Here is a 56222-nt window from a genome sequence, read left to right as displayed (position 1 = left end):
AGATCGCCGTGCCGACGCGGACGATGGTGGCGCCCTCGGCAATCGCCGGCTCGATATCGTGCGACATGCCCATCGACAGCGTGTCGAGGGCGAGGCCAGCAGCGCCGAGCTCATCACGCAAACGGCGCAGCACCGCGAAGCGCGCGCGCAACACGGCAGTGTCGTCGGTGGGTTCCGGGATGCACATCAGCCCGCGTAACCGCAGGCGCGGCAGGGCAGCCACGGCCTGCGCGAGCGCGCCGAGTGCGTCGGGCGCCACGCCGCTCTTGCTGTCCTCACCGCTGACATTGACCTGGATGCACACGTTGAGCGGCGGCAGATGCACATCGCGCTGCGCCGACAGGCGCTCGGCGATCTTCAGGCGGTCGATGCCGTGCACCCAGTCGAAAGCGTTGGCCACCGGGCGTGTCTTGTTGCTCTGCAGCGGGCCGATGAAGTGCCACTCCAGGTCGAGGTCGCGCAGCGCCTCGACCTTGTCGACGCCTTCCTGCACATAGTTCTCGCCAAATGCACGCTGGCCGGCCGCGGCCGCATCGCGCACCGCAGCGGCCGGCCAGGTCTTGCTCACCGCCAGCAGCGACACCGCCGAGGGTTCGCGTCCGGCCACATGCGCCGCGGCCTCGATGCGGGCCTGGACGGCAAGAAGGCGCTCGCCGATTGTCGTCATATTTCGTGGCCTATTTCCTTGGGAAGCGATCGCCGAAAAGTATAGCATCGTCACGTTGGCCCCATTTTCCGCCCCTCTTTTGGCCCCTGAGTTGGCCCGATCCTGGGCTCTCTCGCACAGACGAAAACCATGGACATCACCGAACTGCTCGCCTTCGCGGTCAAGAACAAGGCTTCCGACCTTCACCTGTCGGCCGGCCTGCCGCCCATGATCCGCGTCCATGGCGACGTACGCCGCATCAACCTGCCACCGCTCGAGCACAAGGAAGTGCACGCGATGGTGTACGACATCATGAACGACGCCCAGCGCAAGCAGTACGAGGAGAGCTGGGAGTGCGACTTCTCCTTCGCCGTGCCCAACCTGGCCCGCTTCCGGGTGAACGCCTTCAACCAGAACCGCGGCGCGGCGGCGGTATTCCGGACCATTCCGTCCAAGGTGCTCTCGCTCGAAGAACTCAACTGCCCGAAGATCTTCAAGGAGATCGCCAACCAGCCGCGCGGCATCGTGCTGGTGACCGGCCCCACCGGCTCGGGCAAGTCGACCACGCTGGCGGCGATGGTCGACTACGTCAACGAGAACGAGTACGGCCACATCCTGACCGTCGAGGATCCGATCGAGTTCGTGCACGAAGCCAAGCGCTGCCTGATCAACCAGCGCGAAGTGCACCGCGACACCCAGTCCTTCAACAACGCGCTGCGCGCTGCGTTGCGCGAAGACCCGGACGTGGTGCTGGTGGGCGAAATGCGCGACCTCGAGACCATCCGCCTCGCGCTCACCGCGGCCGAGACCGGCCACCTCGTGTTCGGCACCCTGCACACCTCATCGGCGGCCAAGACCATCGACCGTATCGTCGACGTCTTCCCTGCAGCGGAGAAGGACATGGTGCGCTCGATGCTGTCCGAGTCGCTGCGCGCGGTGATCTCGCAGACCCTGCTCAAGACCAAGGACGGCCAGGGCCGGGTCGCGGCGCACGAGATCATGATCGGCACCCCGGCGATCCGTAACCTGATCCGCGAGAACAAGATCGCGCAGATGTATTCCTCGATCCAGACCGGGCAGAACATGGGCATGCAGACGCTCGACCAGTGTCTCGCCGACCTCGTGCGCCGCAACGTGGTGTCGGCGACCGAGGCGCGCATGAAGGCGCAGAACAAGGACAACTTCGCGGCGTGAGCCGCAGGAGCACTGAAACATGGAACGTGACCAGGCCCTCAAGTTCATGCACGACCTGCTGCGGCTGATGCTGCAGAAGAACGGCTCCGACCTTTTCATCACCACCGGGTTTCCGCCCGCGATCAAGATCGACGGCAAGATCGTGCCCCAGTCCAACCAGATCCTGCAGCCCCAGCACACCTCCGAGCTGGCGCGCGCGATCATGAACGACCGCCAGGCAGCGGATTTCGAGGCGCACAAGGAGTGCAACTTCGGCATCTCGCCAGCCGGCATCGGTCGTTTCCGCGCCAACGCCTTCGTGCAGCAGGGCAAGGTCGGACTGGTGCTGCGCACGATTCCGCAGAAGATCCCCAACTTCTCGGAACTGGGTCTGCCGCCGGTGTTGACCGAGATCGCGCTCGCCAAGCGCGGGCTGGTGATCTTCGTCGGCGGCACCGGCACCGGCAAGACGACCTCGCTGGCGTCGATGGTCGATTACCGCAACGAGAACACCTACGGCCACATCATCACCATCGAAGACCCGATCGAGTTCGTGCACCCGCACAAGAACTGCATCGTCACCCAGCGTGAAGTGGGCATCGACACCGAGTCGTGGGAGGCCGCGCTCAAGAACACCCTGCGCCAGGCCCCCGACGTGATCCTGATGGGCGAGATCCGCGACCGCGAGACCATGGACTACGCGATCGCCTTCGCCGAAACCGGCCATCTGTGCCTGGCCACGCTGCACGCCAACAGCGCCAACCAGGCAATCGACCGCGTCATCAACTTTTTCCCGGAGGAGCGCCGCACCCAGTTGCTGATGGACCTGTCGCTGAACCTGCGCGCCATGGTGTCGCAGCGCCTGCTGCCGCTGAAGGACCGCAAGGGCCGCGTTCCTGCGGTCGAGGTGCTGTTGAACTCGCCGCTGATCGGCGACCTGATCTTCAAGGGCAACGTGCCCGAGATCAAGGAGATCATGAAGCGCTCGCGCGAGCTGGGCATGCAGACCTTCGATCAGTCGCTGTTCCAGCTCTACGAGGACGAGCTCATCACCTACGAGGATGCGCTGTGCAATGCCGACTCGATCAACGATCTGCGCCTGCAGATCAAGCTGCACAGCCGCCACGGCGAGCAGGACCCCAGTGGCGGACTGAAGAACCTCGGCATCCTCTAAGCGGTACTCACTCGGCCAGACGCGGCGGGCGATCGCGGTTGCTGCCCGCCACCATGCGGTACTCGTACAGGCGGCACTCGAGCGCACCATTGAACAAGGGGGTGCGCCGGGTCGCCTTCAGCCCGATCAGCTTGGGCAGGGCGGTGTCGGCGGTGAAGAAGTAGCAGCGCCAGCCGCCCCAGCGCTGCTTGAGCGCATCGCCCAGTTGCGGATAGAAGGCCGCCAGCTCCTCGGCTTCGCCGATTCGTACCCCGTAGGGCGGATTGGCCACCATCACGCCTTCTGCCGCGGGCGGCGTGCGCTCGAGCAGGTCGGCGCGGTCCAGGCGGACACAGTCGGCCAGCCCCGCGGCCTCCAGGTTCAGGCGGCTGCGCCGCACCCATTCGCCGACGATGTCCGACCCGAAGATCTGCAGCACGCGCGTCGATTTGCGGCGCTGCTCGGCCGCCCGCCGCAGCGCCGCCCAGGCACCAGGGTCGTGGATGCGCAGGCGCTCGAAGCCGAAGCTGCGCCCGAGCCCGGGCGCGATGTCGAGCGCCATCTGCGCGGCCTCGATGAGAAAGGTACCGCTGCCACACATCGGATCGAGCAGCACCTCGCCCGGCTGCCAGCCGGTCAGGCGCAGGATGCCGGCGGCGAGGTTCTCCTTGACCGGCGCTTCCACCGCGGCCGGCTTGTAGCCGCGCTTGTAGAGCGGCTCGCCCGAGGTGTCGATGTACAGGGTCGCGGTGTCCGCGGTCAGGAACAGGTGGATGCGCACCACCGGGTTGGCCGTGTCCACGTTCGGCCGCCGGCCGACGACGGTGCGAAAGTGATCGCACACCGCGTCCTTCACCCGCAGGGTGATGAACTCCAGGCTCTGCAGCGGCGATTTCTGTGCGGTGACGTAGATGCGGATGGTGTCGTCGGCAGAAAACCACTTCGCCCACGTGACGCTGTAGGCCAGCTTGTAGATGTCGACCTCGGCGCGATAGCGCCCCTGCGCGACCCGCCACATCACCCGGGTCGCGAGCCGACTTTCGAGGTTGGCGCGCTGGCACGCCGCCCAGTCCCCCTGCCAGCCCACGCCACCGTGAACCGCCTGCGCGCCCCGCGCACCGAGCGCGGTGAGTTCGTCTGCGAGCAGGTTTTCCAGTCCGCGCGGACAGGGTGAAAAGAACACTTCAGCCATCGAGGGCTCCGGACACAGGACAAGGCGGCATTGTAACGCCCGCCTGCAGCCCCGCCGCAGCAAAGGCAGGCCGATGCGCTGCACCGGGGACGGCATGGCCAGGACGAACACGGCCACCCATTAAGGGCGTCATCCTTCCCCGCTCTGCCACGCGCCAAAGACGGCGATCCGGGTAGCCGCAAGGTATCATCTGCAGACATTTTGAAACAAACTCCCGAATAGCTCCGCAGTTGACCTGCACCCACGAGGCTCATTCATGCTCGCCCAGACTTTCCGGTGCACGCGGCTGGCACGACGCACGACCGCAATCCTGCTTGCGAGCCTCGCCCTCGCGTTGTGCGGGAGCGCCGCCCTGGCGCAGGATTTCGTCTATGTCGTCCGCGCGGGTGACAATCCCTGGAACCTCACCCAGCGCTACCTGAAGAGCATCGATTACTGGCCGCGCATCCAGGATTACAACCAGATCATCGACGCGCAGGCCATCCAGCCCGGGACCGTGCTGCGCATTCCGGTCGCCTGGATGCGGGGCGAGCGCACGCGCGCGCGCATCGTCGATGTTCGCGGCGAGGTCGAGCAGCAGGTCGGCGAGCACGTGGCGCCGCTGGTCACTGGCATGCAGGTCGAAGCGGGCGCGGTGATCCGCAGCGGCGACGACAGCAGCCTGACGCTCGAATTTCCCGATGGCAGCCGCAGCCTGGTCGGCGCCAACACCGAGCTCGCCCTGCGCGAGATCAGGCGCCTGAAGGCCTCCGGCGCGCAGCAACTGGACGTCGAACTACGCCGCGGGCACCTCGAGAACACGGTGCGCCCGGTCGGCCGTGGCGGCGGGCGCTATCTCATCCACACGCCGGCCGCGGTCGCCGCGGTGCGCGGCACCGACTTCCGCGCCACCGCCGCGGGCGACGGGCTGCGCGCCGAAACGATCAAGGGCGAGGTCGCCCTGCACAACCGACGCGGCACCACCCGCCTTCCGGCCGGCACCGGCAGCCATGTCACGCCCGGCAAGGCGCCGGAAGCCTCCTCCCGCCTGCTGCCGGCACCCAGGCTCGACAAGCTGCCCGAGCGCATCGACCGTGTGCCTTTCCGTGTCCCGATCGAGCCCGTCGCAGGCGCGGTGCACTATCGCAGCCAGATCGCCGGTGACGCCGGCTTCACCGCGCTCGACTCGGATCGAACCGCCACCGAGCCCGCCATCCTGGGCAGGGACGGCCTCGCCGACGGCAGCTACCGCCTGCGCGTGCGCGCCATTGACGGGCGTGGGCTCGAAGGCCTGGATGGCGAACGCGAGATCGTCATCGATGCCCGGCCCGAGCCGCCCTTTCCGAGTGCGCCAGGCGGATTTGCCACCGAAGAACGGGTGCGCTTCGAATGGGCACGCAGCCCCGAGGCCACCGGCTACCACTTCCAGCTTGCCGCCGATGCGGACTTCGAACGCATCCTGCTGACGCGCGACGATCTACAGGAAGCACAACTGACCCTCGAAGACGAGCTGCCGAGCGGCAACTACTGGTGGCGGGTCGGCCTGAGCACCGCAGCCGAGGGCCGTGGCCCCTACTCCGACATCCAGCGTTTCCGCCGTCCGCCCCCGGGCCCCGCTGCCGAGCCGCCGCAGGTCGATGGCGACGTCCTGCAACTGCGCTGGCGCGCCACCGACGGCGCGGTGCGCTATGAGGTCCAGCTCGGGCGCAGCGGCGACTTCGCTGCGCCCGAGCATACCCTCGAGACCACCACCGCCGAGCTCGCCATGCCCAGGCCGGAGGGCGGCACCTGGCATGTGCGCATCCGCAGCCAGGAGGCCGGCAGCCCGCCCGGCCCCTGGAGCAAGCCCCAGCAGATCGAGGTTCCACAGTCGCACTGGCGCGCCGTGCTGATCCTGCTTCCGCTGCTGCTCGCACTATGACGCCGTCCGCCCCGCGCTCGGCAGTCGGTACGCGCGGCGGCTGGCTGGTCGCGGCGCTGACTACCGCCCTCCTCACGCTGACCGACTGGTCCCCGGTCGAGCGCCTCGACCTCGTCGCCTACGACACCATCGAACCGATGTTCCGGGCCGAGGCCCTGGCGCCCGCCTCGATGGTGGTGGCGATCGACGAGGCCACGCTCTCCGCACTCGGACGTTGGCCGTGGAACCGCTCGGTGCATGCTGCCCTGATCGAGCACCTGAGCGCTGCCGGGGTGGCGAGCATCGGCCTGTCGATCCTGTTCCCGGAGCCTGCGCCCGGCGACGCCGAGTTCGCACGTGCGCTGGCGGACTCACGGCGGATCGTCCTGCCGATCGCGCCGCGCGCGGGCGGCGCGATCGACGGCGGGATCGCCGAACTCCTGCCGGTACCGCAACTGGCCTCGAAGGCCGCAGCACTCGGACATGTCGACGTCGAGCTCGACGCCGATGGCCTCGCGCGCCGCACCTTCACCCGTGCCGGCAGCAGCAGCGCACGCTGGGATGCACTTGCGCTCGCCACCCTCAAGATCGCCAGCGGCGAGCCGCCGGCTGCCGTCAGTGGCGCCGACGCCAGACTCGACGCCGGCCGCAGCGGCTGGCTGCACCGGGTGAGCCAGCGCACGCCATGGGTGCGCGAGGGCGAACTGCTGCTGCCCTACCCCGACGCCGGAACGGCCCCGCGCGTGATCTCCTACTTCGCGCTCCTCGACCAACCCGAGCGTGCGCGTCAGCTCGCGGGCCAGACCGTGTTCATCGGGGCGACCGCGGGGGGCGTCGACGGCGGGCTGGCGACGCCGGCCTCGCCGCAGGGGCAACGGATGCCGGCGGTCGAGTTTCATGCGCGTGCCTTCGAGGCGCTACGCAGCGGACTGGCCTACGGCACCGCCAGCCCGAACACCACGCTCGTGCTGAGCCTGCTCTTTCTGATCCTACCGGCCTGGCTGCTCGGGCGGATGCCGCTACGCAGCGCGGTCGCCACCGGCGGCCTGGTGGTCGTCCCGCCGCTTGCCAGCGGGTTCGCGCTCAATGCCCTGCAGCTTTGGGTGCCGCCGAGCGCGGCGGTGCTCGGCTTCCTGCTCGGCTACGTGCTGTGGTTTGCCCAGTACATCGGGCGCACACGCGGCGCGCTGATCCACGCCCGCCACGATGCCGACGCGACGCTGCGCTCGATCACCGACGCGGTCATCACGATCGACAACAACACGCGGGTGACGATGATCAATCCGGTGGCCGAGCGCTTCACCGGTCTGGGTCAGGGCGAGGCCGAGGGACAACTGATCGGTGATCTGTTGAAGTCGTACACCGACCTGACCGCGGGCGCGCTCGGCACCGTGCTCGCCTCGCTGAAGCATCGCCAGGGGATCCGGCTGCCGGATCCGATTCCATGGCACAGCCCGGATGGCCGCAACTACGCCCTGCGCCTGACCGCGACCCCGGTCGGCACGAGCCGGGAAGGCGGCGAAGGCGCCGTCGTCGTGCTCCACGACGTCACCGAGACGCTGGCCATCACCGCCCGCCTGCAGCACGAAGCCACGCACGACCTGCTCACCGGCCTGCCCAACCGCGCGCTGATGCTCGACCGCCTGCACCAGGCGCTCGCCAACGCCCGGCGCCGCGGCACCCTGGTGGCGCTGCTGTTCGTGGACCTCGACCGCTTCAAGCGCATCAACGACAGCCTCGGCCATTACGTGGGCGACCGCGTGCTGCAGGTCGTGGCCGAGCGCCTGCAGGCCTCGGTGCGCACCGGCGACACCGTGGCGCGCTGGGGCGGCGACGAGTTCATCATCCTGATGGACAACCTGCACGACGAATCAGCAGTGGCCGCGGTGGCCCGCAAACTGCTCGACCTGCTCGAGCGCGAAGTCCAGGCCGAAGGCGGCACCGACCTGGTGCTGTCATGCAGCATCGGCATCAGCGTGGGTCCGCAGGACAGCGCCGATGCCGGGACCCTGCTGTCGATGGCCGACAAAGCGATGTATCAGGGCAAGATCGAAGGCGGCGCCAGCTACACCTTCTATGCGCCCGAGATGAACACCTGGTCGCGCGACCGCCTGAGCATGGAAGCCGCACTGCACCACGGGCTGGCCGACGGCGAGTTCGAGCTCTTCTACCAGCCCCAGATCGACATCACCAGCGGCCGCCTGGCCGGCCTGGAGGCGCTGATCCGCTGGCATCGCCCAGGCAGCGGACTGGTCCGACCCGATGTCTTCATCGGCGCGGCCGAGGAGACCGGCATCATCCGCAACATCGGCGAATGGGCGATCCGCGAGGCGACCGCGCAGGCGGCGCGCTGGCGCGGAGAGGGTCTGAATCCGGTGCCGCTCGCGGTGAATGTCTCGGCCCGCCAGTGCTCCGACATGGGCATCGTCGACACGATCCGCGACGCGCTCGCCTGCAGCGGCCTGGATCCGCGCATGCTCAAGGTGGAACTCACCGAATCGACGGCAATGCGCGATCCCGAGCGCGCGGCGGAATTGCTGCACCGCATCGACGCGCTCGGCGTGGGCATCGCGGTGGACGACTTCGGGACGGGCTACTCGTCCCTATCACTGCTCAAGCGCTTTCCGATCTCCGAACTCAAGATCGACAAGAGCTTCGTCGGCGACATCGCGGGCGATAACGACGACGCGGCGATCGTGCGCGGGACGATCGCCCTGGCGCACGGGCTCGGCATGATGGTGGTCGCCGAGGGCGTCGAGACCGAATCGCAGCTCGGCTTTCTTGCCAGGCACGGCTGCAACCTTGCCCAGGGCTACCTCTTCGCCCAACCCTTGCCCGCCAGCGAGATTCGCGGCTGGCTCGTGCAGCCACCTCCGCATGCCGCACGTGCGGTACGCAACTCGCACGCCCGGTACTGAAAACATCCCCGGCCAGTCACCCTGGCCGACGCCTTGCGCACCGCCGCCAAAACAAAGCCCCGCCGCGCTCGAAGCGCCGCGGGGCCAAATGCCCGAGCCGAAGAGAGGGGAGCGGGCCCGAGCGGGGGATGGACGCGGGACTCGACTCAGGGATGCCCGGACTTGCCCGCCTTGATGTCGTGATACCACTGCTCGTGGTGCTCGCGCGCCCAGGTCTCGTCGACATAGCCGGTCTTCATCGCCTCGTAGGCGCCCTCGGCGCCCAGCGTCCCCATGTAGATGTGGCCGAAAGCCAGCGCCAGCATCAGGATCGAGCCGATCGCATGCACGATGTTCGCGGTCTGCATGTCAGAGCGCGTCCACTCGCCCAGGTTCGGGAAGTCCATGATCAGGCCGGAGATCGCCACGGTCAGACCGAGGAACGTGACCCCGAACCAGAACCAGGTCTTCTCGCCGAAGTTGAACCGCCCCGAAGGCACGTGGCCGCCGTCGAGCAGGCCACCGGCACGCCGGATCCACATCGCGTCGATCGGCCGCCAGACGTTGTCGCGCAGGAAGGTGAGGAACATCAGCACCACGAAGATCCCGAACAGCGGACCCACGTAGTTGTGCACCAGCTTGCCGGCATTGAGCAGCAGACCGAGCCCACCGTGGCCGATCAGCGGCAACAGCACGTGCTTGCCGAACAGGATCGCCAGCCCGGTGACCGCGAGCAACAGAAAGCTGATCGCCGTACCCCAGTGCACGAAACGCTCGAAGCCCGAGAAGCGCTTCATCGTGCGCCCGGTCCTTGCGCCGTGCAGCTTCATCGTGCCCTTGATCAGCCAGAACAGCAGGATCGCCGACGGCACCAGAATCAGCAGCCAGCCACCGTAAAGCGTGATCGGGCCGTTGCGCACCTGGCGCCAGGTGTTGCCTTCGCTCTGGATCAGCACGCCGGCTTCGGGGCTGCGCGCGGTGGTGAAGTGTTCCTCACCCGAGCGCACTGCCCGCCATACCGGCGCGTTGTTGAGCGGACGTTCGACCTGGCGTTCGGCCTGGTCAGCCGCGGTACTGCCGTGCTGCGGCTCGGCCGCGTGCAGCGGCAGCGCCGTCACCCACAGCATGAGCGCGAGCAGCAGCACGGCAAGCCAGCCGCCGCGCTGCCCCCGCATCGCGTGTGTCGTCATGACGATCATCTCCTCACTGGATGCGGTTGTACTCGTTCTGGCCGCGGGAGCGCTCCTTGAGCGCCTTCTCCCAGGCCGCGCGGTCGCCCTTGAACGCGCCACCTTCCCAGGGCCGGGTATCGGCCTTGCCGCTGTACTGGCCCTGCTCGTACACCGTGACCTGCGGCACCTCGCTGCAGGCCGACAGGCCCAGCAGCGCGGTGCCGGCAAGGGCCGCGAGCGTGATCGACTTCAGCTTGCCGCTCATGACTGGCCCTCCCGCTTGCGTTCCTGCTTGCGCTCGCCGCCACCGTAGGCAGCATCCCAGCCCCACACCTCGGCGCCGGTGCCGCGACGCAGCACGCGCTCACGGAAGATGTCGGCCACCACATTGGCGTCGCCGGCGATCAGCGCCTTGGTCGAGCACATCTCGGCGCACAGCGGCAGCTTGCCGTCGGCGAGGCGGTTGGAGCCGTACTTCTCGTACTCGGCAGCAGAACCGGTTTCCTCGGGACCGCCCGCACAGAAGGTGCATTTGTCCATCTTGCCGCGTGCCCCGAAGGCCGCCGGGCCATTGGGGAACTGCGGCGCACCGAACGGACAGGCGTAGAAGCAGTAGCCGCAGCCGATGCACTTGTCCTTGTCGTGCAGCACCACCCCGTCTTCGGTCTTGTAGAAGCAGTCGGTCGGGCACACCGCCATGCACGGCGCATCCGAGCAGTGCATGCACGCCACCGAGATCGAGCGCTCGCCCGGCACGCCGTCGTTCATCGTCACCACCCGGCGGCGGTTCACGCCCCAGGGCACCTCGTGCTCGTTCTTGCACGCGGTGACGCAGCCGTTGCATTCGATGCAGCGCTCGGCGTCACAGAGAAATTTCATGCGTCCCATTGTCTTTTCTCCTCGCCCTTACGCCTTGCTCACGCGGCACAGGGTGGTCTTGGTTTCCTGCATCATGGTCACCGAGTCGTAGCCGTAGGTGGTGGCGGTATTGACCGCCTCGCCGCGTACGATCGGAGCCGCACCTTCGGGGTAGAACTTCAGCATGTCCTCGCCCTGCCACCAGCCGGAAAAGTGGAAGGGCAGGAAGACCGTACCCGGGGCCACGCGCTGGGTGACCTGGGCGCGCACCTTGAGCTTCGCCTTGGTGGGCGACTCGACCCAGATGTACTCGCCGTTGCGGAAGCCCGCATCGTTGGCGTCCTTCGGGTTCACCTCGGCGAACATCTCCTGCTGCAGCTCGGCGAGCCAGGGGTTGGAGCGGGTTTCCTCGCCGCCACCCTCGTACTCGACCAGTCGCCCGGAGGTCATGATCAGCGGGTAATCCTTCGAGATGTCCTTCACCTTGTCCTGCATCGACTTGTACAGGGTCGGCAGGCGCCAGAACTTCATCTTGTCGTCGTGCGTCGGGTACTTTGCGACCATGTCCGGGCGCGGCGAGTAGATCGGCTCACGGTGCTGCGGGATCGGGTCGGGGAAGTTCCACACCACCGCGCGCGCCTTGGCATTGCCGAAGGGATGGCAGCCGTGGTTCTTCATGACCACGCGCTGGATGCCGCCGGAGACGTCGGTCTTCCAGTTCTTGCCCTCGGCCGCGGCCTTCTCGGCCTCGGTCAGCTCGTCCCACCAGCCCAATTTCTTGAGCAGCACGTGGTCGAATTCGGGATAGCCCATCTGCAGGTCGGCCCCCTTGGAGGCCGAGCCCTCGGCGGCAAGCAGCGACACGCCGTCCTTCTCGACGCCGAAGTTGGCGCGGAAGTTGCCCCCGCCGTCCATGACGTGCTTGGAGGTGTCGTAGAGGTTGGGCGTGCCCGGGTGCTTCATCTCGGGCGTGCCGAAGCACGGCCACGGCAGGCCGAAGTAATCGCCGTCGCAGGGGCCGCCGACCGCCTTCAGCGTCTTCACGTCGAAGGTGTGCATGTTCTTCATGTGCAGCTTCAGGCGCTCGGGCGACTGGCCGGTGTAGCCGATGGTCCAGGTGCCGCGGTTGATCTCGCGCAGCACGTCCTCGATGTTCGGCTCGTCCCAGCCCTGGGCATCCTTGTCGAGCTTGATGTTCTTCACGAACTCATCGGCCCAGCCGAACTTCTTCGCGAACGCGTACATGATGGTGTGGTCGGGCTTGGACTCGAACAGCGGCTCGATGACCTTCTCGCGCCACTGCAGCGAGCGGTTCGACGCGGTGGCCGAGCCGGTGGTCTCGAACTGGGTGCAGGCGGGCAGCAGATACACGCCGTCCTTTCGCACCATCGCCGCCATCGACGCGGTGGCCGACGGGTAGGGGTCGATCACCACGAGGGTGTCGAGCGCCTTCATCGCCTCGACCATCTCGGCGCCACGCGTCTGCGAGTTGGGCGCGTGACCCCAGTACACCACGGCGCGCAGGTTGCCGGCGGGCTGGTCGATGAGGTCCTTGTTCTCGAGCACGCCGTCGATCCAGCGCGACACCGTGATGCCGGACTTCTCCATCAGCGCCTGCGAGGCGTAGCGGCCCTTGACCCACTCGTAATCCACGCCCCACACGCCACACCAGTGCTTCCACGAGCCCGCCGCCAGGCCGTAGTAACCGGGCAGCGAGTCGGGGTTGGGGCCGACGTCGGTCGCGCCCTGCACGTTGTCGTGGCCGCGGAAGATGTTGGCGCCGCCGCCCGACTTGCCGATGTTGCCGAGCGCGAGCTGCAGGATGCAGGACGCACGCACCATCGCGTTGCCGATCGAGTGCTGGGTCTGGCCCATGCACCAGACGATGGTGCTCGGGCGGTTCTCGGCCATGGTGCGCGCGGCCAGCAGCATCTGGTCCTCGGGCACGCCGCAGGCCTCTTCCACCTGGTCCGGCGTCCACTTGGCGAGCACTTCCTCGCGGATCTTGTCCATGCCGAAGACGCGGTCATCGATGTACTGCTTGTCTTCCCAGCCGTTCTGGAAGATGTGGTAAAGCAGGCCGAACAGGAAGGGCACGTCGGTGCCGGAGCGGATGCGGATGTACTGGTGGGCCTTGGCCGCAGTGCGCGTGAAGCGCGGATCCACCACGATCATCTTCGCGCCGTTTTCCTTGGCGTGCAGGATGTGGAGCAGCGACACCGGATGCGCCTCGGCTGCATTCGAGCCGATGAACAGCATCGCCTTGGCGTTCTGCATGTCATTGTAGGAGTTCGTCATCGCGCCGTAACCCCAGGTATTCGCCACGCCCGCCACGGTGGTGGAGTGGCAGATGCGCGCCTGGTGATCGGTGTTGTTGGTGCCCCAGAACGAGACGAACTTGCGCAGCAGGTAGGCCTGCTCGTTGTTGTGCTTGCTCGATCCGATGAAGTAGGCGGCATCGGGGCCGGACTCCTCGCGGATCTTCAGCAGGCGGTCACCAACCTCGTCGAGCGCCTGTTCCCAAGAGATCTTCTGGTACTTGCCGTCGACCAGCTTCATCGGGTACTTCAGGCGGTATTCGCCGTGTCCGTGCTCGCGCAGGGCCGCGCCCTTGGCGCAGTGCGCGCCGAGGTTGATCGGCGAGTCGAACACCGGCTCCTGGTGCACCCACACCCCGTTGCGCACCACAGCGTCGGCAGCACAGCCCACCGAGCAGTGGGTACAGATGGTGCGGCGGATCTCGGCCTTGCCTTCGGCACGCGCGGCGCCGGCAGGCGTAGCGGCATCGGCGGCGCCGATGAAGTTGTACGGCAGTTGGGTGGCGAGCGCGCCGGCCCCCACGCCCAGACCCGATCGCTTCAGGAACGCGCGGCGGTCCATGGTCTGGCCGAGCTGGCGCGCCGAAGCGCCACGCAGGCGACGCGCGCTGGTGGCGGCGGTCGCGGATTTCTTGGTCAACATCCTCGCGTCCTCCTCAGATCCGCGTCGTGCGGTAGTAATTGCGCATGTGCTCGCTCACGCCCTGGTCCGCGACCTCGCGGCGTGCGTGCTCGACCACCTCGGCGGTGACGGGCGACGCCTGGGCGGCGGTTGCCGCCAGCGCGGCGGCGCTCGCCGCCCCGCCCGCACCGATCGCGGCCAGGAAATTGCGGCGTGACAGCTTGGTGTTCTCGTCCTTCATCCTCGCTCTCCCCTCATTCGCAGCGCAGGCCCTCGCCCGCCCCGCATCGTTTCGATGACGGCCGCGCTCAATGCGCTTCCGCCTCCATCATGTCGAACGCCTGGCGCTCGATATCCATGAAAGCCGCCAGCAGGGCGGCGACCTTCGCGTAGAAATCCGCCTTCGGCACCGCCCCCAGCGCGCCGGCAAACTGCGCGTACCAGGGCGCGATGTGGCGCCCGAAGAAGCGCTGCTGACGTGCCAGTCCGGCATCGTCCGGCCCGGTCAGCACCAGGTGGCGCATGACCTCGGCGAGCGCGGCGATGTGGTCCTCGGTCTCGGTGACGCCCGGGCGGCGGCCCAGCCCGAGCGCGGCGAGGTCGTCGCGCAGTTCGGCGAGCGGCTCTTCCTGCAGGAAGCCGGTGAGGTACCAGGAGGCGTTGGTCATCACCTCGGGCTTGCCGACGCTGACGAACAAGGCGTCGAACTCGTCGGCCACGGTCGTCAGCGGCATCGCCTGCGCCGCCGCGCCGAGCGCCGCCCAGGCGCGCGGCAGATCGCCCTCGCTGCCGCCGAGCGTTTGCCCGACCTGCGCAAGCACGCCCAACAGCGCGGCGTCGGGCGTGGCATGGAACAGGCGGGCGATCAGCGCGTAGTGTTCGGCGCGCGCGCGATCCTCGTCCGACCAGGTCGGCTGGGGCTGGATTGAAATTGCTTCGCTCATTCGGTGAGGTCCCAGGCCTTCACGGCCGGTTCGGTCTTCATCATGTCGATCACCCGGCAGTCGGCACACATGCGCAGGCGCGCGCGCTCGGCCTCGCCGGCGAACATCGAGTGGCCGGACAGGCGGGCGATCATGGATTCGATCAACGGCGCGGCGCCCATGGCCTTGCCACAGGCGGTGCAGTGGAAGATGTCGGCCTCGCGCAAGGTGCGCGCCTTGCGTGCGCCATCGGTACCGTACTCACCGGGCAGCAGGCGGGGCTCGAGCGTGATCGCGGACTCGGGACAGGAGACTTCGCACAGCCCGCACTGCAGGCAGTTCTTCTCGACGAACTCGAGCCGGTAAGCGTCGCTGGCCGCGCGTAGCGCGCCGGCCGGACAGGCGCCGGTACAGGACATGCAGAGCGTGCAGGCGTCCGAGGCCAGCACCTGGCCGAAGGGCGCGCCGGCCTTGAGCGCGATCGCGGCCGGCAGGCCGGCCGCTGTGGTCGCGGCCGGCGCATGCGCGACCAGATGGCGTAGCGCGAAGTCGAGCGTCTCGCGCTTCTTCGGCAGCAACTGGAAGCGCGCCGGCTCGGCGACGCCAACCGCGGGCCCCCAGTCGTGGAACGCAGCCTCGAGCGTTCGCCAGTCGTCGGCATCGGCCTCGACCACGCGCAGATGCTCGCCACCGTAGCCGAGCGCGGAAAGGATCGTCTGACCATGACCCGCCTGCGCCTTGAGCGGCGCGGCGTCGTGGCTGGCGGCGGCGAGCACCACCACCTGACAGGCGCCGAGCGCGAGGCTGCCGAGCATCAGGTCCAGCCCGACCGCATCCGCGCTCCACACCTCGACCGGGATCACCCGCGCAGGCAGCCCACGGCCACGGCGCGCGAGGCGGCCGATCGCGGCCGTGCCAGCTTCGGCGGAATGGAACAGCAGGCAGGCATCCTCGCCGCCGGCGCGCGCGTATTCGGCGAGCAGCGTCTTCACGCGCTGACCGAGTTCGGGCACACGCGGATACTGGAAGGACAGCGCACCCGAGGGGCACACCGTGCTGCAGGTGCCGCAGCCCTTGCACAGATAGGGATCGACCGCGATCACGTCGCCATTCGAGCGGATCGCTTCGGTGGAACAGGCCTCGATGCAGTTGGTGCAGCCAGTCTTCTTCGCCCGGCTGTGCGCGCATAGTCCAGCCTCGAAAGCAACATAGCGCGGCTTCTCGAACTCGCCGACGAATTCGCCCAGCGCCTGCACCGCGAGCGCCTGCTCGAAGGGGTCGCGACCCGGGGCGACGTAGCCGTCGGGCAGCTCGATGCGCCTGAGCAAGGGTTCTGCGGACAGATCCAGCACCAGGTCGAAGCGCTCGCTGCGGGCCACATCCTGGCGCGCAAAGTCGATCGCGCCGATCTCGCCACAGGCGGCGACACAGGCGCGGTGGCCGCGACAGGCGTCCAGGTCAACCTGGAGGTCGAAGCCGATCGCGCCTTCGGGACAGGCTTTGACGCAGGCATTGCAGCGCACGCACAGGTCGAGGTCGATCGGGTTGTGCTGCTGCCACTGCAACTCGAACGCGCCCAGATGACCGCTCAGCCTGACCGCCCTGCCCGACCACACCGGATACGCATTCACTGCCGGCAGTTCGGCATCGGCAGCGCGCGCGGTGATCAGCACCGCCGGCTCGAAGCTGCCGGCGAGGCGCCCCGCCCAGCCCAGCGCCGCACCGGCCTCGCCCATGATCAAAAGGCTGCGCCCGGCGCTCATCTGCACCGCTGGCACCGGCTCGGGATCGGCCAGTGTGGTCGCGGCGGCGATCAGCGCGGCGAGTTTGGGCGTTGCCGCGGCGGATTCGGCCGACCACCCTGCGCTCTCGCGCAGATTGAAGAAGCGGATGCGCTCGCCGGCACCCTGCGCCTCGGCGAGTTCGCCGAACAGCGCGGTCTCCTGCGTGCATGCGACATGCACCTCGCCGCCCAGGGCGAGCGCGGCCTCGAGCGCAGGCAGCTCGGCGCCGCACAGGGCGTGATGACAGGCCGCCGGCGCCAGTCGTGCGGCGTCGAGCACGAAGCTGCGGTTGCAATCGCAAAGGTGAACGCGAGCGGCGTCAGCGGTGGGGAGCGGCTTATGACTGTCGGACATGTTTCGTTCCATTAATCCCTCAAACAAAGCAGTTCATGGGCCAGGCAAGCCGGCAACCAGATCCGCCACAATCATCAAAACGCCGCCTTTTTCCAGGCGCCGCGAGGTCACACGGACAATTTGTCGCTCACGGTGCTTTTTGTCCTGACTCGATCGCCTCCTGCGCAACGCCAGGGATGGCGATCGGTACGGCTTCATCACCAATCTCAGCCGAGGCGCCTTGCGACGCCTCCGCTTGCGACGCATCCCTTTCCGCTTCCGCCTGCCCGGCAGGCGAGTCGTCCTTCGCCGCCGCGGCCTCTGCCGCCTCCAACGCCTCCGCCTCCGCCTCCGCCTCGTTCGCCATCAGCCACTCACGGGCATGCTTGAGCTTGGCCATGGCCTCGGGCGGGATCGGGTCGGGCAGCGAGTAGTCGTCGATATAGATATCCAGACCGTCCATGCGGTTGAAGTGGGGGTCGGCGAACAACTTGTGCAGCGCCTGGCGGCGCAAGGTGTCGCTCACCTCATCCTTCAGGAAGGCGGTGAAATCCGAAGCGAGCGTCAGCCCTTCGACGGGTGGCAGTTGGGCCTCGGCCGCAGACGTCGCCGCCTCGGCACCCGTTGCCGCCGCTGACGCGGGCCCCGCACCCGCGGGGCGCAGAGTGTCCTGCCCGCCTGGCTCCGGCGCAGCCGCCGACGGCACACCGGGCACAGGCGCGTCGGCAAGCAGCGCCTTGCCGGCGGACGCCAGCTTGCGTCGTGACCAGCGGTTCAGGAAGCCGCCGCTCATGCGCGCCTCCGGTCCAGCCCGAGCGGGTCGTTGCGTTTCACTTTTTTCTTCGGCTCGGGCTTGTAGTGCGTGTTGACGAAGTCGCCCACCCAGTCGGCGATCTCGCGCGGCATGGCCACACCGTCGACCTGCTCGCCCGAATCCAGCCAGCGCGCCGCTTCGCCGTAGCTCACCGACACCGCCGCCAGCCGCGGCAGCTCGTCCTCCATGCGCCACATCACGAACACCTTGGGGATGGGGGCAGTGACGTTGGCAAAGTAGTTCTCGGCCTCGTCGCGGAAAAGCTCGAGGGCGAAGCCCCCCATGCGCCACTGGCTACGCGCGTCCTCATCGACGATGCGGCGCGGCGCCGGATCGGCGTCATCGAAGGCCGGCACCACGCCGACGGCCTCCCAGGCGGCGTCGATCCAGGGGTTGTCGAGGCGGCGGCGCTCCATGACTACTGCAATCGGAAAACTGTTCATCGTCCAGCACCAGTGGGGAAGGGAACCATGTCCTTTACAGCATACGTGCCCGTACGTCAGCGCGCGACTGCGGAAACCCCCAGCCGAGGGTCGAGCGCGAGGGCAGTGGCTTGGGGCTACAATCGGTCGCTTTCGCATCAGTCGATCCTTCGCGATGACCGCCTCCCACCGCCCCCTGCTGAGCCAGGCCAGCCGCGCGCTGACCGTCGAGATCCCCGCCCTGAATGAACGTGGCGAGACGGTGCCAACCTCGATTGCCGGCGAGCACCCCCTCACGCTCTACGTCGACAAGCGCGAGATCGTCACCCTGATGACGCTCGGCGCCGCGCCCGAGGCGCTCACCATCGGCTGGCTGCGCAACCAGCGCCTGGTCAATAGCCTGGGCGAGATCGCATCGGTGCAGGTGGACTGGGAAGTCGATGCGGTGTCGGTGACCACGCGCAACGGCCTGCGCGACGCCGACGAGAAACTCGGCAGCCGCACCGTCACCACCGGCTGCGGCCAGGGCACGGTGTTCGGCGGACTGATGGACGAGATCGACCAGATCCACCTGCCGCAGGACCGCCTGCTCAAGCAATCGACGCTTTATGCGCTGATGGACGCGGTGCGCCATCACGAGTCCATCTACAAGCAGGCCGGTGCGGTGCATGGTTGCGCGCTCGCGCAGGCCACGCCCGGTGGCTGCGAGATCCTGATGTTCTTCGAGGACGTCGGCCGCCACAACGCAGTGGACGCGATTGCCGGGCAGATGTGGCTCGATGGGCAGGACGGCGCCGACAAGATCTTCTACACCACCGGCCGGCTGACCTCGGAGATGGTGATCAAGACCGCGCAGATGGGCATTCCCTTCCTGGTGTCGCGCTCGGGTCTGACCCACATGGGCTGGCAGATCGCGCACAAGATCGGCCTGACCATGGTCGGACGCGCCCAGGGCAAGCACTACTTGCTGTTTTCCGGTGACGACCGCTTCGAGCGCGACTGAACCGTACAAGCCACCACAAGACATGAACGCACACACCTCACCCCGCCCCGCCGCGCACCACATCACCGGCGTGCTGCTCGCCGGCGGCCAGGGCAGCCGCATGGGCGGCGTCGACAAAGGCCTGGTCGAGCTCGCCGGCCGGCCGATGGCCGCGCACGCGCTGGCGCGCCTCGCCCCTCAGGTCGACGAACTGATCATCAACGCCAACCAGAACCTCGAGGCCTGGCAGGCCTTCGGCTACCCGGTGTTCGGCGACGACATCGGCGGTTTCGCCGGTCCGCTCGCCGGGCTGCATGCAGCGCTCACGCGCGCACGCCATCCGCTGGTCGTCACTGCGCCCTGCGATTCACCCTTCCTGCCCGCCGACCTGGTCGAGCGCCTGGCCACCGCGCTGCACGCCGCAGGCGCCCAGCTTGCCGTCGCCAGGACCTTCAAGCAGGCGCACCCGGTGTTCTGCCTGTGTCGGCGCGACGTCGCCGAGCATCTCGGCGCCTTCCTTGCCGGCGGCGGCCGCAAGATCGACCGCTGGTACGGCACGCTGAAGGTGGTGGAAGTGAGCTTCGACGACGAGGAAGCGGCCTTTCGCAACATCAACACCCGCGACGAACTCGCCGACGCCGCGAAGGATCTGCCACGCGCGAGCCATGGCTGAGATTCGCGCCAGCGGCGGACCGGCCGCGCCACGCGAAGCTCAGGTGGCCGATACGCCCGCCTGCCTGACCGCGCGCGAGGCCGCCGCCTTCCTGCACCTGAACGAGAAGAAGCTCTACGAGCTCGCCAACAGCCGCGACATCCCGGCCGCGCGCGTTGGCGGCAAGTGGCTGTTTCCGCGCGCGCTGCTCGAGGAATGGCTGCTCGAGCAGGCGCATGGCGGCGCGCTCACCGACCGCCTGCTGATCACCGGCAGCGACGACCCGCTGCTGGCGGCAACCACCGCGGCGCTCGCCGGCGAGCTCGGCGCCGAGGGCCTGGTCGCCTACAGTCCCACCGGCACGCTCACCGGCCTGGAGCTGCTCGCGCGCCGCCGCGCCAATGTGTGCGCACTACACTGGGGCGGCGTCGAGCACAGCGCCCAGCAGCACGCCCTGTTGCTGCGCCGCTTCGGCCCCAGCCGGCACTGGGCGCTGGTGCGCCTGACGCTGCGCGAGCAGGGCGTGATCCTGCGCCGCGGGCTGGCGGTGGATGGCATCGAGACGCTCGCCGCCTTCGACTACCGCTGGGCGATGCGCCAGGCCGGCGCCGGCTCGCGCCACTTCCTCGAATCCGCGCTCGCCAGTCGCGGCTTTTCGGCTGCCGACTGCAGCGTGGTGGCCGAGGCGCGCAGCGAACGCGAAGCCGCCGCGCTGGTCGCGCGCGAGGACGCCGACTGCGCGCCGGGCGCGCGGGCTGCGGCGGTCGAATTCGGCCTCGGCTTTCTGTCCTTGGGCTGGGAGGCGTTTGACCTTGCGCTACCGCGCGAGATCCTGTTTCGCCGCCTGTTCCAGGACCTGCTCGCCGCCCATGGCGATCTGCGTTCGCAGACGCTCGCCCGGCGCCTGGGCGGCTATGACCTCGCCCCGCTCGGCCGCGTGCTCGGCCTTGACTGATCAGGCTTCACTCGACGGCCTTCGCCGCACTCCTGCTTTCCCGCCCCGCCTGAAGCTCGAGATGGGCGGCGATGAAGTCGGCAACCTGCACCGGATCGTTGATGTCGAGCTGTGGCAGGGGCGTCGCGAGCGCAGCATCGGTGGCGATGGCGACGATATGTGGGTCGTCCGGATGCAGCAGCGGCTCGGTGACCGCCGCGCGATGGACCTCGACCTTGGGAATCTGCGCGCGCTTGAAGCCCTCGACCAGCACCAGGTCGCAGGGGCCGAGGTGGGCGAGCAGTTCGTCGAGCGTGGCCTCGGGCGCGCCGCGCAGCTCGCGCGTCAGCGACCAGCGCTGGGCGGAGCTCACCATCACCTCGCGGCACCCAGCCTGGCGGTGGCGCCAGGAGTCCTTGCCGGCGTGGTCGATGTCGAAGCTGTGGTGCGCGTGCTTGACCAGCGACACCACCAGCCCGCGCGCGCTGAGCACCCCGATCACCTGTTCCACCAGCGTCGTCTTGCCACTGCCGGACCAGCCGGCAAAACCCATCACTTTCATGTCGCGTTCGTTTCCCGTGATTCACGGCCGCGCTCGGTCGCGCCGCCGTCGTTGCGGTAGTCAGGCTCGGCCAGCAGGCTGACCGTGAAGGCAGCGCCCTGGCCCGGCGCGCTGTCGACCTCGATGCGCCCGCCGTAGCGCTCCACCAGGGTATGGCTGATCGACAGCCCCAGCCCGGTGCCCTGCCGTTTCTTGGTGGTGAAGAAGGGGTCGAAGACGCGCGCCATGTCCTCGGCGCGGATCCCGGCCCCGGTGTCGCGCACCACGATGCGTACGCCGCGCGCGTCGGAGTGCGGATCACGATCGCTCGTCTCCAGCGTCAGCGTGCCGCCTTCGGGCATGGCCTGCACGGCGTTGACGATGAGGTTGATCAGCACCTGTTGCAGTTCCTGCAGGTTGATGCGCACACGCCCCTGCGCCGCAAAGCGCTGCACCACCTTCACCTGGCCGCGGGCGAGATGCTGCCGGGTCAGCACCAGGCAGTCGGTCAGCGCCGCGTTCACGTCCACCGCCTCCACATAGCCGGCGAACTCGCCGGGCCGGGCGAACTGCAGGAGCTTGGTGACGATGACGCGGATGCGGTTGACCTGCTCGTGGATCAGGCGGAATTCGTTGGCCACCGGCTGCGCGGCGGGGCCGAGTTCCTCGCGCATGAGGTCGAGATTGCCCTGGATGACCGCGGTCGGGTTGCTGATCTCGTGGGCCACGCCGGCGGTCAGCTCGCCGATGGCGGCGAGCTTCTCGCTCATCACCAGGCGGTGCTGGGCAGCACGCAACTCCGTATTGGCAGCGGCAAGATCAGCCGTGCGCTCAGCCACCTTGCGGTCGAGCGAGGCATTGAGCGCCTGCAGCTCGGCACGCTGCGCGGCCTGGGTATCTAGCAGGCGGTCGAATTCGGCGGCGAGGCGGCCGAGCTCATCGCGACTGTCGACAGGGCCGACGCGCGCCTGCGCCGCACCCGCATCGATCGCGTCGATGGTGGCGTGCATGCGCTCGATCGGCCGGAAGATCCCGCGCGCCCAGTGCAGGGTCAGCAGCACGCCGGCGACGCTGATCAGCAGCGAGATGGCGCCGACAATGAGGAAAGCCGTGCGCTTGGCTGCGCGGAACGGCGCTTCCAGAAAGCCGACGTAAAGCATGCCGACGCGCTCGCCGCGGCTGTCGAGCACCGGTTCGTAGCCCGACACATACCAGTCGTTGACCACGAACGCCGTCTCCAGCCAGGTCCGGCCCGCACCCAGCACATCGGCGCGCACCTCGGCCGAGGCCCGCGTGCCGAGCGCGCGCGCGCCCTCGAACAGGCGCACATTGGTGGCGATTCGGGTGTCGTCGAGGAAGAGCGTCGCGGTGCCGACGCTGCCCGCGGGGAGCGAGCCTTCGCGGTAGACGATGCCGTTGATGGTGTCGACGAAGTCGAGGTTGCCGTTGAGCAGCATCCCGCCCTCGAGCACCCCGATCAGGTTGCTGTGCGCATCGAACACCGGCGCCGCGGCATGGATGACCAGACCCCGTTCTTCTGCGCTGCGCGGATCGGGCAGCGCACGCTCGGTGGCGACCAGCGGCAGGCGCGCCTTCTCGCGCAGCGCTGGCGAAATGGCCTCGAGTGCATCCGGCCCGAAGCGCTCGATCGCACTGCCGCCGCCGGCGCGCAGCGCACGATCCACCATCGGCCAGTCGCCGCGCAAGGTGCCGGCGGCGATGCCGGTCGAGGACTGCAGCACCCGACCTTCGAGGTCGAGCAGGTTCAGGAAGTCCAGCCCGAGTTGCGCCTGGCGCGCGCCAAGCAGGGCCACCAGGGGCTCGCGCCCGGTCGCCGACGCGGGCGCCTCCGCGTCGATCGCCAGCGCCAGCGCGTGCGAACTCCCGAGGCCGCGCACGCCGCTGCCCACGCCTTCGATCATGCGCTCGAGGTAGCCGTGTGCCGTGGCCAGGTCGCTGCCTACCCGCGACGACATCAGGCGCTGGTAGTAGCTCTCCCCCCACCAGCCGAGCAGGCCCATGATGATCGGGAAGCCGAGCATCAGCGGCGCCAGCACCAGGCACAGCAGCTTGGCCCGCACCGAACGGCGCAGGCGCTCGGCCACGCTTGCGGGCATCGGCGTCAGCACGCACAGACCTGCGGCTGGGGGCGTCGGATGCGCCCCCGGATATGCGCGGCCATGCCGCTTACGCCCGCCGCCCGAGGCGCGCGGCGTCCGTCGCCTGCGTGGCAGCCCAGTCGGCGAACTTGCGCTCGAGGGTCTTGCGCGCCACCCCCAGCCGGCGCGCGGCCTCGGTCTTGTTGCCCGCACAGTCGTCCACCACACGCTCGATGTGGCGACGCTCGACCTCGGCGAGGGTCAGCGCGAGCTCGCCGGCCGCGGGCACCTCATCCGGGGCAGGCGCCCCCGACGGTGCGCTCGGGAAGCAGCCGAGGATCATCGAACGCTCGACGTAGTTGCGCAGCTCGCGCACGTTGCCCGGCCACCGATACGCGGCAAGGCGGCTCACCACCTCGTGCGACAACGACAGCGGCGCCACGCCCAGTTGCACCGAGAGTTGCTGCATGAAGTGGCGCATCAGGTCCGGGATGTCCTCGCTGCGGGCACGCAACGGCGGCAGGGGGAGATCGACCACCGCCAGGCGGTAATACAGATCCTCGCGGAAGCGCCCCGCCTTGACCTCGCCGGCGAGGTTGCGGTTGGTGGCGGCGATGATACGCACATCCACCGGCACCTCGCGCTCGGAGCCGACCGGGCGCAGCTTGCGCTCCTCCAGCACGCGCAGCAGCCGCGTCTGCAACGCCAGCGGCAGCTCGCTGATTTCATCGAGGAACAAGGTGCCGCCATGGGCGTAGTAGAACAGGCCGTTGCGGCTCTCGCTGGCGCCGGTGAAGGCGCCCTTCACATGGCCGAAGAGCTCGCTCTCGATCAGCTCGGAAGCGATCGCCGCACAGTTGACCGGCACGAACGGGCGCTGCGCGCGCGGGCTGGTCTGGTGCAGCGCGCGTGCGACGACCTCCTTGCCGGTGCCCGACTCACCCTGCAGCAGCACCGTGCTCGGCATCTGCCCGACCCGACGCACCATCGCACGCAGTTGCTCGATCGCAACCGAGTGCCCGACCAGGCCGATCGGATCCGCCGCCAGGCCGGCGAGTTCGCGACGCAGCACGAAGTTCTCGCGCGTGAGCCGTGCGCGCTCGAAGCAGCGCTTGATGGAGTTGAGGATCTGGTCGACGCGGAAGGGCTTGAGGATGAAGTCCGACGCGCCGCCGCGCAGCGCGTCGATCGCGGTCTCCATGTCGGCGAAGGCGGTGACCAGGATCACGTCGCCGGTGTAGCCGTGCTCGCGCAGCTCGTGCAGCCATTCGATGCCGGACTTGCCCGGCAGCGCGATGTCGAGGATCAGCAGGTCGAAATGCAGCCGCGCCATCAGCGCCGCGGCATGCTCGGCATCGGCCGCCGACTGCACCATCCCGCAACGGCGGGCGAGCGTGCGCTCGAGGAAGTTGCGCATGCCCTCCTCGTCGTCCACCACCAGCACCGAATGTGCCTGCCAGTTGTACTCGGCAAGATCCACCGTCCGCGCACCGGCCGAAGGCCCCGCCTGTTCGGCGGAAACCGTTCGTTCCCGGACACCGGCGGCGGGGCCCGCCCCCTCTGCAAGCTCATCCAGCATCGCCTCGCCTCCCGTTCCCGCTTTCCGCATCGTCACCCTGTCCGCGCGCCTGGCCTCAGAACGGCTTCAGCACGACCAGGAACACGACGATGAAGAGCACCACGACCGGAATCTCGTTGAAGTAGCGGTACCACACATGGCTGCGCGTGTTGCGGCCGGCGGCGAAGTCACGCATGAGCTTGCCGCAGTAGAGGTGATAACCGATCAGGCCGATCACGAGCAGCGTCTTCGCATGCAACCAGCCACCGGCGAAACCGTAGCCGAACCATAGCCACAGGCCGAGCGCCACGGCGAGGATGCCGAGCGGGGTCATGAAGCGGTAGAGCTTCATCTCCATCATCGCCAGGCGATCGCGCGTGGCGGCGTCCTCGACCATGGCGTGATTCACGAACAGGCGGGGCAGGTAGAACAGGCCGGCAAACCAGCTGGTGACGAAGATGATGTGAAGGGCCTTGAGGGACAGCATGCAGGAACGTGCTCCAGGGTTGATGTGAACAAATTGGCGTTTGACGCGGAAAGCAGCCGGGCTCAGGCCGCGGTGGCCGCGGCCAGGCCATCCGCGACCGTCGGATAGCGCAAGCGCACGCGCAGTTCCCGCTTCAGCCGGCGATTGTCGAGGCGGCGCGACTCGCCCATGAAGGACAGCGTCAGCGGCGACAAGCGGGTGGCGATCTCGGCACGGCCCAGACGAGGCGGCCGCGGCAGCGCGAAGGCGTCGGCCACGGCGTCGAAGTAGTCGCCCATCTTCATGCCGGAGTCGTCGCTGGCGTTGTAGGCGCGCCCGGCCTGGGCGCGGAACAGCGCCAGGCAGGCGATGCGGGCGAGGTCCTCGGCGTGGATGTGATTGGTGTGCACATCCTCTTCCGCCATCAGCACCGGATCGCCACGCTGCAGGCGCTCGAGCGGCAGGCGGTCGGCGGCGTAGATTCCAGGTGCCCGCAAAAGGGCGACGCGCACGCCGGTGCGCCGGCAGAAGCCGCGCAAGCGACGTTCGGCATCGACCCGACGCTGGCCGCGTGCGGTTTGCGCATTGCATGGCCGGGTTTCATCCACGCCGGCCCCGGCGCAGTCGCCGTAAACCCCTGTCGTGCTTATGTATACCAAGCCCTGTGGTAGACTTTTGCGGCTTCCCAGTGCAGCCAGCAGGTGTTGTGTGCGGAGGTCGCCACGCCCGCTCGAGGGCGGTGGTGCAAAGTGCAGGACGGCATCGGCGAGGCCAGCGAGACGCTGCAGGCTGCGCCGGTCGTCGAGGTCGCCCACAATCGGAATCGCCCCGGCCGCCCGCAACGCAGACGCGCCCTCGGGCTGACGCACGAGGGCGAACACGCGAAACCGGCGCGTCAGCCACGGAAGGGTGCGGAGCGCGACGTCGCCACTGCCCACGATCAGGATTCGTTTCATCTTTTCATTATCTCACGCACCATGACCCATCGGATTTCGCTACGCCCGGGCGACCATCACTTCGAGGCCGCCGACGACCAGACCGTGCTCGAGGCCGCGCTCGCGGCGGGCCTGCTGCTGCCGCACAGCTGCCGCGACGGCGCCTGTGGCGCGTGCAAGGGCAAGGTGCTGGAGGGCGTGGTGGAACAGGGCCGCCATTCCGACGGCGCGCTGACCGAGGCCGAGCGTGCCGAGGGCTACGCGTTGTTCTGCTGCGCGAAACCCCTGAGCGACCTGGTCGTACAGGCGCGCAACGTCACCCGCGCCGACGACATCCCGGTCAAGAGGCTGCCCTCGCGCGTGCAGAAGCTGCAGCGCCTGGCCGACGACGTCATGCTCATCGACCTCAAGCTACCCGCGAGCGAGAACTTCCAGTTCCGCGCCGGCCAGTACATCGACATCCTGCTCGCCGACGGCCAGCGCCGCAGCTTCTCGATCGCCAACGCGCCACACGACGGCGGCCACCTCGAGCTGCACGTGCGCCGCATCGACGGCGGACGCTTCACCGCGCATGTGTTCGAGGCCATGAAGGAGAAGGAGATCCTGCGCTTCGAGGGCCCGCACGGCAGCTTCTGGCTGCGCGAGGACTCCACGCGCCCGATCGTCATGGTCGCCGGCGGCACCGGTTTCGCGCCGATCAAGGGGATCATCGAGCACGCCATCCACATCGGCCTGACCCGGCCGATCACGCTGTACTGGGGCTCGCGCACCCGCGGCGGGCTGTACATGGACGAGCTCGCGCGCTCATGGCAAACCGCGCTGCCCGGTCTGCGCTACGTGCCGGTGCTGTCGGACGAGGTGTGGGACGGCCGCCAGGGCCTGGTGCACCAGGCGGTGCTGGATGACTTCGCCGACCTTTGCGCACACGAGGTCTACGTCTGCGGCGCGCCGGCGATGGTGGATGCCGCACGCGGCAGCTTCTGTACCCGCCGCGGCCTGCCCGAAGACGCCTTCTTCGCCGACGCCTTCACCTTCGCCCAGCCGTCGAACTGACCCCGGAGCGCTCGATGAGCCAGACCACCCTGCTGACCCGCGAGCCGGTCGTCAACAAGAACCGCGCGATCACCGCCAACCGCATCATCGCCCACGGTCCGAGCATCGCTTCGGTCGCAGAAGCGCTCGCCAGCCAGGCCGACGTATGGCCGACGCATCACCCGGTGTTCGTCAGCCTGGGCCGTCTGGTGCCGACGCCCGAGTTGATGAACTGGGCGATCCCGGACAACGCCGCAATCGAGATTCCGGCGCAGACCCTGGCTCACCCGCAGACGCAGGCGCTGATGGCGCAACTGCGCGATGCGGGCGTCGGCATGTGCCTGACCTGGTTCCAGCCCGGGATCGCGCTGCCTGCCGGTTACGACTGGCGCTTCGTGCTGATCGATGCGCGCCGCTGCCCGGCGCCGACTGGCTCGCCGGGATTGAGCCTGGCCTGGGGCCTGCCCGACATCGGCGGCTTCCGCGACGCAGTGGGCGCAGGCTTCGACGGCGCCTCGGGCTGGTTCTTCCTGCACGGCAATTTGCCGGCCAGGACGCTCTCGCCCGGGCACGCGCAGATCGTCCGCCTGCTCAACCTGGTGCGTAACAACGGCGAGATCCGTGACATCGAGGCGGTGCTCAAGCAGGACGTGGCGCTGTCATACAAGCTGCTGCGCTACATCAACTCCGCCGGCTTCGGACTGATGTGCGAGATCCAGTCCTTCCGCCACGCAGTCAGCATCCTGGGTTACGACGCGCTCAACAAGTGGCTGTCGTTGCTGCTGGTCACCGCCAGCCGCGACCCGAGCGCGCCTGCGCTGATGCAGACCGCGATTGCGCGCGGCCGCTTCATGGAAGAGATCGGCGCCAGCTACTTCGAGGCCAGCGAGCGCGACAACCTCTTCATCACCGGCGCCTTCTCACTGCTGCACACCCTGCTCGGCACCTCGATGCAGACCCTGCTCGAGGAGATGAACCTGCCGGCCAACGTCAGCGAGGCGCTGCTTTACGGCCAGGGCGAATTCGCGCCTTTCCTGCGCCTGGCGCAGTCCTGCGAGCAGTTCGACGTCAAGGCCCTCGCCGCCACCACCACCGAGTTGCACCTGCCCTTCGAGCAGGTTAACCGTGCCCAGCTCGTCGGCCTTGGCTTCGCCGATAGCCTGCACGCCTGAAGCCACCCTGCAGCGACACCCGATCTGACGGTGCGGCAGGGTCAGGTGCCGAGCTTTTGCTCACAGCTGCCACACCCGTCACAGTGTGGACCGGAACGCGCAGCTAGAATCCAGCGGTCAACACCCTTCGCGCCCTGACCGCATGCTGCCAGCCACCTTCAGCGCCTTTGAACTCCAGCCCTTGCCGGATGGTGCATCCACCATCCTGCGTCTGCTGGCGGCGCAAGCGCCGAACTGGCCCGAGATCGCACTCGTCGGTGCGCGCGACCCGGCGCTCAGCCTCGCGCTGCTGGTGGCCGACCCGCTGGGGCCCGGCGAGCTCCAGGAGGGGCTCAATACCGTGCTGCGCCGCCGCCTCGAGCGTATCGGTTCCGATCTGCTGCGCGCCTGGCTGCTCGGCCTCGGCCATGTGGGCGAGGAGGGCGACGAAGCGGCGGAAACGGCCTTGCTGCGCGCCGAGTGTGCGCTCCATCTGGCCATCGAAACCGGCTATCCGCGCCCCGACGAAGCCTATCTCGCAGGCCTGTGGCGCGGCCTGACCCGCTCTACCGGCTGGAAGCGCGCCGCGCGGCCGCCGGCGACCGATCTCGTGGCCGCCTGCGGGCTACCGCCCAGCCTCGCCGATGCGCTGGAAACCAGCGGCCTGCTGGACGAAAAGCTGGTGGGCGCCCATCCCCTGCTCGCGCTGGTCGAAGGCGCAGATCGACTGACCGCCCCCGACTGGCCGGATCAGGCCGAGACAGTCGCCCGCCTGAGCGGACTTGAAACGACGAGCGTACTGAGCCTGCGCACCGACGTCGCCTACATCGTGTCGGGCCACGCCGCCTTTCCGGCGGCACCCGCATCGGCCGCAGCACCGGCGCGGCCCTCGCTACGCCTGGCCGAGGACCCCTACCGCTGCGCCGGGATGCTCGGCCTGCTCACCGCCGCCTTCGTCGACCTGGATGGCGCCGCGATCCGCGAACGCCTTGCCATCGCTGGACCGCTTTTCGGCCTGCACACGCCGCCAATCCTGCTCGGCAGCGGCGAGGACGGCCGCCTGCAACAGATGCTCGCCCCCGAACCCGGCAGCGTCGCCAACCTCATTACCGAGTTGCAGCTGCGCGTCGATGACGAGTCGAGCTGCATCGCACTCAGCACGCGCAGCGAACATCCGACCTCCTTCTTTCTCGACGACAGCGGCCCCGGACGCAGCCTTGCCGATTGGCAGATCGCGCGCTGGCTGGGGCGCGCCGGCTTCCACGTCCTGCCGCTGGCGTCCGGCCAGGAAGGCGTGGTGGCACTGATCGGCGCCACGTCGGCGCAGCCGCTAGACAGCGAACTGCGCTGGCGCTACGCCGCGCTGCTCGGCGCCGCTGCACGCGCCCTGCGCAGCTACAACCGCCAGCGCAACGAGGTCGCCGCACGCGAGGCCATGCTGCAGCAACGCTTCCGCGACCATGTGCGCAAGATCGTGCACGAGGCCACCAACCCGCTCACCGTGCTTAAGAGCCGCATCGGCATGCTCGCGCAGGAACGCGCCGACGACACGCCGCTGCAGGACGAAATGAGCCTGCTCAACGCGGAGCTCGATCGCATCGACAACCTGCTGCGTGGCGCGGCCGACATGCCCACCGAAGCGAGCGAGACACGCCACTGCCGCGTGCCGGAACTCCTGCTCGACATGCGCACGCTTTATGGTGAGCCACTGTTCGGCAGTCGCGGCATCCAGCTCGAACTGCGTGCAGCACGCGATGTACCGCACGCCGCGATTCCCGCCTCGGCGCTCAAGCAGGTGCTGCTGAACCTGTTCCGCAATGCATCCGAAGCCCTGCAGCCCGGGCAGCGGCTGGTGGTGTCGGTGTTCCCGCTCGTGAACGTCGACGGCTGCAACTGTCTCGAGATCCGCTTCGTCGACAACGGCCCTGGCCTGCCCACCGAGCGCGCCCTCGATCCTCTGTCACCTGGCATGAGCACCAAGGGCAACGGACACCAGGGCCTCGGCCTGAGCGTGGTGCGCGAGATCCTCGCGCAGTGGAATGCCACCTTGCTATGTCGAACCCAAATGGGTACGGGCACGAGCTTCCAGATCTTCGTCCCGCTGGAACAAAGCGCCTGAGTGTTGCATGATGCGACCAAACAAGACCTCCACATCACCCTCCCCCGGAGCCATGGTCACCCCGACCGAGCACGCATTCCGGCCTCAGATCGAAGGGACGACCGGCACCGAAGCCAGCGCCTTTCGCATCCTGATCGTCGACGATGATCCATCCCTGCGCCGCACCTTTCCGCACGTGCTCGCCCGCCCGGGGCGCGTGTTCGACGAATGCGGCACGATCGGCGAGGCAATCGCACGCCTCGAGCACGAGCACTACGCGCTGATCCTGCTCGATTACCGCCTGCCCGACGCCAACGGTCTCGCCCTGCTCGACTGGCTGACCGATCACCATCGTGACGAGGCGGTGATCATCATCAGCGGCGAAGACGCGATCGATGCCGCGATTGCCGCCCTGCGCCGCGGCGCCGACGACTATGTGCGCAAGCCTTACCACGTCGCACAACTGCAGCGCGCGGTCGACGGCGCCCTGCACAAGGGTGCGCTGGAAAAGGCCAACAAGCTGATGAGCCAGCGGCTGAAGGCGTCCGAGCGCCTGCACCGCTACCTGGTCGAGAGCTCGCCCGACCTCATCTTCACGCTCGACAGCACCGGTCGGTTCACCTACGTCAATCCGCGCGTCAAGGCCCTGCTCGGCTATGACCGCAGCGCGCTGATGCGCCGTCCCTTCACCACCCTGGTGATGCCCGAGGACCTCGACCGCATCGACGGGCTGCTCAGCCAGCCCAGCAGCCTGCCCGGCGAAAGCTTCAGCGTGGAGCTGCGCCTGCGCCGCTACCGCGGGGGTCCCAGCGGCGAAGGCGACAACATCACGGTCTCGCTGACCGGAATCCCGATGCTGACGCAGGAGGATGACCGCCGTGTCGTCGGCCTGTATGGCGTGGCGCGCGACATTTCAGAGCGCAAGCGCGCCGAGGAGATCATCTCCTTTCAGGCGTACCACGACCAGCTCACCCACCTGCCCAACCGCGTGCTGTTCAAGGACCGGCTGGAACTCGCGATCGCCCAGGCCCAGCGCCGCACCGGTGCGCTTGCCGTGATGTTCATTGACGTTGACCGCTTCAAGCTGGTCAACGACACCTTCGGCCATGCCGAAGGTGACGCGCTGCTGCGCGCCATCGCCGCACGCCTGTCGGCCACCCTGCGCCGCGGCGACACCCTCGCCCGCCTGGGTGGCGACGAGTTCACCGTGCTGCTGCCCGACATCAACCAGCCCGAGGATGCGGAAATCATCGCGCGCAAGGTGCTGGAGGCACTCAGTCCGCCGATCAGCCTGAGCCAGGGCCAGTTCCGCGCCACGGTCAGCGTCGGCATCGCACTCTTCCCGCGTGACGGCAGCACCGCCGAGGAACTGACCCGTCACGCCGACGTCGCGATGTACCAGGTCAAGCGCTCGGGCAAGAACGCCTACCGCTTCTTCGACCCCAGCCTCAACACCCACCATCGTGACCGAATCGCGCTCGAGAACGACCTGCGCAGCGCGCTCGTGCGCAACGAACTCGAGCTCTACTACCAGCCCCAGGTGAGCGTCGTCGATCGCCGCATCGTCGGCCTGGAGGCCCTTCTGCGCTGGCAGCACCCGGTGCTCGGCCAGATCCCGCCCACCACCTTCATCCAGGTGGCGGAAGAAGTCGGCCTGATCGGCGAAATCAGCGCCTGGGTGCTGGAGCGCGCATGTGCCCAGGTCGCCGAGTGGCGCCAGACCGGAATCGAGCCCCCACGCATGTCGATCAACCTGTCGGCACACGACTTCCACCGCGCCAACATCGTCGTCAACATCACCGAGTGCCTCGAGCGTCACGCGCTCACCCCCGGTCAGTTCGAGATCGAGATCACCGAAAGCATCATGATGAACGACACCGCAGGGGTCGCCGCCAAGCTGCGCGAACTGCGCGCGGCCGGGATCAGCGTCGCCATCGACGACTTCGGCACCGGTTACTCGGCGCTCGCCTACCTGCAGAAATTCCCGGTCAGCGCGCTGAAGATCGACCGCAGCTTCGTGCGCGATCTCGAAGGGCCAATGACGAACCCGATCATTTCCGCGATCACCGGCATCGCACGCGGTTTCGAACTCGAACTCGTGGCCGAGGGCGTGGAAAACGAGGAGCAGGCGCTCGCGCTGCGCTCACTCGGCTGCGACGTGATGCAGGGTTATCTTTTCGCACGGCCCGCCCCGGCCGCCGATGCGTATGGCTGGCTGATCAGTCCCGAGCAGCTCTTCCGGTCCATGGACACCGGCAGGCTCACCGAACAGCCCGCAGGGCTGACCGCCTGAAGGGAAGGCGGGAAAGCGAACGCCACAAGCACGGAATACAAATACGAAGGCCGGCGTCAGCCGGCCTTTTGGCGTTCGGACACCGCGGCTGCGGGTCCGGATCTGCGCGTTACTTCAGGGACAGGATCCAATCGACCAGCGCCTTCGCGTCGGCGTCGTTCACCTGGGCGTTGGGGGGCATCGGAACCTTGCCCCACGTGCCCACGCCGCCCTTCTGGATCTTGGTCGCCAGCATGGCGGGCGCATCAGCCTGGCCAGCGTACTTGGCGGCAATTTCCTTGTAGCCGGGACCGACCAGCTTCTTGTCCACCGCGTGACAGGCCAGACAGTTCTTGGACTTGGCCAGCGCCTCGGACGCGAAAGCAGGCGAAGCGGAGAGGAGACCTGCAGCAACCGCAGCAGCAACGAGAGCCTTCATATTCCATACCCCTTGGTGTTGGTTTTAATCTTGGCGAATCTTAAACCTTCGCCGCGCCGCTGCCTATGGACAGAACAGGATGTTGCACATTTGCCGCGACCCGGATCACGCCCGCAACGCTACTGCCGCACCTCCATGGCCTCGTCCGGGCGCAGGCCGGCGTGGCTGGCGCGGAAGGGGTTGATGTCGAGGCCGCCGCGGCGGGTATAACGCGCCCAGACGGCCAGTTCCTGCGGCCGGCAGCGCGCCATGAGGTCGCAGAACACCCGTTCCACGCATTGCTCGTGGAACTCGTTGTGCGCACGGAAGGACACGACGTAGCGCAGCAGGCCTTCACGGTCGATCGCCGGCCCGCGGTAACGCACCACCAGCATCCCCCAGTCGGGCTGGCCGGTGACGAGGCAGTTCGACTTGAGCAGATGCGAATAGAGCGTTTCCTCGATCTCGGCCCCCGCTGCGTGCAGCAGCTCGGGCGCGGGTTGGTAGGTGTCGATCGCGATCTCCAGGGCGTCGAGGCATTCGCCCTGCGGGTACCCGGCGCTGCGTTGCGGGCGCGTGGCGAGCGGCAGCAGCACGACACCGACCTCGGCCCCCGCAGCCGCGCTCAGATCGCCCGCGATCCGTGACTGCACCTCATCCACGCTGGCCATGCGCTGCTGGTTGAAGGAGTTGAGGTAAAGCTTGAGCGACTTGGACTCGATCAGGCGCGGCGAAGCGGCCGGCACGCGAAACTCGCCGAGCGCGACGACAGGCTTGCCGCGCGCGTCGAGCCAGGAGAGCTCGTAGGCGTTCCACAGGTCCTCGCCGACGAAAGGCGGGGCGCCGGCTGCGATGCCGAGTTCGTCGCGTTTCAACTGGCGCTCGATCGGAAACAGCAACTCCGGCGCGTAGGTGTCGCGATAGGCGACCGCCTGGCCGAGCAGGGAGGCTTCGGCGCCGTGGCGGCGCGGGGTGTCTGGGTGCATTCGTGTGGTCCTGAAAGATTTCAGATCCGGTCGGGGGCGAACAGGGCGGCGAGGTCGATGTGGGCTTCGATGCTGTCGGCGAGACGGTCGAGATCGGCTTCACGGCGGGCGGCGAGGTCGACCTGCCCGGCCTCTTCCAGCGCCTCGGCGTCCAATCCTGCCCAGGCAAGCAGCGCCGACAGGGCAGCGGGGGCGTCGAACAGGCCGTGGACGTAGGTGCCGAGGATCTGCCCATCGGCCGACACGGCGCCGTCGGGACGGGTCGCGGCGGGGTCGTTCCCGTGCGCGAGCCACAGCGCCGGTCTCGCCAGCGCCGGGCCGGAGGTGACACCCATGTGAATCTCGTAGCCGGTCACCTCAGCCCCCATCGCTGCCCGGCTCACCCCATCCGCCTTCGTTTCACCCCGCTTCGTCTCACCCGCACCCTTCTTGGGTGCAGTGTCGGACCCGTCGCCGCGCGACAGGTTCGCGAGCCGGCCGCTCAGGTTGCGCAGTTGCTTGTGTTGTTCGAGCACCGTATCCACCTCGAGCAAGCCCAGCCCGGCCATCCTGCCCGGCACGCCTTCGAGGCCGTGCGGGTCGTCGAGTTCGCGGCCGAGCATCTGGAAGCCGCCGCAGATGCCGATCAGCCTGCCGCCGTAGCGCAGGTGGCGCTGGATCGCCGCCTCCCAGCCCTGCGCGCGCAGCCAGGCGAGGTCGGCCTGCACGCTCTTGGAGCCGGGCAGCACGATGAGGTCGGCAGGCGGGATGGCCTGTCCGGGGCCGATCCAGCGAAAATCGACCTGCGGGTGCAGGCGCAGCGGGTCGAGGTCGGTGTGGTTGGAGATGCGCGAGTACACCGGGGCGATCACGCGCAGGGCGGCCTCGCCCGCGCACACGTCGGCGGCGCTGTCGGCGAGCGCGTCCTCGGCGTCGAGGAAGAGTCCGTGCAGGTAGGGGAGCACGCCGAACACCGGACGGCCGGTGCGCGCTTCGAGCCAGTCGAGGCCGGACTGCAGCAGGCCGAGGTCACCGCGGAAGCGGTTGATGACGAAGCCCTTGACGCGCGCCTGCTCGGAGGGCGAAAGCAACTCGAGGGTGCCGACGAGGTGGGCGAACACGCCGCCGCGGTCGATGTCGGCGACCAGCACGACGGGCACGTCGGCCGCCTCGGCGAAGCCCATGTTGGCGATGTCACGGTCGCGCAGGTTGATCTCGGCGGGGCTGCCGGCGCCTTCGACGAGCACTGCACCGTAGGCGCTGCACAGGCGGTCCCAGCTCTGCATCACGGCGGCCATCGCGGTGGGTTTGTAGGCGTGGTAATCCTTTGCCGACAGGCTGGCGACGGCGCGGCCGTGGATGATGACCTGGGCGCCGATGTCGGTGGAGGGCTTGAGCAGCACCGGGTTGAAGTCGGTGTGCGGGGCGACGCCGGCGGCGAGCGCCTGCAGGGCCTGGGCGCGGCCGATCTCGCCGCCGTCGGCGGTGACGGCGGAGTTGAGCGCCATGTTCTGCGGCTTGAACGGGGCGACCTTGATGCCCCGCCGGCGCAGCACGCGGGCGAGGCCGGCGACCAGCGTGGTCTTGCCGGCATCGGAGGTGGTGCCTTGCACCATCAACGTGATCGGGGGGGACATGGCGTAGAATCCTGCGGGTTTTGCACGAAGGGGCGGGATTATCGCCGATTCGGGTGGCTGCCGTGGGGGTGCGCGACCTGCAGGCTGATTCTTGCACCCCGCTGTACGGCGTGAGCGCCTGAGGGTGTTTGGAGCCGTTGGGTATCGGAAGGGCCTGGGCTTGCGCGGGCTGGTCGGTCTGGCGCGGGCGGGGCCGCAGCCGGGCAGACGTTCGCGGCCTTCGGCTTCCCGATCCGGCGAACATTGGCGGGGCGGCCACGGCCCCGCCCGCGCCAGACCTTGGTGGTTGCGGCTGCGTCTGCTGCTTGGGGTAAATCACCCCAGTGCCTTTTTTGACCGTTCCGATGTCATCTTCACTGCTCCTCATTCTCGCTCTCAAGATGGCCGCTGGCCTGCTCGCCGATCGCGCGTTTGGCGAAGTGCGCCGCTTTCATCCGCTGGTCGGCTTCGGTCGCTGGGCGGGCTGGGTGGAGCGTGGCTGCCGGCGGCTCCTCCACGCGTCGAACGAGACCGGCACCCGCATTGCCGGCGTGCTCGCCTGGGCGCTGGCTGTGTTGCCCTGGGCGGGGATCGCGCTGTGGTTGCGAGACGCGCATCCGCATGCGCACTGGGTGGTCGATGTCGGTCTGCTCTATCTGGCGCTCGGCGGGCGTAGCCTGGTCGAGCATGCACAAGCCATCGCCGTGCCGCTGGCGGCCGGGGATCTGGACGAGGCGCGCACGCGGGTGGGCTGGATCGTGAGTCGCGACACGCGCGAACTGGATGCGGAAGGGGTCGCCAAGGCGGCGACCGAGTCCGTGCTCGAGAACGGCAACGATGCGGTGTTCGGAGCGCTGTTCTGGTTCGTGCTCGGCGGTGGTGCGGGGGCGCTGTTGTTCCGGCTGGCGAACACGCTCGATGCGATGTGGGGCTACCGTACGCCGCGCTACCTGCAGTTCGGCTGGGCGGCGGCGCGTATCGACGACGTGTTGAACTTCGTCCCCGCGCGCCTGACCGCGCTCACCTACGCGCTGCTCGGCCGCACACGACGGGCGCTGGCGTGCTGGCGCAGGCAGGCGCCGGGCTGGGACAGTCCCAACGCCGGCCCGGTGATGGCGGCCGGCGCGGGTGCGATTGGGGTGCGCCTGGGTGGAGCGGCGATCTATCACGGCCGCGAGGAAGTTCGGCCAGCGCTGGGTGAAGGCCGTGCGCCGGACGGGGCGAGCATCATCGCTGCGGTGGCGCTGGTGCGCCGGGGCGCCGGGCTGTGGCTGTGCCTGGTCGCGGCGCTCGGCGTGGCGGCGACGCTCGCCGGAGTCGGCAATGCTTGAGCACGGCGGCCGCCTGCGCCGCGCCGCCGCGGCCTACGACATTCCGCTTGCCGACTGGCTGGACCTGTCGACCGGCATCAACCCGCAGGGCTATCCGGTACCGCCGGTGCCGACCGACGCGTGGCTGCGCCTGCCGGAAGACGACGACGGCCTCGAAGCGGCCGCGGCGGACTACTACGGCAGCGCGGAGCTGCTCCCGGTGGCGGGCTCGCAGCCGGCGATCCAGTTGCTTCCCGCCGTGCTGCGCGGCGAGCGCGTGAGCCTGCTCGCGCCCGGCTATGCGGAGCACGCCCACGCGTGGCGGGAGCGGCGCGCGGTCGCGGTCGGCGCCGACGCGATCGACGCTGTGGTGGCGCGCAGCGACATCGTGGTGCTGGTGCAGCCGAACAATCCGACCGGCGTGCATTTCGGTCGCGAGCGCCTGCTCGAGTGGCACGCCCGCCTCGCTCGGCGCGGCGGCTGGCTGGTGGTGGATGAGGCCTTCATCGACAGCACCCCGGCACAGAGCCTGGCGCCGCTGGCCGGCGCAGACGGACTGGTGGTGCTGCGCTCGCTGGGCAAGTTCTTCGGCCTCGCCGGCGCGCGCGTGGGCTTCGTCTTCGCGCCGGCCGTTGTACGCGCGGCACTCGCCGAACGCCTCGGTCCGTGGACGCTCGCCGGACCGGCGCGCTGGGCTGCACGCCACGCGCTTGCCGATGGCGCGTGGCAGGCACAGGCGCGCACCGCGCTGCAGACGGCTGGGGCACGCCTGCAGACCCTGCTCGAAGCGCATGGATTGCCCGCCTGCGGCCCCGCGCTGTTCAAGCTCGTCGCCACACCGGACGCGGCGCGCCTGCATGAGACCTTCGCGCGCCGGGGCATCCTGCTGCGGCTGTTCGAGACCCCGCAGGCGGTGCGCTTCGGTCTGCCACCGGACGAAGCCGGCTGGGCTCGGCTGGCAGCGGCAGTGGCGGAATGCGCGTGAGCGCACAGCGGCGCTGCCCGCCAGACGTTCGGCGTCCCCCTCGTGCCGCGCGCGCCCTGTGCGGGCCTCCATCGCATCTGGCCGGTTTAGCCCCCACGCTTGCCCAGCGCTCCTGACGCGGGTAAAAGCTGACGCTCCACGCCACCCGATCGACCGCAATGCCACACGTCCTCCCCACCGCCGCCCGCCCGACCCTCGCCCTGCTCGCCACGCTGCTGTTTGGCCAGGCGTCCACCGCGAGCGCGCAGATCGAACTCACCGACGATGCCGGCGAGCACATCGTGCTCGCACAGCCTGCGCGCCGCATCGTCAGCCTGGCGCCGCACGTCACCGAGATCCTGTTCGCGGCCGGTGCCGGCGAACACGTGGTCGGAGTCGTCGCCTACAGCGACTATCCGGAAGCCGCCCGCGCCCTGCCCCAGGTCGGCGGCTACACCCAGGTCGATCTCGAAGCCATCGTCGGCCTGCGCCCCGACCTGGTAATCGGCTGGCGCAGCGGCAACCGCGACGCCCACCTCGCCCGACTGCGGGCGATGGGCATACCGGTGTACCTGAATGAGCCGCGCAGCCTGGACGATGTGGCGCGCAGCCTCGAGCAATTCGGCCGCCTGGCGGGCAGCGACGCCGCCGCCCGTGCCGCCGCGACCGCATTCCGTGCGCGCCATTCGGCGCTGGCCACGCGCTACGCCGGTCAGTCGCCGGTGCGCACCTTCTATCAGATCTGGGACCGTCCGTTGATGACGGTCAATGACGAGCACCTGATCGCCGACGTGATCCGCCTGTGCGGTGGCAGCAACGTGTTCGGCGGCCTGTCGCAGCTTGCGCCGACCATCGGCGTGGAGGCTGTGCTCGCTGCCAATCCCGAGGCGATCGTCGCCAGCGGCATGGGTGACGCCCGCCCGGAGTGGCTCGACCAATGGGCGCGGTGGCCGCAGCTCAAGGCGACCGGGCGCGACAACCTGTTCTTCATCCCGCCCGATCTGATCCAGCGCCACACGCCGCGCATCCTCGACGGCGCCGAGCGCCTGTGCGCGCAGCTCGAGACGGCGCGTGCACGCCGGCCGGCCACTGGCGCGGACGGAAACTGAAGACCACCCGCTCGTCGCGCGACGATGCGCTCGACCGCAACGGGACGGCACCACGCTGCGTCGAGTCGATCGGTTTTCGTTAATATTCTGCGCATACCCACAACGAAACAGGAGACAGCCATGCGCAGACCGAACCCGCTCCCCCCGTCCCCCCTGGGCGGATTCTCACGTCGCCGGATGCTCAAGCTCGGACTCGGCGTGGCCGCGATCGCCGGCCTCGGCAGCCAGTGGGCGCCGATCAGCGCCTTCGCCAAGGAGCTGGACGACTTCGTCCGCGGCCCGGCCGTGCCCGACATTGCCCCCACACGACTGTCCGAGCACGTGTGGATGATCTGGTCGAAGGATGGCTTCCCGACCCCCGAGAACCAGGGAATGATGAGCAACATCACCTTCGTCGTGACCCGCGAGGGCGTGGTGATGCTCGACCCGGGCGGCTCGGTGCAGATCGGCGAGATGGCGCTGCGCATGATCCGCACCGTCACCGACAAGCCGGTGGTGGCGATCTTCAACACCCACTACCACGGCGACCACTGGCTGGCCAACCACGCCTTCGAGGACGCCTTCGGCAAGGACCTGCCGATTCATGCCCATCCGGTGACCAAGAAGGAGATCGAGGGTGTGCAGGGCAGCATGTGGCACAGCATGATGGAACGCTGGACCAACCAGGCCACCGCCGGCACCCGTATCGTCGCCCCCAATCGCGAGACGAATCACGGCGACGTGTTCAGCTTCGGCGACGTCACCCTGCGCATCCACCACTACGGCCTCGCCCACACCCCGGGCGACATCTGCATCGAGGTCGTGGAAGACCAGCTCACCCATGTCGGTGACGTCGCCATGGACCGCCGCATCGCCAACATGGACGACGGCTCCTACGTCGGCACCTTCCATTTCTACGCCGAGCTCGAGAAGAACGCGCCCTCGCGCATCTGGGTGCCGGGCCACGGCCACGCCAGCGCCGAGGTGCTGAAGTGGAATCGCGAACTGTTCGAGGGCATCTACGAGAACTCCGTGCGCGCGGTCGAGGACGGCGCCGACATGGCGAGCGCGCGCGAACGCGTGCTCGCCGACCCGCGCGTGGCGAGCCGTGCGGCCGACACTGCAGGCTTCGAGTCGAACATCGGCAAGTACGTCAGCCTCGCCTATCTGGAGGCGGAGCGCGAAGCCTTCTGACGCTTCGCGAGGCGGACGCAGACCCGCACCCGCTGCACGTCAGGGCGCCCTCGTTCAAGGCCAGGCACGGTCGTCGTCCGGGACCACCATCGGATGACGACGGATGCGCGCATCCTCCCGCCACACGCGATCGAAGATCCACGCCAGGCTGGGAAGCAGGCCGGCAAAAAAATGAGTGGCGGCCGACGATGCGTCCGATGGCAGCGCCGTAGCCGACACCCGCAGCGCACGCAGACGGCGCCGCAGCGAGGGGTGGAAGAGCCCCGCGCGCGCCTCCTTGATCGCCAGCGCAGGGTCCGCAGCGATGGTCTCGTGCGAGAACCCGGCCGCAAAACCATGCCCCATCTCGCGGAACGGACGCACGACCGAGGCTGCATCGGCAGTCTGCAGCGCGTGCACGCGCGGCCAGTAGTCGTGCTGCAGGAAGTGCTCCTTGCGGCTGAGTTCGACCAGCGTCTCGCCGAGCAGGGTCGGCCCCACCAGCCGCGCGGCGACCGCATCGGCCTCGAGCTCCTCGATCCGCGCCAGGCGCAGCATGTCGTGACAGAAGCGGTCGGCATGCCCGCCGAGCCAGGGCAGACCGCCAGACGCCCCGGGGAGCAGCGCGTCCAGCGCCCTTACCCACGCGGCCCGCAGCCAGGCCGCCCAGCCACACCAGCCGCGCCGCTGCGCAGCAACATGGCCGAACTCGTGGGCGAGCACGGCGGCGAACTGCGCCGGCGAAAGACAATGCACGAGCGGCAGGCCAATCAGCAGTTCGGTGCGCATCGCGCCGGGCAGCACGAGACCGGGGCACTGCACGACGTTCGCATTGATCTCATCGGTGATGCGTACATGCTCTACCGGCTCGACCCCGGCTCGCCAGGCAAGGTCGTCGAGCAGGCGAAAGAAGTCTTCCGCGGCCGCGCGCGGCAGGCGGATGCCTTCCGGCCGCGGCCCGACCTGCAACAGCGCCTTCAGGCCACTGAGCGCAAGCGCGAGACTGATCAGGCCTGCGCCCACCCACAGCACCGTGCGGAGCGGCTCGCCGTCGCCGATCGCGGCCCACGCCGCCGCCACGCAGCACAACGCCACCGCCGCAAGCAGCAGCGTCACGCTCAGCAACAACGCCAGCCCGGCCAGCGCCATCAACGCGAGCCTGCGCGCAAGCCGGGCGCGCAGGCGAATGACACTACTACGGGGTTTGAAGTCGTTCATCGAGTGGAAACCGGATCAACTTAGCAGTGAGAGTTTAACCAAGCCGAAACAAACGTGGGGTAAACCCGCACTCAGTCAGAAGACGACGCAGCCCGGACTGAGCAGGCCATCTTCCGCATGAAATCTCGGCGATCGGGCCAAAATGCCTCGCTTCTCAGGGGCGAAGCGCTTATAGTGCCGGTTCGCTGCGGTGCACCAGTCGTTCGCAGCGACTCCTGAAACGATTCCTGCGGCCGCATTACATCCGTCATGCCGGCCCGGATCTCTTCCCGCAGCCCGGATTGGTGCCGCTTGAACGCGGCGGGCTCGCGCCGGACCATTAAATGAATTCCGAAGTGACTTTCGCCAGCCTCGAGTTGGCCGAACCCATCCTGCGTGCCATCGGCGAGGCCGGCTACACGCATCCCACGCCCATCCAGGCCCAGGCCATTCCCGAGGTGCTGGCCGGCCGCGACCTGCTCGCCGCCGCACAGACCGGTACCGGCAAGACCGCCGGCTTCACGCTGCCGCTGCTGCACATGCTGGCCGCCACGCATGTCCACCCGCACCCGCCCGGCCGCCCGCGCTGCCTGATCCTCACCCCGACGCGCGAGCTCGCCGCCCAGGTGGAGGAATCGGTCAAGACCTACGGCAAGCACCTGCCGCTGACCTCGCTGGTGATGTTCGGCGGGGTCAACATCAACCCGCAGATCAGCGCGCTGAAAAAGCGTGTCGACATCCTGGTCGCCACCCCGGGGCGCCTGCTCGACCACGTCGGCCAGCGCACGCTCGACCTCTCGGGCGTCGAATTCCTGGTGCTGGACGAAGCCGACCGCATGCTCGACATGGGCTTCATCCGCGACATCCGCAAGGTGCTCGCGCTGTTGCCCAAGAAGCGCCAGAACCTGCTGTTCTCGGCCACCTTCTCCGACGAGATCCGCCAGCTCACCCAGGGCCTGCTGCACAACCCGGCCACGGTCGAAGTAGCGCCGCGTAACACCACCGCCGAGCGCGTCGACCAGGCCGTCTACATGGTCGGCCAGAAACAGAAGCGCGAACTGCTCGCCCACCTGATCAAGGAAAAGCAGTGGTTCCAGGCGCTGGTGTTCACCCGCACCAAGCACGGCGCCAACAAGCTCGCCGAGTACCTGACCAAGCATGGCATCGAGTCGGCCGCCATCCACGGCAACAAGAGCCAGGCCGCGCGCACGCGTGCGCTGGCGCAGTTCAAGGACGGCTCGTTGCCGGTGCTGGTGGCCACCGACATCGCCGCGCGCGGTCTCGACATCGACCAGTTGCCGCAGGTGGTCAACTTCGAGTTGCCGAACGTCCCCGAAGACTACGTGCACCGCATCGGCCGCACCGGTCGCGCGGGTGCCGCAGGCCACGCGATCTCGCTGGTCGACAAGGATGAGAACAATCTGCTGACCGCGATCGAGCGCCTGATCAAGCGTCGCATCGACCGCGCCGTGGCCGAGGATTTCGTGCCCAGCGCCGGTGGCGAGGCCGCGCACGACGCCGACAATGAGCGCCCGCCGATGCCGCGCCGCGGTGGCGGCCGCCCGGGTCAAGGGCGCCCCCAGGCCGTCTCTGCCAATCCACGCGGTGGCGATCGTCCCGCAGGTGCCGGAGGCAGCGGCGCAGGCAAGCCGGCCAGCCGTGCGCCGCAACGTGTGCGCGGCGAGGCCGACGGCAACCGTGCGCCGCGTCAGGGTGACGGACGCGAACTCAATGGCAACCGTGCCCCGCAGGGACGCACGGAAGTCGACGGTAACCGCAGCTCGCCCGCGCGCCGACCCGAGGTGGACGGCAATCGCGCGCCCGCCAGCCGCCGGCCGGAAGGTGGCGGCAACCGCACGGGACAAGGCCAGTCCCCGCGTTCTGCGCCGCGCGCAGCCTTGTTCTCGGCCAAGCCCGGCAGCGGCGAACGCTAAGCGTCGTCAGGACGCCCTGCATCCATACGTAACAGTATGGATGCAGGTATAATCCCGGTGTATTGACCTGACAGTCCATTCGCCGCGGAGACAGCATGAGCACGCCGGAAGCCCTGTACCAACAAAAACGCATGGCGGCGGCCGACGCCGTCAGCCTGGTCCGCGACGGCGACGCCGTGGTCGTGCCCACCGCCGTGGGCGAACCGCCCGCGCTGCTGCACGCCTTGTCGGAACGTCGCAATACGTTGCGCAACGTGGCGGTCAGTCAGATCCTGCCGCTGCGCAAGTTCGCCTACATCGACCCCGAGACGCGCGCCCACATCCGCCACGACGCCTACTTCTTCAGCGGCGCGACGCGCCCCGGCGGGTACGCGGGGTGGGTGGATTACATCCCCGCCTACTTCTCCGAGCTGCCGATGCTGATCGACCGCGGCCTGTCGCCGGCGGACGTGGTGGTGTCGATGGCCTCGCCGATGGACGAGCACGGCTACTTCAGCCTGTCGCTGGCGCCGGACTACACGATGGCGGCGGTGCGCCGCGCGCGCGTGGTGCTGCTCGAGGTGAACCCGAACGTCCCATTCGCCAACGGCGACTGCCTGGTGCACATCTCGCAGGTTTCCGGCCTGGTGGAGAGCGACGAAGAGTTGTTCGAAGTCGGCCTGCCGCAGATCGGCCCGGTGCAGGAAGCGATCGGCAAGCACGTCGCCGACCTTATCGACGACGGCGCCACGCTGCAGATCGGCTACGGCGGCATTCCCGACGCGGTGGTGATGCAGTTGCAGCACAAGCGCGACCTCGGCATCCACACCGAGATGATCGGCGACGGCATCCTGTCGCTGATCGAATCCGGCGCAGTGACCAACCGCAAGAAGACCTTCATGCCGGGCAAGACGATCGCCACCTTCGCGCTCGGCTCGCGCCGCCTGTACCGCACGCTGAACCGCAACCCGGCGATCGAGATGCACCCGGTCGATTTCACCAACGACCCCTACATCGCCGCGCGCAACGACAAGCTGTGCGCGATCAACGCCACGTTGCAGATCGACCTGATCGGCCAGTGCGGCTCGGAGAGCCTGGGCCACCTGCCCTATTCCGGCACCGGTGGCCAGGTCGACTTCGTGCGCGCCGCCAACCGCTCGAAGGGCGGCAAGGCCTTCATCGTGCTGCCGTCGACGGCCAAGGACGGCGCGGTGTCGCGCATCGCGCCGGTGCTGTCGCCGGGTACGCACGTCACCACGGGCAAGAACGACATCAACTACGTGGTCACCGAATACGGTGTCGCCGAGCTGCGCGGCAAGACCGCCAAGCAGCGCGCCGAAGCGCTGATCGGCATCGCCCATCCGGACTTCCGCAGCGAGCTGCGTGAATCCGCGCGCAAGATGAAACTGCTATAGGCCGTCAAACGGCCGATCGGTCGAACCCCCTGTGGCTGGCCTGCCCGCGATCGCTGCACCTGCACCGCAGCCATTCGCGGGCAAGCCCGCTCCCACGGCGAGCGGACCGCCGGCTCAGAGGATGACCGTGATCTCCTCGCGGCGCACGAGCTCTGCACCGAAGGCGAGCGCATCGAGCTGCAGCGCGTCGCGCGCGGTCACGATGCCCACCGGCGACTTGGCGGCGTCCACCACGGCGACGTGGCGGATGCCGCTTTCGTACATGAGGTGGAGCGCGTGGCCGAAGGGCTTGTCTTCGGCGAGCGTCATCGGGTTGTGTGTCATCACCTCGCCCACCGCGGTGGTGTCGGGATCGAGTCCGGCGGCGATCACGCGGAAGGTGGCGTCGCGCTCGGTGAAGATGCCGGTGAGCACACCGTGCTCGGTGATCAGGGCCGCGCTGCAATGCTGCGCCTGCATGAGCTGGGTCACTTCCCGCACCGAGGTGAAGATCGACACGTTGACGAAGCTGCGGTCGGCAAGGACCTGATGGATCGGACGGCTGGGCATGATCTGTCTCCTTTTGCATTTATCGAACGGCACGGTTCACTAGCTTCAATCGTGCCAGCTTGCCGGGCGTGCGCATTAACGCAGCGAGTGATCGGCAAGCCCCTGTTCTATAGGAGATTTTTGACCGTGTCGTGACGCAGAGAAAACGCTGCGCCGCAACATCGGGCAGAAGATCGTGCATCGATGCCGTGCATCGGCGGGGGGAGTCGCACCGCCGCGGTGCATCGCGCCTTGGCGCTCACGCGGGCTCAGGCGCCCTCAGTCCCCTACGTGGCGACGCAGCCCCATGACCTCGCCCATGCGCACCGGGCGCGCCGCCGCCCAGTCGGACGCGAAGCGCAGCGCATGCTTTGGGAACAGCATCACCACCGTCGACCCCAGCAGGAAGCGCCCCATCTCGTCGCCCTGGCCGAGCACGATCTCGCCGGCGCCATAGGTGCGCTTTTCGATGTCGGGCATGCGCGGCGGGTTCACCACGCCGTGCCACACCGTCGCCATGCTGCCGACGATGGTCGCGCCCACCAGCACCATCACGAAGGGGCCGAACTCGCCCTCGAACACGCACACCACACGCTCGTTGCGCGCAAAGAGGCCGGGCACGCCACGCGCCGTGGTCGGATTCACCGAGAACAGCTCGCCGGGGACGTAGATCATCTGCGTCAGTTGCCCGGCGCAGGGCATGTGGATGCGGTGGTAGTCGCGCGGGGAGAGGTAAAGGGTGGCGAAATCCCCATTTTCGAAGCGCGCGGCAAGGGCCCGGTCGCCACCGACGAGCGCGGTAGTCGAGTAGAAATGGCCCTTGGCCTGGAAGATCTGGTCGAACTCGATCGGCCCCAACTGACTGATCGCGCCGTCGACCGGGCACACGAAATCGACCTCGTCCAGCGGCCGTGCGCCCGCGCGCAGCGCTCGGGTGAAGAACTCGTTGAAGCTCGCGTAGCTCGCCGGGTCGGCGTTGGCCGCCTCGGCCATGTTCACGCCGTAGCGCTTGATGAACCAGCGGATCACCGCAGTCGTCGCCTTGCCGCCCTCGAGGCCGGCGAGCTTGCCGGCAAGCTGGGTGAGCAGACGCTTGGGCAGGGCGTACTGGAGGGCGACGGTGAGACGTTCGGACACGGCGGGATCCTGGGCGAAATGCGCGCGACTTGCGCAGAAGCGGCGATTATACCGAGCGCCTTCCGGCCCGCCGGCGATGAAACACACTGTCGCCAATCAGGCGCAGCGGACTCACGCACGTCCCCGCACGCGCCTTCAAGCCAGCAGCAGCGACGCCGCAATTCCCCACAGCATCAACGCCACCAGCGCGTCCAGCACCCGCCACGCCATCGGGCGCGAGAACAGCGGCACGAGCAGGCGGGCGCCGTAGCCGAGCAGCACGAACCAGACGATCGACGCCGTGATCGCGCCAGCGGCAAAGAGCGGGCGCAGGTCGTCGGCCTGCTGGCTGCCGATCGAGCCGAGCAGCACCACGGTGTCGAGGTAGGCGTGCGGGTTGAGCAGGCTGAAGCCGGCGGCCGCCAGCAGCGCCTGGCCGCGCGACATGCGCTTGTGTTCGGTGACGTCCACTGCCCGCCCACCGCGCACGGCGGCGAGCAGGGCGCGAGCGCCGTACCAGATCAGGAAGGCCGCGCCGCCGTAGCGCGCCGCCGTCATCAGGTCGGGGCTGGCGACGAAGAGGCTGCCCAGCCCGGCGATGCCGAGCGTGATCAGCAGCATGTCGCACAGCGCCGACACGCTCACCGTCAGCAGCACGTGTTCGCCGCGCAAGCCCTGGCGCAGCACGTGGGCGTTCTGCGCGCCGATCGCCATGATCAGGCCGAGGGTCAGCACGAAGCCGTTCAAGTAGACATTGCTCATGATGCGTTCCGTTGTTGTTTTCAGCACGGGGGCACGCAGCCCCGTGGGAGCAACTGTCTGTGGGAGCAACTGTCTGTGGGAGCAACTGTCTGTGGGAGCAACTGTCTGTGGGAGCAACTGTCTGTGGGAGCAACTGTCTGTGGGAGCAACTGTCTGTGGGAGCGGGCTTGCCCGCGAATGGGCGCCAAGACCGACCCTTTTCGCGGGCAAGCCCGCTCCCACGGCAAGCTCGTTCCTCCGCTGGGGAGAGCCGCCAGGATAGGCGTAGCCCAGCCCTTTCTTAAGTAGAATCGATTTAATTCAATTCTGAGTAAAAACGCTAATGATCGACCACCGCCTGCTCGCCTTCGAAGCCGTGCTGCAGGAAGGCGGCTTCGAGCGCGCTGCGCGCCGGCTCGCGCTCACCCAGTCAGCGGTCTCGCAGCGCGTGAAGCTGCTCGAGGCCGAACTCGGCCAGGTGCTGCTGGTGCGCAGCAAGCCGTTGCGACCCACGCCGGCCGGGCGTCGGCTGCTCCCCTATCTGGCGCAGTTGCGGCTGATGGAGGCCGAGGCGCGGCGCGCGCTCGCGCCGGGCCAGGGGCACGGACCGCTGCGCCTGGCGGTCGGCGTCAATGCCGACTCACTCGCCACCTGGTTCATTGACGCCATCGCCATGGTGGTCAGGGAAGAAGGCCTGGTGCTCGAGTGCGTGGTGGACGATCAGGACCACACCCACGCGCTGCTCGCCGATGGCGAGGTATTGGGCTGCGTCTCCACCCGCCCCGATCCGATGCGCGGTTGCGGCGCCGAGCGCCTGGGCGTGATGCCCTACCTGTGCGCGGCCTCGCCGGACTTCCGCGCGCGCTGGTTCCCGCGCGGGCTCACCCGTAGCGCGCTCGAGAAGGCCCCGGCGATCGTCTTCGGTCGCCACGACGACATGCACGAGGCCTTCCTGCTGCGCCACTTCGGGCTGGATGCCGGGCAGTATCCGCACCACGTCGTGCCCTCCTCCGAAGGCTTCATGGCCTTCGCGGTCGCCGGGCTGGGGTACGGCTTCATTCCCGCAATTCAGGCGCGCGAACACCTCGAGCGTGGCGAACTGGTCGACCTGACGCCCGAGCGCGAGGACGTGGTGCTGTACTGGCACCACTGGCAGGTGCAGTCGCCGGTGATGGCGAGGCTGGCAAGGGCGATTGCCGACGCGGCTGCGAAAGCCCTGGCCTAGTTCAGCGCTCGGCGCCGAACAGTCCTGCGACCGCCTGCGGGTTGGACGCAAACCAGAGGTGCACATACGAGGCCGTCACCGACCCTACGCGATACACCGCCTCGCCCGCGCCGCCGTCCGGCCGCTGCGCACGCCGCCAGGGGGTGAGCGGGGTCTCGGTCTTCGAGTAATGAAAGGTGTGGCCGGTGATCCGGCCCTGCGGCAGATCCACCTGCTGCAGGCCGAGCGCGGCCAGGCGCTGCTGCATCACCGCGCGGCCCGGCAGCACGCCGGCAAAGGCGTGCTCGACCCCCGCCTTGTCGACCACCGCGTCGAACAGGCTCATCATGCCGCCGCACTCGGCGAGCAGCGGCCGCCCGGCCGCGACCTGGGCGCGCACGTCGCTCCAGAAGCCCGCATTGGCCGCCAGCGCGGCGCCGTGCAGTTCCGGATAGCCGCCAGGCAGCCACAGCGCATCGCTGTCAGCGGGCAGGGTCTCGCCGGCGAGCGGGGAAAAGAAGGCGAGCTCCGCGCCCAGCGCGCGCAAGGTGTCGAGGTTGGCCGGGTAGATGAAGCCGTAAGCGGCGTCGCGCGCGATCGCGATCTTCTTTCCGGCGAGCAGCGGCGGTACGGCCGGCGCAGCCACCGCGGGAAACGCCACCGTCGGCGGCAACGCTGCCGCACCGGTCTGATGCAGATGATCGGCGAGACGGTCGAGACGTGCATCGAGGTCTTCGATCTCGGCCGCCTGCAACAGGCCGAGATGGCGCTCGGGCAGCGCGGCATCCGCATCGCGCATCACCGCCCCGAACCAGCGCATGCCTTCGGGCAGCGATTCACGCAGCATGTCGGCGTGGCCCGCGCTGCCAACGCGGTTGGCGAGCACACCGGCGAACGGCAGGCCGGGCTGGTAGTGCGCGAGGCCCCAGGCCACCGCACCGAAGGTCTGCGCCATCGCGCGCGCATCGATCACTGCCATCACCGGGATGCCGAAGCGGCGTGCGATATCGGCCCCCGAAGGCGCGCCGTCGAAGAGGCCCATCACGCCTTCGACCAGGATCAGGTCGGCCTCGAGCGCAGCGGCGTGCAGGCGCCAGGCGATCTCCGCCTCCCCGCACATGCCGAGATCCACGTTGTGCACCGGCGCGCCGCTGGCTACCGCGTGGATCTGCGGGTCGAGAAAGTCCGGCCCGCACTTGAATACGCGCACCCGCCGACCGAGCCGCGCATGCAAGCGGGCGAGCGCAGCGGTGACGGTGGTCTTGCCCTGGCCCGAGGCGGGGGCCGCGACAAAGAGCGCGGGACAGACGGCCGCACTCACTCGTTGCCCTTCCCATGCACCACCGCACAGCCCGCATGCGGCAGCGGCGAGGCCGTGGGCTGTTCCTGCGCCTGGAACCACGCCAGCTTCGGATACAGGCCCACCACGGTGCCGATCACGGTCAACGAGGGCGGGCGCAGGCCTTCGTCCAGCGCCCGCTGCGCCAGGGTGGCGAGGTCGCCCACCACCACACGCTGGGCGTGGGTGGTGCCGCGCTCGATGACGCCGGCGGGCGTGGTCGGCGGCAGGCCGTGGGCAACGAGCTGCGCGCAGATATCGGCCAGGCGCGAGATGCCCATGTAGATCACCACGGTCTGGTGCGGGCGCGCCAGCACAGGCCAGTCGAGGTCGATCTTGCCCTCCTTGAGGAAGCCGGTGGCAAAAACGACCGACTGCGCGTGATCACGGTGGGTGAGCGGAATGCCGGCGTAGGCCGACACGCCCGCCGCCGCGGTCACGCCCGGGATCACCTCGACGTGCACGCCAGCATCGACCAGCAGCTCCATCTCCTCGCCACCGCGACCGAAGATGAAGGGGTCGCCGCCCTTCAGACGCACCACGCGCTTGCCTTCCTTCGCCAGCTTGAGCAGCAGCAGGTTGATCTCGTCCTGCGGCAGCGAATGATCGGCGGCCTTCTTGCCGACGTAGATGCGCTCGGTCGACTCCGGGGCCAGGTCGAGGATCGCCGGGGCGACCAGGTTGTCGTAGACGATCACGTCTGCCCCCGCCACCAGGCGTGCGCCGCGCAGCGTGAACAGCTCCGGGTCGCCGGGCCCGGCACCCACCAGATACACACAGCCCGGCAGCGGGCCGGGGCGATGAACCGCAAGATCGGGGATGCTCATGCTTACCACTCCATGCCGGCCATCGCCTTCACCCCTGCGGCGAAGGCGTGCTTGACCGGCGTCATGTCGGTGACGGTGTCGGCGGCCTCGACCAGCGCGGGCGGCGCCCCGCGGCCGGTGACCACCACGTGCTGCATCCGCGGCCGGGCGCGCAGGTCGGCGACCACGCGCTCCGCGTCGAGATACTGGTACTTGAGCGCGATGTTCAACTCATCCAGGACGACCAGCCCGACGTCCGGACTGGCAAGCAGGCCGCGCGCCAGCTCCCAGGCCGCTTCCGCGGTCGCGATGTCGCGCGCGCGGTCCTGCGTCTCCCAGGTGAAGCCCTCGCCCATCACGTGCCAGGTCACGCCGGGCTGCGTGCGAAAGAAGGCCTCCTCGCCGGTGTCCGAGCGCCCCTTGATGAACTGCACCACGCCGACCTTCATGCCATGGCCGAGCGCGCGCGCCACCAGGCCGAAGGCGGCGCTGGACTTGCCCTTGCCGTTGCCGGTGTTGACCAGCAGCACCCCGCGCTCGGCCTGCGCGGCGGCGATCTTGTCGTCTACGACGTCCTTCTTGCGCGCCATGCGGGCGTTGTGACGGGTGTCGCGGTCGGTGTCGTGGGTCATGCGAGGCCTTTCGGGTTCGAGTTTGTGAAGTCTAGCGGCGGACGACCTTTGCCACCGCTCAATCCGGCAGAAACACCGCCCGCCCCGCGTGCTCGATCCGCCGCAGCGGATGGCCGAAGGCCTGGCTGAGCAGGTCGGCGCGCAGCACGGTGTCGCGGTCGCCGGCGATCACGCCGCCGCGGCCGTCGAGCAGGATGATGTGGTCGGCGTAGCGCGCGGCGAGGTTGATGTCGTGCAGCACCAGCACGCTGCCGCGCCCGGCGCCGTCCTCGCGCACCAGGCGCTGGAACAGGTCGAGGGCGGCGATCTGGTGATGCAGGTCGAGGTGGTTGAGCGGCTCGTCGAGCAGGAAGAGGCGCGGCGCCTGGGTCAGCAGGGTCGCGATCGCGACGCGCTGGCGCTCGCCGCCGGACAGCGTCTGCACATCGCGCTGCTCGAAGCCCGCCAGCCCTACCTCGGCCAGCGCCCGGCGCGCGATCGCCACGTCCTCCGCACCTTCCCAGCCCCAGCGTCCGAGATGCGGGTGGCGGCCGACCAGCACCGTCTCGAGCACGCCGGCGGCGAAGGGGTCGGGCTGCTGCTGGGCGAGCAGGCCGCGGAAGCACGCCGCCTCCAGCGCGGGCCACGCCGCATACGGCAAGCCGCCGATGCGCACCTGGCCCACGCTCGGCTCACGCAGGCCGGCGAGCGTGTGCAGCAGCGTGGTCTTGCCCGCGCCGTTGGGGCCGAGCAGCACCAGGCATTCGCCAGCAGACAGGCTGAGGCTGAACTCGCAGCACAGCCAGCGCTCGCCCACCTGCAGCGCGAGGCGTTCGGCCTCGAGCAGCGGGGCGTCATCGACGGGCAGCGCGCGGCGGGCGGCGTTCATGCCTTGCTGCGCGAGAGCAGGAAGAGGAAGACCGGCACCCCGATCAGCGCGGTGAGCACACCCACCGGCAACTGCTGCGGCGCCATCACCGTGCGCGCCGCGGTGTCGGCCAGGGTCAACAGCGTGCCGCCTGCGAGCGCCGCGGCGGGGATCAGCACGCGCTGGTCGTTGCCGAGCACCAGGCGCACCAGATGCGGCACGATCAATCCGACGAAACCGACCGAGCCGACCAGCGTCACCGACGTTGCCGTCAGCAGCGAAGCCAGCACATACAAGGCAATGCGCAGATGGCCGACGCGCACGCCGAGCGCGCGCGCGGTAAGCTCGCCCCGCGCCAGCACGTTGAGGTCGCGCGCGAACGGCATCACCACCACCAGCGCCAGCACCAGCACGACCACCGCCGGCCAGGGGCGCGCTGCCGCGCTGGCGTCGCCCATCATCCAGAACAGCATCGACATCACCCGCGTGTCCGGCGCCAGCGCCAGCATCAGGGACACCGCCGCGCCACAGCCGGCGGCGACGATGACGCCGGTGAGCAGGAGCCGCGTCTGCGTCCAGCTGCCGTCACCATGCGCCAGGCCGAACACGACCACCATCGCGGTGAGCGCGCCGACGAAGGCCGAGGCATCCACCCAGAAGGTGGCCGCGCCGAGCGTTATCGCCCCCAGCGCCGCCACCGCCGCACCACCGGAGATACCGAGGATGTAGGGGTCGGCGAGCGGGTTGCGCAGCAGCACCTGCATGAGGGCGCCGGCGGTGGCGAGCAGACCGCCGCAGGCGAAGGCGGCGATGGCGCGGGGGAGGCGGAGCTCGCGGATGACGGTCGCACTCAAACCATCGCCACCCGCCAGCGCGGCGACAACGTCGTCGACCGCGACCGGCAGGTCGCCGGCGACCAGCGCCCAGAACAGGGCTGCCACTGCCACCGGCAGCAGCACCGTCGCGATCGCCAGTGGCGACCGCATACGGCGCATGCGGGGGCTCACGCGCGGCTCCGCGCACAGCGCAACAGTTGGCATCGACGATCAGTGCATCGCGTAGCGCAGCGCCACAAAGGCGTTCGTGCCTTGCGTTCCGTACCCCTTGGCAATCTCATAGTCCTTGTCGAGCAGGTTGTTTGCACGCAACTCCACGCTCCAGTCCGGGGCCATGGCGTAGTGGACGTAGGCGTCGACCAGGCCGTAGCCGCCCATGCGGCCCGATGCCGTGTTGGGCACGCGATCATAGCGCCGCCCCTGGCCGTTCCACTCCACGCCCCAGGTCCACGCGCCTGCGGCACGCTCGACGGCAAGCGCACCGCCGAGGCGGGCGCGGCGGCCGAGTTCATCGCCGGTTGCCTCGTCCTCGGCATCGAGCAGGTCGACGCTGGCGCGCACCCGGTAACCGACGAGCATGGCGGACACGCTCGCCTCAACGCCCTCGATGTCGGCGCGACCCACGTTGGATGCGATACCGCTGGTCCAGTCGATCAGGTTCTTGATGCGGTTGTTGAAGTAGGTCAGGTCGACGCTCACGCCATTACGCTCCCAAGCCACGCCGATCTCGCGATTGAGCGCCTCCTCCGGCTTCAGCGCAGTGTTGCCGCCGAAGCAGCCCCACACCGGATAGCACTCGACCGGATAGTAAAGATCATTGAAGGTCGGCGCCTTGAACGCAGTGCCGATACTCGCATGGGCGCGCCACTCGGGCGTGAGGCGGTAGCCATAGGCTGCGGTGCCGGTGGTCTTGTCCCCGAACTGTGAGTTGCGGTCGTGGCGGGCGTTGAACTGCACGTTGTGGCGATCGAACTCACCACCCCAGCCGAGGAGGAAGGCGTTGAGATGGCGGCGGGTCTTCTCGTAGTCGGCGGTGGTCTGCACACGCTGCTGCAGGAACTCGTAAGCGGCCAGAAGCGAACCACCACCTAACGCGATGTCGTGCTGCCAGCTCAACTGGCGTTGGGTGGTATCGAAACGGGACTGCATCGTTGCGCTGGACTGGTTCTCCAGGGCATCGACGCTGTGGCCGAAGCGCAGCGTGCTGGTCCAGTCGGCCGTGTGCTGCTTGCGCAGATGGAGCCCGAATGACTCCGCGCGCTTGTCGAGATAGGAGTCGAACGACTCGGCCGCATCGAACCAGTTGCGCATGTCCGAATACAGCACGCTGGCACCGAGCTCATCGTTTCCACCGAGGTCGAGCGCCAGCGAGGCGCTCAGGTAATCCTCGCGGAAGCCGTCGTCGTCGCGGTCTTGATCCGTCTGTGCCGGGGTGCGCGCATTGAAGCCGTCGCTACGCGAATGGCCTGCGGTCAGGCTGTAACGCAGGCGATCGTTGCCGCCCGCCAGTGTCGCACTACCTTCGCGCGCGCCATCACTGCCAACACCAACGCGCGCCGAAGGCTGAAAGCCCTCGCGGCCCTTGCGGGTGAACACCTGGATCACGCCGCCGAGCGCGTCCGCGCCGTACAGCGCACTGCCAGGGCCGCGCAGGATCTCGATGCGCTCGATGACCTCAAGCGGAATCGTCTCCAGCACGGGCGAGCCGCTGGTCGCCGAACCGATCCGCACGCCATCGACGAGCAGCAGGGTATGCCCCGAATTGGCGCCGCGGATGAAAACGCTGCCGCTAGACCCCGGGCCACCATTGCGCGCCATCTGAACACCGGGCCGCGAAGCGAGCAGGCCAAGCAGACTCGCGTGGCCGGCGCGCGCGATCTCGTCGCGCTCAATCACATCCACACTGGCGAGCGCCGCATCTGCGCTGATCGGCTGACGGGTGGCGGTGACCACGACGTGGTTGAGTTGTGCGTCGTCGGCTTGCACGGCCGGGGCGATGGAACTGGCAAGCGCGCACGCTGAAGCGAGCGCGGAAATACGGATCTTCATTGTTTGAACTCCCTTCGCCATGCCGCACGTCCCCGCACGCCATGGCAACTTCACATGGACGTACCGCGACCCAGGTAGAACCGAAGAGAGCAAGACAAACCGCGCCCGTCGCCGCCACCCCGCGGCACATCCGCCAATTCGCGTTCCGGCCGGTCTCCGGGCTCGTGCGCTGTGCCGGCCTGAGGGCCGGACGGGCGGGTCGCCTTCCCGGGAGTGGGTACCCAGTGGCTGCATGACACGCCTTGCGCGCACTTACCGTTGCGGGGGCAGCACAGGCATTGCGGCCTCGTCTGGCGAGGAGCCGCGCACCTGTTTCCCGTTTAACCCATGGCGAGGAACGCCGGTGGGCACCGATAACGCGCCGCCCCTTTCGGGGCAGTCGGCGCGGATGATACCGTACGGGGCGGTATAGTGCACTGCAATAAAAGACAGTCATTCGAAGCGCAAGGAAGATCCAGAACAATGACATGCGAACTGATCCTCGGCGGCGCGCGCTCGGGCAAGAGCCGCGAGGCCGAACGCCGTGCTGCCGATTCCTGCCTCGCGGTGACCGTGATCGCCACCGCCGAGGCGCTCGACGACGAGATGGCCGCGCGCATCCGCCGTCACCAAGCCGACCGCCCCACCGCCTGGCGCACCGTGGAGGCGCCGGTGGCGCTCGCCGACACGCTGTGCCGCGAAGCCGCGCCCGGGCGCTGCGTCATCATCGACTGCCTGACGCTGTGGCTCTCCAACCTGCTGGCCGAGGCGCACACCCTGCCCGCCGGCACCACCGCCGACGACCTGCCGCTGTTTCGCCGCGAGCGCGACGCGCTGCTGGCCGCGCTCCCGACGCAGCCCGGACGCGTCATCCTGGTCGCCAACGAAGTCGGCCTCGGCCTGGTGCCGGAGACGCCGCTCGGGCGCCTGTTCCGCGACGAGGCCGGGCGGCTCAACCAGGCCGTGGCGGCGCTGTGTCCGCGCGTGGTCTTCGTCGCCGCCGGCCTGCCGCTGGTGCTTAAGCAGGCTAAACTGCAGGGCGAATAGTTTTCCGGGAGAAGGTCATGGGACTGCCTGCAGAGAAGCACAAGATGACGCTGGAAGACTTCCTGGCCTGGGAGGCGGAGCAGCCGGAGCGCTGGGAATTCTTCAACGGCGACGCCTTCATGATGGCCGGCGG

At 68.7% G+C, this 56222-nt stretch carries 48 protein-coding genes and 1 riboswitch (1 of these 49 running past the window's edge); of the genes, 19 read left to right on the top strand and 29 right to left on the bottom strand.

Annotated elements, in window-relative coordinates; all coding sequences use genetic code 11:
* Positions 1-667, bottom strand: partial view of a YggS family pyridoxal phosphate-dependent enzyme gene (locus RBT54_RS12110; RefSeq protein ID WP_320367324.1) — the 5' portion only. Its footprint begins 53 nt before the window's first position; the window shows 667 of its 720 coding nt (coding positions 1-667); its start codon is at positions 665-667; the stop codon falls past the left edge of the window.
* Between the two features lie 129 nt (positions 668-796).
* On the opposite strand from RBT54_RS12110, the gene RBT54_RS12105 reads away from it, so the two are divergent.
* Positions 797-1840 carry a type IV pilus twitching motility protein PilT gene (locus RBT54_RS12105; RefSeq protein ID WP_320367323.1) on the top strand — a complete coding sequence of 348 codons (1044 nt, stop codon included), beginning with the start codon at positions 797-799 and terminating at the stop codon, positions 1838-1840.
* Between the two features lie 19 nt (positions 1841-1859).
* On the top strand, positions 1860-2993 hold the full coding sequence (locus RBT54_RS12100) for a PilT/PilU family type 4a pilus ATPase (protein ID WP_320367322.1): 1134 nt from the start codon (positions 1860-1862) through the stop codon (positions 2991-2993).
* A 7-nt stretch (positions 2994-3000) separates the two neighbouring features.
* On the opposite strand, the gene RBT54_RS12095 is transcribed toward RBT54_RS12100, so the two are convergent.
* A complete protein-coding gene (locus tag RBT54_RS12095; RefSeq protein WP_320367321.1) occupies positions 3001-4164 on the bottom strand; it encodes a THUMP domain-containing class I SAM-dependent RNA methyltransferase in 1164 nt (387 codons plus the stop codon).
* Positions 4165-4420: 256 nt separating this feature from the next.
* On the opposite strand from RBT54_RS12095, the gene RBT54_RS12090 reads away from it, so the two are divergent.
* Together RBT54_RS12090 and RBT54_RS12085 are read left to right on the top strand one after the other, a co-directional pair.
* Positions 4421-6064, top strand: coding sequence for a FecR domain-containing protein (locus RBT54_RS12090; RefSeq protein WP_320367320.1), 1644 nt, complete (start codon positions 4421-4423; stop codon positions 6062-6064).
* Positions 6061-8961 (top strand): EAL domain-containing protein, encoded by a 2901-nt coding sequence (locus RBT54_RS12085; RefSeq protein ID WP_320367319.1) that lies wholly within the window; start codon positions 6061-6063, stop codon positions 8959-8961. Before RBT54_RS12090 ends, RBT54_RS12085 begins: the two co-directional genes overlap by 4 nt.
* Before the next feature lie 146 nt (positions 8962-9107).
* Here RBT54_RS12085 and RBT54_RS12080 read toward each other — a convergent pair whose 3' ends face one another.
* The 9 genes from RBT54_RS12080 to RBT54_RS12040 form a co-directional block, all read right to left on the bottom strand.
* Complete coding sequence (locus RBT54_RS12080) at positions 9108-10130, bottom strand: formate dehydrogenase subunit gamma (protein ID WP_320367318.1); 1023 nt, start codon at positions 10128-10130, stop codon at positions 9108-9110.
* Between the two features lie 13 nt (positions 10131-10143).
* Positions 10144-10377 (bottom strand): hypothetical protein, encoded by a 234-nt coding sequence (locus tag RBT54_RS12075; protein ID WP_320367317.1) that lies wholly within the window; start codon positions 10375-10377, stop codon positions 10144-10146.
* Positions 10374-11000, bottom strand: coding sequence for a formate dehydrogenase FDH3 subunit beta (gene fdh3B / locus RBT54_RS12070; protein ID WP_320367316.1), 627 nt, complete (start codon positions 10998-11000; stop codon positions 10374-10376). The genes RBT54_RS12075 and fdh3B overlap by 4 nt, the downstream gene beginning before the upstream one ends.
* 18 nt (positions 11001-11018) lie before the next feature.
* Positions 11019-13931, bottom strand: a complete 2913-nt coding sequence (locus tag RBT54_RS12065) for a formate dehydrogenase subunit alpha (RefSeq protein WP_320367315.1) — start codon at positions 13929-13931, stop codon at positions 11019-11021.
* A 13-nt stretch (positions 13932-13944) separates the two neighbouring features.
* A complete protein-coding gene (locus RBT54_RS12060; RefSeq protein WP_320367314.1) occupies positions 13945-14151 on the bottom strand; it encodes a hypothetical protein in 207 nt (68 codons plus the stop codon).
* A gap of 67 nt (positions 14152-14218) precedes the next feature.
* Positions 14219-14854: a molecular chaperone gene (locus RBT54_RS12055; RefSeq protein ID WP_320367313.1), complete on the bottom strand. Its 636-nt coding sequence runs from the start codon at positions 14852-14854 to the stop codon at positions 14219-14221.
* Positions 14851-16971 (bottom strand): 4Fe-4S binding protein, encoded by a 2121-nt coding sequence (locus RBT54_RS12050; protein ID WP_320367312.1) that lies wholly within the window; start codon positions 16969-16971, stop codon positions 14851-14853. Before RBT54_RS12050 ends, RBT54_RS12055 begins: the two co-directional genes overlap by 4 nt.
* A 127-nt stretch (positions 16972-17098) precedes the next feature.
* Positions 17099-17743 (bottom strand): DUF3306 domain-containing protein, encoded by a 645-nt coding sequence (locus tag RBT54_RS12045; protein ID WP_320367311.1) that lies wholly within the window; start codon positions 17741-17743, stop codon positions 17099-17101.
* Positions 17740-18207 carry a DUF3305 domain-containing protein gene (locus tag RBT54_RS12040; RefSeq protein WP_320367310.1) on the bottom strand — a complete coding sequence of 156 codons (468 nt, stop codon included), beginning with the start codon at positions 18205-18207 and terminating at the stop codon, positions 17740-17742. The genes RBT54_RS12045 and RBT54_RS12040 overlap by 4 nt, the downstream gene beginning before the upstream one ends.
* 154 nt (positions 18208-18361) lie before the next feature.
* Between RBT54_RS12040 and RBT54_RS12035 the strand changes: the two genes are divergently transcribed.
* Genes RBT54_RS12035 through RBT54_RS12025 form a run of 3 tightly spaced genes read left to right on the top strand, consistent with a single transcriptional unit; the run spans position 18362 to position 20775 of the window.
* Positions 18362-19189, top strand: coding sequence for a formate dehydrogenase accessory sulfurtransferase FdhD (locus RBT54_RS12035; RefSeq protein WP_320367309.1), 828 nt, complete (start codon positions 18362-18364; stop codon positions 19187-19189).
* A gap of 22 nt (positions 19190-19211) precedes the next feature.
* The gene (mobA, locus tag RBT54_RS12030) at positions 19212-19841 is read left to right on the top strand and encodes a molybdenum cofactor guanylyltransferase MobA (RefSeq protein ID WP_320367308.1); all 630 of its coding nucleotides are present in this window, start codon (positions 19212-19214) and stop codon (positions 19839-19841) included.
* The gene (locus tag RBT54_RS12025) at positions 19834-20775 is read left to right on the top strand and encodes a helix-turn-helix transcriptional regulator (protein ID WP_320367307.1); all 942 of its coding nucleotides are present in this window, start codon (positions 19834-19836) and stop codon (positions 20773-20775) included. Before mobA ends, RBT54_RS12025 begins: the two co-directional genes overlap by 8 nt.
* 7 nt (positions 20776-20782) lie before the next feature.
* On the opposite strand, the gene mobB is transcribed toward RBT54_RS12025, so the two are convergent.
* The 5 genes from mobB to RBT54_RS12000 all read right to left on the bottom strand — a co-directional run bounded on the left by mobB (position 20783) and on the right by RBT54_RS12000 (position 26374).
* Positions 20783-21316 (bottom strand): molybdopterin-guanine dinucleotide biosynthesis protein B, encoded by a 534-nt coding sequence (gene mobB, locus RBT54_RS12020; protein WP_320367306.1) that lies wholly within the window; start codon positions 21314-21316, stop codon positions 20783-20785.
* A complete protein-coding gene (locus RBT54_RS12015) occupies positions 21313-23412 on the bottom strand; it encodes a cache domain-containing protein (protein WP_320367305.1) in 2100 nt (699 codons plus the stop codon). Before RBT54_RS12015 ends, mobB begins: the two co-directional genes overlap by 4 nt.
* Before the next feature lie 70 nt (positions 23413-23482).
* Positions 23483-24973, bottom strand: a complete 1491-nt coding sequence (locus tag RBT54_RS12010; RefSeq protein ID WP_320367304.1) for a sigma-54 dependent transcriptional regulator — start codon at positions 24971-24973, stop codon at positions 23483-23485.
* A 55-nt stretch (positions 24974-25028) separates the two neighbouring features.
* Positions 25029-25439: a CopD family protein gene (locus RBT54_RS12005; RefSeq protein WP_320367303.1), complete on the bottom strand. Its 411-nt coding sequence runs from the start codon at positions 25437-25439 to the stop codon at positions 25029-25031.
* 62 nt (positions 25440-25501) lie between these two features.
* Complete coding sequence (locus RBT54_RS12000) at positions 25502-26374, bottom strand: NAD-dependent epimerase/dehydratase family protein (RefSeq protein WP_320367302.1); 873 nt, start codon at positions 26372-26374, stop codon at positions 25502-25504.
* A 21-nt stretch (positions 26375-26395) separates the two neighbouring features.
* Between RBT54_RS12000 and RBT54_RS11995 the strand changes: the two genes are divergently transcribed.
* The 4 genes from RBT54_RS11995 to RBT54_RS11980 all read left to right on the top strand — a co-directional run bounded on the left by RBT54_RS11995 (position 26396) and on the right by RBT54_RS11980 (position 32927).
* Positions 26396-27406 carry a CDP-6-deoxy-delta-3,4-glucoseen reductase gene (locus RBT54_RS11995; RefSeq protein WP_320367301.1) on the top strand — a complete coding sequence of 337 codons (1011 nt, stop codon included), beginning with the start codon at positions 26396-26398 and terminating at the stop codon, positions 27404-27406.
* A 14-nt stretch (positions 27407-27420) separates the two neighbouring features.
* Positions 27421-28557 carry an EAL and HDOD domain-containing protein gene (locus RBT54_RS11990; RefSeq protein WP_320367300.1) on the top strand — a complete coding sequence of 379 codons (1137 nt, stop codon included), beginning with the start codon at positions 27421-27423 and terminating at the stop codon, positions 28555-28557.
* A gap of 142 nt (positions 28558-28699) precedes the next feature.
* Entirely contained in the window at positions 28700-30655 is a 1956-nt protein-coding gene (locus RBT54_RS11985) for an ATP-binding protein (RefSeq protein ID WP_320367299.1), read from the top strand.
* 52 nt (positions 30656-30707) lie between these two features.
* Positions 30708-32927 (top strand): EAL domain-containing protein, encoded by a 2220-nt coding sequence (locus RBT54_RS11980; RefSeq protein WP_320367298.1) that lies wholly within the window; start codon positions 30708-30710, stop codon positions 32925-32927.
* 109 nt (positions 32928-33036) lie between these two features.
* On the opposite strand, the gene RBT54_RS11975 is transcribed toward RBT54_RS11980, so the two are convergent.
* The 3 genes from RBT54_RS11975 to RBT54_RS11965 form a co-directional block, all read right to left on the bottom strand.
* Positions 33037-33345 carry a c-type cytochrome gene (locus RBT54_RS11975; protein WP_320367297.1) on the bottom strand — a complete coding sequence of 103 codons (309 nt, stop codon included), beginning with the start codon at positions 33343-33345 and terminating at the stop codon, positions 33037-33039.
* Positions 33346-33464: 119 nt separating this feature from the next.
* On the bottom strand, positions 33465-34310 hold the full coding sequence (gene queF / locus RBT54_RS11970) for an NADPH-dependent 7-cyano-7-deazaguanine reductase QueF (protein ID WP_320367296.1): 846 nt from the start codon (positions 34308-34310) through the stop codon (positions 33465-33467).
* Positions 34311-34330: 20 nt separating this feature from the next.
* Positions 34331-35926 carry a cobyric acid synthase gene (locus RBT54_RS11965; RefSeq protein ID WP_320367295.1) on the bottom strand — a complete coding sequence of 532 codons (1596 nt, stop codon included), beginning with the start codon at positions 35924-35926 and terminating at the stop codon, positions 34331-34333.
* Between the two features lie 344 nt (positions 35927-36270).
* Between RBT54_RS11965 and cbiB the strand changes: the two genes are divergently transcribed.
* The 4 genes from cbiB (at position 36271) to RBT54_RS11945 (ending at position 40461) form a co-directional block, all read left to right on the top strand.
* Entirely contained in the window at positions 36271-37236 is a 966-nt protein-coding gene (cbiB, locus tag RBT54_RS11960; RefSeq protein WP_320367294.1) for an adenosylcobinamide-phosphate synthase CbiB, read from the top strand.
* Entirely contained in the window at positions 37229-38200 is a 972-nt protein-coding gene (cobD, locus tag RBT54_RS11955; protein ID WP_320367293.1) for a threonine-phosphate decarboxylase CobD, read from the top strand. The genes cbiB and cobD overlap by 8 nt, the downstream gene beginning before the upstream one ends.
* 158 nt (positions 38201-38358) lie before the next feature.
* On the top strand, positions 38359-39288 hold the full coding sequence (locus tag RBT54_RS11950; protein WP_320367292.1) for a cobalamin-binding protein: 930 nt from the start codon (positions 38359-38361) through the stop codon (positions 39286-39288).
* Positions 39289-39408: 120 nt separating this feature from the next.
* Positions 39409-40461 carry an MBL fold metallo-hydrolase gene (locus RBT54_RS11945; RefSeq protein WP_320367291.1) on the top strand — a complete coding sequence of 351 codons (1053 nt, stop codon included), beginning with the start codon at positions 39409-39411 and terminating at the stop codon, positions 40459-40461.
* 54 nt (positions 40462-40515) lie between these two features.
* Here RBT54_RS11945 and RBT54_RS11940 read toward each other — a convergent pair whose 3' ends face one another.
* Positions 40516-41658, bottom strand: a complete 1143-nt coding sequence (locus RBT54_RS11940; RefSeq protein ID WP_320367290.1) for a M48 family metallopeptidase — start codon at positions 41656-41658, stop codon at positions 40516-40518.
* Positions 41659-41981: 323 nt separating this feature from the next.
* On the opposite strand from RBT54_RS11940, the gene RBT54_RS11935 reads away from it, so the two are divergent.
* Positions 41982-43571 carry a DEAD/DEAH box helicase gene (locus tag RBT54_RS11935; RefSeq protein WP_320367289.1) on the top strand — a complete coding sequence of 530 codons (1590 nt, stop codon included), beginning with the start codon at positions 41982-41984 and terminating at the stop codon, positions 43569-43571.
* A 95-nt stretch (positions 43572-43666) separates the two neighbouring features.
* A complete protein-coding gene (locus RBT54_RS11930) occupies positions 43667-44965 on the top strand; it encodes an acetyl-CoA hydrolase/transferase family protein (RefSeq protein WP_320367288.1) in 1299 nt (432 codons plus the stop codon).
* A gap of 114 nt (positions 44966-45079) precedes the next feature.
* On the opposite strand, the gene RBT54_RS11925 is transcribed toward RBT54_RS11930, so the two are convergent.
* The 3 genes from RBT54_RS11925 to RBT54_RS11915 all read right to left on the bottom strand — a co-directional run bounded on the left by RBT54_RS11925 (position 45080) and on the right by RBT54_RS11915 (position 47371).
* A complete protein-coding gene (locus tag RBT54_RS11925; RefSeq protein ID WP_320367287.1) occupies positions 45080-45514 on the bottom strand; it encodes a CBS domain-containing protein in 435 nt (144 codons plus the stop codon).
* Between the two features lie 258 nt (positions 45515-45772).
* Positions 45773-46630 carry an archaetidylserine decarboxylase gene (gene asd, locus RBT54_RS11920; RefSeq protein WP_320367286.1) on the bottom strand — a complete coding sequence of 286 codons (858 nt, stop codon included), beginning with the start codon at positions 46628-46630 and terminating at the stop codon, positions 45773-45775.
* A gap of 135 nt (positions 46631-46765) precedes the next feature.
* Positions 46766-47371 (bottom strand): LysE/ArgO family amino acid transporter, encoded by a 606-nt coding sequence (locus RBT54_RS11915; RefSeq protein WP_320367285.1) that lies wholly within the window; start codon positions 47369-47371, stop codon positions 46766-46768.
* Between the two features lie 322 nt (positions 47372-47693).
* Here RBT54_RS11915 and RBT54_RS11910 point away from each other — a divergent pair, with 322 nt between their 5' ends.
* A complete protein-coding gene (locus tag RBT54_RS11910) occupies positions 47694-48575 on the top strand; it encodes a LysR family transcriptional regulator ArgP (RefSeq protein ID WP_320367284.1) in 882 nt (293 codons plus the stop codon).
* 1 nt (position 48576) lies between these two features.
* Here RBT54_RS11910 and RBT54_RS11905 read toward each other — a convergent pair whose 3' ends face one another.
* From RBT54_RS11905 to RBT54_RS11880, 6 genes are read right to left on the bottom strand one after another with little or no spacing between them, the layout of a single operon-like run.
* Positions 48577-49875: a cobyrinate a,c-diamide synthase gene (locus RBT54_RS11905; RefSeq protein ID WP_320367283.1), complete on the bottom strand. Its 1299-nt coding sequence runs from the start codon at positions 49873-49875 to the stop codon at positions 48577-48579.
* The gene (gene cobA / locus RBT54_RS11900) at positions 49872-50720 is read right to left on the bottom strand and encodes a uroporphyrinogen-III C-methyltransferase (protein ID WP_320367282.1); all 849 of its coding nucleotides are present in this window, start codon (positions 50718-50720) and stop codon (positions 49872-49874) included. The genes RBT54_RS11905 and cobA overlap by 4 nt, the downstream gene beginning before the upstream one ends.
* Positions 50721-50722: 2 nt before the next feature.
* On the bottom strand, positions 50723-51331 hold the full coding sequence (cobO, locus tag RBT54_RS11895; protein WP_320367281.1) for a cob(I)yrinic acid a,c-diamide adenosyltransferase: 609 nt from the start codon (positions 51329-51331) through the stop codon (positions 50723-50725).
* A gap of 58 nt (positions 51332-51389) precedes the next feature.
* Positions 51390-52199 carry an ABC transporter ATP-binding protein gene (locus RBT54_RS11890; protein ID WP_320367280.1) on the bottom strand — a complete coding sequence of 270 codons (810 nt, stop codon included), beginning with the start codon at positions 52197-52199 and terminating at the stop codon, positions 51390-51392.
* Complete coding sequence (locus tag RBT54_RS11885) at positions 52196-53173, bottom strand: iron ABC transporter permease (RefSeq protein WP_320367352.1); 978 nt, start codon at positions 53171-53173, stop codon at positions 52196-52198. The genes RBT54_RS11890 and RBT54_RS11885 overlap by 4 nt, the downstream gene beginning before the upstream one ends.
* 51 nt (positions 53174-53224) lie before the next feature.
* Positions 53225-55063, bottom strand: a complete 1839-nt coding sequence (locus tag RBT54_RS11880; RefSeq protein ID WP_320367279.1) for a TonB-dependent receptor domain-containing protein — start codon at positions 55061-55063, stop codon at positions 53225-53227.
* A gap of 129 nt (positions 55064-55192) precedes the next feature.
* A riboswitch (cobalamin riboswitch) is annotated at positions 55193-55433 on the bottom strand.
* Positions 55434-55525: 92 nt separating this feature from the next.
* On the opposite strand from RBT54_RS11880, the gene cobU reads away from it, so the two are divergent.
* Positions 55526-56089 carry a bifunctional adenosylcobinamide kinase/adenosylcobinamide-phosphate guanylyltransferase gene (cobU, locus tag RBT54_RS11875; protein ID WP_320367278.1) on the top strand — a complete coding sequence of 188 codons (564 nt, stop codon included), beginning with the start codon at positions 55526-55528 and terminating at the stop codon, positions 56087-56089.
* Positions 56090-56222: the final 133 nt, after the last annotated feature.

It is taken from the genome of Thauera sp. (genome assembly GCF_034003485.1).
Taxonomy (GTDB): Bacteria; Pseudomonadota; Gammaproteobacteria; order Burkholderiales; family Rhodocyclaceae; genus Thauera.
The sequence above is the reverse complement of the archived record's forward strand: the minus strand, read 5'-3'. Positions and strand labels throughout refer to the sequence as shown.

Excerpts from the sequence above, each read along its gene's own strand:
- RBT54_RS12105 (WP_320367323.1), top strand. The coding sequence starts at position 797 with ATGGACATCACCGAACTGCTCGCCTTCGCGGTCAAGAACAAGGCTTCC.
- RBT54_RS12100 (WP_320367322.1), top strand. The coding sequence starts at position 1,860 with ATGGAACGTGACCAGGCCCTCAAGTTCATGCACGACCTGCTGCGGCTG.
- RBT54_RS12095 (WP_320367321.1), bottom strand. The coding sequence starts at position 4,164 with ATGGCTGAAGTGTTCTTTTCACCCTGTCCGCGCGGACTGGAAAACCTG.
- RBT54_RS12090 (WP_320367320.1), top strand. The coding sequence starts at position 4,421 with ATGCTCGCCCAGACTTTCCGGTGCACGCGGCTGGCACGACGCACGACC.
- RBT54_RS12085 (WP_320367319.1), top strand. The coding sequence starts at position 6,061 with ATGACGCCGTCCGCCCCGCGCTCGGCAGTCGGTACGCGCGGCGGCTGG.
- RBT54_RS12080 (WP_320367318.1), bottom strand. The coding sequence starts at position 10,130 with ATGACGACACACGCGATGCGGGGGCAGCGCGGCGGCTGGCTTGCCGTG.
- RBT54_RS12075 (WP_320367317.1), bottom strand. The coding sequence starts at position 10,377 with ATGAGCGGCAAGCTGAAGTCGATCACGCTCGCGGCCCTTGCCGGCACC.
- fdh3B (WP_320367316.1), bottom strand. The coding sequence starts at position 11,000 with ATGGGACGCATGAAATTTCTCTGTGACGCCGAGCGCTGCATCGAATGC.
- RBT54_RS12065 (WP_320367315.1), bottom strand. The coding sequence starts at position 13,931 with ATGTTGACCAAGAAATCCGCGACCGCCGCCACCAGCGCGCGTCGCCTG.
- RBT54_RS12060 (WP_320367314.1), bottom strand. The coding sequence starts at position 14,151 with ATGAAGGACGAGAACACCAAGCTGTCACGCCGCAATTTCCTGGCCGCG.
- RBT54_RS12055 (WP_320367313.1), bottom strand. The coding sequence starts at position 14,854 with ATGAGCGAAGCAATTTCAATCCAGCCCCAGCCGACCTGGTCGGACGAG.
- RBT54_RS12050 (WP_320367312.1), bottom strand. The coding sequence starts at position 16,971 with ATGTCCGACAGTCATAAGCCGCTCCCCACCGCTGACGCCGCTCGCGTT.
- RBT54_RS12045 (WP_320367311.1), bottom strand. The coding sequence starts at position 17,743 with ATGAGCGGCGGCTTCCTGAACCGCTGGTCACGACGCAAGCTGGCGTCC.
- RBT54_RS12040 (WP_320367310.1), bottom strand. The coding sequence starts at position 18,207 with ATGAACAGTTTTCCGATTGCAGTAGTCATGGAGCGCCGCCGCCTCGAC.
- RBT54_RS12035 (WP_320367309.1), top strand. The coding sequence starts at position 18,362 with ATGACCGCCTCCCACCGCCCCCTGCTGAGCCAGGCCAGCCGCGCGCTG.
- mobA (WP_320367308.1), top strand. The coding sequence starts at position 19,212 with ATGAACGCACACACCTCACCCCGCCCCGCCGCGCACCACATCACCGGC.
- RBT54_RS12025 (WP_320367307.1), top strand. The coding sequence starts at position 19,834 with ATGGCTGAGATTCGCGCCAGCGGCGGACCGGCCGCGCCACGCGAAGCT.
- mobB (WP_320367306.1), bottom strand. The coding sequence starts at position 21,316 with ATGAAAGTGATGGGTTTTGCCGGCTGGTCCGGCAGTGGCAAGACGACG.
- RBT54_RS12015 (WP_320367305.1), bottom strand. The coding sequence starts at position 23,412 with ATGCCCGCAAGCGTGGCCGAGCGCCTGCGCCGTTCGGTGCGGGCCAAG.
- RBT54_RS12010 (WP_320367304.1), bottom strand. The coding sequence starts at position 24,973 with ATGCTGGATGAGCTTGCAGAGGGGGCGGGCCCCGCCGCCGGTGTCCGG.
- RBT54_RS12005 (WP_320367303.1), bottom strand. The coding sequence starts at position 25,439 with ATGCTGTCCCTCAAGGCCCTTCACATCATCTTCGTCACCAGCTGGTTT.
- RBT54_RS12000 (WP_320367302.1), bottom strand. The coding sequence starts at position 26,374 with ATGAAACGAATCCTGATCGTGGGCAGTGGCGACGTCGCGCTCCGCACC.
- RBT54_RS11995 (WP_320367301.1), top strand. The coding sequence starts at position 26,396 with ATGACCCATCGGATTTCGCTACGCCCGGGCGACCATCACTTCGAGGCC.
- RBT54_RS11990 (WP_320367300.1), top strand. The coding sequence starts at position 27,421 with ATGAGCCAGACCACCCTGCTGACCCGCGAGCCGGTCGTCAACAAGAAC.
- RBT54_RS11985 (WP_320367299.1), top strand. The coding sequence starts at position 28,700 with ATGCTGCCAGCCACCTTCAGCGCCTTTGAACTCCAGCCCTTGCCGGAT.
- RBT54_RS11980 (WP_320367298.1), top strand. The coding sequence starts at position 30,708 with ATGGTCACCCCGACCGAGCACGCATTCCGGCCTCAGATCGAAGGGACG.
- RBT54_RS11975 (WP_320367297.1), bottom strand. The coding sequence starts at position 33,345 with ATGAAGGCTCTCGTTGCTGCTGCGGTTGCTGCAGGTCTCCTCTCCGCT.
- queF (WP_320367296.1), bottom strand. The coding sequence starts at position 34,310 with ATGCACCCAGACACCCCGCGCCGCCACGGCGCCGAAGCCTCCCTGCTC.
- RBT54_RS11965 (WP_320367295.1), bottom strand. The coding sequence starts at position 35,926 with ATGTCCCCCCCGATCACGTTGATGGTGCAAGGCACCACCTCCGATGCC.
- cbiB (WP_320367294.1), top strand. The coding sequence starts at position 36,271 with ATGTCATCTTCACTGCTCCTCATTCTCGCTCTCAAGATGGCCGCTGGC.
- cobD (WP_320367293.1), top strand. The coding sequence starts at position 37,229 with ATGCTTGAGCACGGCGGCCGCCTGCGCCGCGCCGCCGCGGCCTACGAC.
- RBT54_RS11950 (WP_320367292.1), top strand. The coding sequence starts at position 38,359 with ATGCCACACGTCCTCCCCACCGCCGCCCGCCCGACCCTCGCCCTGCTC.
- RBT54_RS11945 (WP_320367291.1), top strand. The coding sequence starts at position 39,409 with ATGCGCAGACCGAACCCGCTCCCCCCGTCCCCCCTGGGCGGATTCTCA.
- RBT54_RS11940 (WP_320367290.1), bottom strand. The coding sequence starts at position 41,658 with ATGAACGACTTCAAACCCCGTAGTAGTGTCATTCGCCTGCGCGCCCGG.
- RBT54_RS11935 (WP_320367289.1), top strand. The coding sequence starts at position 41,982 with ATGAATTCCGAAGTGACTTTCGCCAGCCTCGAGTTGGCCGAACCCATC.
- RBT54_RS11930 (WP_320367288.1), top strand. The coding sequence starts at position 43,667 with ATGAGCACGCCGGAAGCCCTGTACCAACAAAAACGCATGGCGGCGGCC.
- RBT54_RS11925 (WP_320367287.1), bottom strand. The coding sequence starts at position 45,514 with ATGCCCAGCCGTCCGATCCATCAGGTCCTTGCCGACCGCAGCTTCGTC.
- RBT54_RS11915 (WP_320367285.1), bottom strand. The coding sequence starts at position 47,371 with ATGAGCAATGTCTACTTGAACGGCTTCGTGCTGACCCTCGGCCTGATC.
- RBT54_RS11910 (WP_320367284.1), top strand. The coding sequence starts at position 47,694 with ATGATCGACCACCGCCTGCTCGCCTTCGAAGCCGTGCTGCAGGAAGGC.
- cobA (WP_320367282.1), bottom strand. The coding sequence starts at position 50,720 with ATGAGCATCCCCGATCTTGCGGTTCATCGCCCCGGCCCGCTGCCGGGC.
- cobO (WP_320367281.1), bottom strand. The coding sequence starts at position 51,331 with ATGACCCACGACACCGACCGCGACACCCGTCACAACGCCCGCATGGCG.
- RBT54_RS11890 (WP_320367280.1), bottom strand. The coding sequence starts at position 52,199 with ATGAACGCCGCCCGCCGCGCGCTGCCCGTCGATGACGCCCCGCTGCTC.
- RBT54_RS11885 (WP_320367352.1), bottom strand. The coding sequence starts at position 53,173 with ATGCGCCGTATGCGGTCGCCACTGGCGATCGCGACGGTGCTGCTGCCG.
- RBT54_RS11880 (WP_320367279.1), bottom strand. The coding sequence starts at position 55,063 with ATGAAGATCCGTATTTCCGCGCTCGCTTCAGCGTGCGCGCTTGCCAGT.
- cobU (WP_320367278.1), top strand. The coding sequence starts at position 55,526 with ATGACATGCGAACTGATCCTCGGCGGCGCGCGCTCGGGCAAGAGCCGC.